The 51,136-nt window shown below is 60.7% G+C and carries 50 protein-coding genes and 2 tRNA genes; 33 read left to right on the plus strand and 19 right to left on the minus strand.

From position 1 onward, the window contains the following. Positions 1-87: 87 nt before the first annotated feature. A complete protein-coding gene (locus tag QMX86_RS10720; protein ID WP_016773231.1) occupies positions 88-645 on the minus strand; it encodes a hypoxanthine-guanine phosphoribosyltransferase in 558 nt (185 codons plus the stop codon). A gap of 164 nt (positions 646-809) precedes the next feature. Between QMX86_RS10720 and upp the strand changes: the two genes are divergently transcribed. Continuing rightward, positions 810-1,448: a uracil phosphoribosyltransferase gene (upp, locus tag QMX86_RS10725; protein WP_024014279.1), complete on the plus strand. Its 639-nt coding sequence runs from the start codon at positions 810-812 to the stop codon at positions 1,446-1,448. Between the two features lie 2 nt (positions 1,449-1,450). Further along, positions 1,451-2,725 (plus strand): uracil-xanthine permease family protein, encoded by a 1,275-nt coding sequence (locus QMX86_RS10730; RefSeq protein ID WP_071173568.1) that lies wholly within the window; start codon positions 1,451-1,453, stop codon positions 2,723-2,725. A 132-nt stretch (positions 2,726-2,857) separates the two neighbouring features. Here QMX86_RS10730 and hemH read toward each other — a convergent pair whose 3' ends face one another. Both hemH and QMX86_RS10740 read right to left on the minus strand, forming a co-directional pair. Beyond that, a complete protein-coding gene (hemH, locus tag QMX86_RS10735) occupies positions 2,858-3,883 on the minus strand; it encodes a ferrochelatase (protein ID WP_073473492.1) in 1,026 nt (341 codons plus the stop codon). Positions 3,884-3,896: 13 nt separating this feature from the next. Next, positions 3,897-4,799 carry a TIGR01777 family oxidoreductase gene (locus QMX86_RS10740; protein ID WP_282386082.1) on the minus strand — a complete coding sequence of 301 codons (903 nt, stop codon included), beginning with the start codon at positions 4,797-4,799 and terminating at the stop codon, positions 3,897-3,899. A 197-nt stretch (positions 4,800-4,996) separates the two neighbouring features. Between QMX86_RS10740 and QMX86_RS10745 the strand changes: the two genes are divergently transcribed. The 12 genes from QMX86_RS10745 to QMX86_RS10800 all read left to right on the plus strand — a co-directional run bounded on the left by QMX86_RS10745 (position 4,997) and on the right by QMX86_RS10800 (position 15,119). Continuing rightward, positions 4,997-5,983: an NAD(P)/FAD-dependent oxidoreductase gene (locus QMX86_RS10745; RefSeq protein WP_024014282.1), complete on the plus strand. Its 987-nt coding sequence runs from the start codon at positions 4,997-4,999 to the stop codon at positions 5,981-5,983. Beyond that, positions 5,980-6,195 carry a TIGR02450 family Trp-rich protein gene (locus tag QMX86_RS10750; RefSeq protein WP_076564097.1) on the plus strand — a complete coding sequence of 72 codons (216 nt, stop codon included), beginning with the start codon at positions 5,980-5,982 and terminating at the stop codon, positions 6,193-6,195. The genes QMX86_RS10745 and QMX86_RS10750 overlap by 4 nt, the downstream gene beginning before the upstream one ends. 214 nt (positions 6,196-6,409) lie before the next feature. After that, positions 6,410-7,372 (plus strand): DUF523 and DUF1722 domain-containing protein, encoded by a 963-nt coding sequence (locus QMX86_RS10755; RefSeq protein WP_041479992.1) that lies wholly within the window; start codon positions 6,410-6,412, stop codon positions 7,370-7,372. Further along, positions 7,372-8,313 (plus strand): MerR family transcriptional regulator, encoded by a 942-nt coding sequence (locus tag QMX86_RS10760; RefSeq protein WP_016773222.1) that lies wholly within the window; start codon positions 7,372-7,374, stop codon positions 8,311-8,313. The genes QMX86_RS10755 and QMX86_RS10760 overlap by 1 nt, the downstream gene beginning before the upstream one ends. A gap of 16 nt (positions 8,314-8,329) precedes the next feature. Further along, the gene (gene phrB / locus QMX86_RS10765) at positions 8,330-9,775 is read left to right on the plus strand and encodes a deoxyribodipyrimidine photo-lyase (RefSeq protein ID WP_243243460.1); all 1,446 of its coding nucleotides are present in this window, start codon (positions 8,330-8,332) and stop codon (positions 9,773-9,775) included. Then, on the plus strand, positions 9,768-10,190 hold the full coding sequence (locus QMX86_RS10770; protein WP_122747838.1) for a nuclear transport factor 2 family protein: 423 nt from the start codon (positions 9,768-9,770) through the stop codon (positions 10,188-10,190). The genes phrB and QMX86_RS10770 overlap by 8 nt, the downstream gene beginning before the upstream one ends. Next, positions 10,187-10,969, plus strand: coding sequence for an SDR family NAD(P)-dependent oxidoreductase (locus tag QMX86_RS10775; protein ID WP_016773219.1), 783 nt, complete (start codon positions 10,187-10,189; stop codon positions 10,967-10,969). Before QMX86_RS10770 ends, QMX86_RS10775 begins: the two co-directional genes overlap by 4 nt. After that, a complete protein-coding gene (locus QMX86_RS10780) occupies positions 10,966-12,213 on the plus strand; it encodes an FAD-dependent oxidoreductase (RefSeq protein WP_016773218.1) in 1,248 nt (415 codons plus the stop codon). The genes QMX86_RS10775 and QMX86_RS10780 overlap by 4 nt, the downstream gene beginning before the upstream one ends. Continuing rightward, positions 12,210-13,025 (plus strand): DUF1365 domain-containing protein, encoded by an 816-nt coding sequence (locus tag QMX86_RS10785; RefSeq protein WP_122507860.1) that lies wholly within the window; start codon positions 12,210-12,212, stop codon positions 13,023-13,025. Before QMX86_RS10780 ends, QMX86_RS10785 begins: the two co-directional genes overlap by 4 nt. After that, complete coding sequence (locus QMX86_RS10790) at positions 13,012-14,277, plus strand: cyclopropane-fatty-acyl-phospholipid synthase family protein (protein ID WP_282386092.1); 1,266 nt, start codon at positions 13,012-13,014, stop codon at positions 14,275-14,277. The genes QMX86_RS10785 and QMX86_RS10790 overlap by 14 nt, the downstream gene beginning before the upstream one ends. Continuing rightward, entirely contained in the window at positions 14,270-14,761 is a 492-nt protein-coding gene (locus tag QMX86_RS10795) for a DUF2878 domain-containing protein (RefSeq protein ID WP_282386094.1), read from the plus strand. The genes QMX86_RS10790 and QMX86_RS10795 overlap by 8 nt, the downstream gene beginning before the upstream one ends. A gap of 52 nt (positions 14,762-14,813) precedes the next feature. Next, on the plus strand, positions 14,814-15,119 hold the full coding sequence (locus QMX86_RS10800) for a YkgJ family cysteine cluster protein (RefSeq protein WP_024014290.1): 306 nt from the start codon (positions 14,814-14,816) through the stop codon (positions 15,117-15,119). 134 nt (positions 15,120-15,253) lie between these two features. Here QMX86_RS10800 and QMX86_RS10805 read toward each other — a convergent pair whose 3' ends face one another. The 6 genes from QMX86_RS10805 to hemA form a co-directional block, all read right to left on the minus strand. Then, a complete protein-coding gene (locus tag QMX86_RS10805) occupies positions 15,254-15,772 on the minus strand; it encodes an acyloxyacyl hydrolase (RefSeq protein ID WP_122507863.1) in 519 nt (172 codons plus the stop codon). 111 nt (positions 15,773-15,883) lie between these two features. Then, positions 15,884-16,675, minus strand: coding sequence for a glutamate racemase (murI, locus tag QMX86_RS10810; protein ID WP_071173577.1), 792 nt, complete (start codon positions 16,673-16,675; stop codon positions 15,884-15,886). After that, positions 16,668-17,423 carry a molybdopterin-synthase adenylyltransferase MoeB gene (locus QMX86_RS10815; protein WP_282384384.1) on the minus strand — a complete coding sequence of 252 codons (756 nt, stop codon included), beginning with the start codon at positions 17,421-17,423 and terminating at the stop codon, positions 16,668-16,670. Before QMX86_RS10815 ends, murI begins: the two co-directional genes overlap by 8 nt. Next, positions 17,417-18,247: a peptide chain release factor N(5)-glutamine methyltransferase gene (prmC, locus tag QMX86_RS10820; RefSeq protein WP_282384382.1), complete on the minus strand. Its 831-nt coding sequence runs from the start codon at positions 18,245-18,247 to the stop codon at positions 17,417-17,419. The genes QMX86_RS10815 and prmC overlap by 7 nt, the downstream gene beginning before the upstream one ends. After that, a complete protein-coding gene (prfA, locus tag QMX86_RS10825; RefSeq protein ID WP_130928619.1) occupies positions 18,248-19,330 on the minus strand; it encodes a peptide chain release factor 1 in 1,083 nt (360 codons plus the stop codon). Next, positions 19,327-20,613, minus strand: a complete 1,287-nt coding sequence (gene hemA / locus QMX86_RS10830; RefSeq protein WP_282384380.1) for a glutamyl-tRNA reductase — start codon at positions 20,611-20,613, stop codon at positions 19,327-19,329. The genes prfA and hemA overlap by 4 nt, the downstream gene beginning before the upstream one ends. Positions 20,614-20,795: 182 nt before the next feature. Here hemA and QMX86_RS10835 point away from each other — a divergent pair, with 182 nt between their 5' ends. The 8 genes from QMX86_RS10835 to ychF all read left to right on the plus strand — a co-directional run bounded on the left by QMX86_RS10835 (position 20,796) and on the right by ychF (position 27,718). Beyond that, entirely contained in the window at positions 20,796-22,520 is a 1,725-nt protein-coding gene (locus QMX86_RS10835) for a tetratricopeptide repeat protein (protein ID WP_273526151.1), read from the plus strand. A gap of 3 nt (positions 22,521-22,523) precedes the next feature. Continuing rightward, positions 22,524-23,141, plus strand: coding sequence for a lipoprotein insertase outer membrane protein LolB (gene lolB, locus QMX86_RS10840; protein WP_016773207.1), 618 nt, complete (start codon positions 22,524-22,526; stop codon positions 23,139-23,141). A gap of 3 nt (positions 23,142-23,144) precedes the next feature. Then, positions 23,145-23,996: a 4-(cytidine 5'-diphospho)-2-C-methyl-D-erythritol kinase gene (gene ispE / locus QMX86_RS10845; RefSeq protein ID WP_122706695.1), complete on the plus strand. Its 852-nt coding sequence runs from the start codon at positions 23,145-23,147 to the stop codon at positions 23,994-23,996. A gap of 37 nt (positions 23,997-24,033) precedes the next feature. Next, positions 24,034-24,108 (plus strand) — tRNA-Gln (locus QMX86_RS10850). Positions 24,109-24,153: 45 nt separating this feature from the next. Further along, positions 24,154-25,095 carry a ribose-phosphate pyrophosphokinase gene (locus QMX86_RS10855; protein WP_003171603.1) on the plus strand — a complete coding sequence of 314 codons (942 nt, stop codon included), beginning with the start codon at positions 24,154-24,156 and terminating at the stop codon, positions 25,093-25,095. Positions 25,096-25,236: 141 nt separating this feature from the next. Further along, positions 25,237-25,839, plus strand: coding sequence for a 50S ribosomal protein L25/general stress protein Ctc (locus QMX86_RS10860; protein WP_024014298.1), 603 nt, complete (start codon positions 25,237-25,239; stop codon positions 25,837-25,839). 171 nt (positions 25,840-26,010) lie between these two features. Continuing rightward, positions 26,011-26,595 carry an aminoacyl-tRNA hydrolase gene (gene pth / locus QMX86_RS10865; RefSeq protein WP_016773203.1) on the plus strand — a complete coding sequence of 195 codons (585 nt, stop codon included), beginning with the start codon at positions 26,011-26,013 and terminating at the stop codon, positions 26,593-26,595. A 22-nt stretch (positions 26,596-26,617) separates the two neighbouring features. Further along, positions 26,618-27,718 carry a redox-regulated ATPase YchF gene (gene ychF / locus QMX86_RS10870; protein ID WP_016773202.1) on the plus strand — a complete coding sequence of 367 codons (1,101 nt, stop codon included), beginning with the start codon at positions 26,618-26,620 and terminating at the stop codon, positions 27,716-27,718. A 168-nt stretch (positions 27,719-27,886) separates the two neighbouring features. Here the strand turns inward: ychF and QMX86_RS10875 are convergent, their stop codons facing one another. Further along, entirely contained in the window at positions 27,887-29,104 is a 1,218-nt protein-coding gene (locus QMX86_RS10875) for an MFS transporter (RefSeq protein WP_282384375.1), read from the minus strand. Between the two features lie 332 nt (positions 29,105-29,436). Here QMX86_RS10875 and QMX86_RS10880 point away from each other — a divergent pair, with 332 nt between their 5' ends. After that, positions 29,437-31,494, plus strand: a complete 2,058-nt coding sequence (locus QMX86_RS10880; RefSeq protein ID WP_282384374.1) for a methyl-accepting chemotaxis protein — start codon at positions 29,437-29,439, stop codon at positions 31,492-31,494. A 115-nt stretch (positions 31,495-31,609) separates the two neighbouring features. After that, positions 31,610-31,686: transfer RNA gene (locus tag QMX86_RS10885), tRNA-Met, on the plus strand. A gap of 362 nt (positions 31,687-32,048) precedes the next feature. Here QMX86_RS10885 and QMX86_RS10890 read toward each other — a convergent pair. Then, on the minus strand, positions 32,049-32,273 hold the full coding sequence (locus QMX86_RS10890; RefSeq protein WP_123444155.1) for a SymE family type I addiction module toxin: 225 nt from the start codon (positions 32,271-32,273) through the stop codon (positions 32,049-32,051). Positions 32,274-32,352: 79 nt separating this feature from the next. Then, on the minus strand, positions 32,353-32,745 hold the full coding sequence (locus tag QMX86_RS10895; RefSeq protein ID WP_282384373.1) for a helix-turn-helix transcriptional regulator: 393 nt from the start codon (positions 32,743-32,745) through the stop codon (positions 32,353-32,355). Between the two features lie 364 nt (positions 32,746-33,109). Between QMX86_RS10895 and QMX86_RS10900 the strand changes: the two genes are divergently transcribed. After that, entirely contained in the window at positions 33,110-33,574 is a 465-nt protein-coding gene (locus tag QMX86_RS10900; protein ID WP_282384372.1) for a hypothetical protein, read from the plus strand. Positions 33,575-33,749: 175 nt separating this feature from the next. Further along, on the plus strand, positions 33,750-35,582 hold the full coding sequence (gene ggt, locus QMX86_RS10905) for a gamma-glutamyltransferase (protein ID WP_282384371.1): 1,833 nt from the start codon (positions 33,750-33,752) through the stop codon (positions 35,580-35,582). A 53-nt stretch (positions 35,583-35,635) separates the two neighbouring features. On the opposite strand, the gene QMX86_RS10910 is transcribed toward ggt, so the two are convergent. The 3 genes from QMX86_RS10910 to QMX86_RS10920 all read right to left on the minus strand — a co-directional run bounded on the left by QMX86_RS10910 (position 35,636) and on the right by QMX86_RS10920 (position 39,197). Next, entirely contained in the window at positions 35,636-36,235 is a 600-nt protein-coding gene (locus QMX86_RS10910) for a flavin reductase family protein (RefSeq protein ID WP_282384370.1), read from the minus strand. Between the two features lie 217 nt (positions 36,236-36,452). After that, entirely contained in the window at positions 36,453-37,769 is a 1,317-nt protein-coding gene (locus QMX86_RS10915) for a PAS domain-containing methyl-accepting chemotaxis protein (protein ID WP_282384369.1), read from the minus strand. 114 nt (positions 37,770-37,883) lie between these two features. Continuing rightward, positions 37,884-39,197: an MFS transporter gene (locus QMX86_RS10920; RefSeq protein ID WP_282384368.1), complete on the minus strand. Its 1,314-nt coding sequence runs from the start codon at positions 39,195-39,197 to the stop codon at positions 37,884-37,886. 338 nt (positions 39,198-39,535) lie between these two features. Between QMX86_RS10920 and QMX86_RS10925 the strand changes: the two genes are divergently transcribed. After that, positions 39,536-40,954 carry a TIGR00366 family protein gene (locus QMX86_RS10925; protein ID WP_282384367.1) on the plus strand — a complete coding sequence of 473 codons (1,419 nt, stop codon included), beginning with the start codon at positions 39,536-39,538 and terminating at the stop codon, positions 40,952-40,954. A gap of 60 nt (positions 40,955-41,014) precedes the next feature. On the opposite strand, the gene QMX86_RS10930 is transcribed toward QMX86_RS10925, so the two are convergent. Then, positions 41,015-41,305 carry a nucleotidyltransferase domain-containing protein gene (locus tag QMX86_RS10930; protein WP_042609686.1) on the minus strand — a complete coding sequence of 97 codons (291 nt, stop codon included), beginning with the start codon at positions 41,303-41,305 and terminating at the stop codon, positions 41,015-41,017. Positions 41,306-41,522: 217 nt separating this feature from the next. On the opposite strand from QMX86_RS10930, the gene QMX86_RS10935 reads away from it, so the two are divergent. Together QMX86_RS10935 and QMX86_RS10940 are read left to right on the plus strand one after the other, a co-directional pair. Then, positions 41,523-42,695 carry a hypothetical protein gene (locus tag QMX86_RS10935; RefSeq protein ID WP_282384365.1) on the plus strand — a complete coding sequence of 391 codons (1,173 nt, stop codon included), beginning with the start codon at positions 41,523-41,525 and terminating at the stop codon, positions 42,693-42,695. A gap of 174 nt (positions 42,696-42,869) precedes the next feature. Next, positions 42,870-43,394: an SET domain-containing protein-lysine N-methyltransferase gene (locus tag QMX86_RS10940; RefSeq protein ID WP_110646141.1), complete on the plus strand. Its 525-nt coding sequence runs from the start codon at positions 42,870-42,872 to the stop codon at positions 43,392-43,394. A 9-nt stretch (positions 43,395-43,403) separates the two neighbouring features. On the opposite strand, the gene can is transcribed toward QMX86_RS10940, so the two are convergent. Then, positions 43,404-44,048 (minus strand): carbonate dehydratase, encoded by a 645-nt coding sequence (gene can, locus QMX86_RS10945; RefSeq protein WP_039761245.1) that lies wholly within the window; start codon positions 44,046-44,048, stop codon positions 43,404-43,406. A 140-nt stretch (positions 44,049-44,188) separates the two neighbouring features. Between can and QMX86_RS10950 the strand changes: the two genes are divergently transcribed. Next, positions 44,189-44,593, plus strand: coding sequence for a serine kinase/phosphatase (locus QMX86_RS10950; protein WP_122611786.1), 405 nt, complete (start codon positions 44,189-44,191; stop codon positions 44,591-44,593). A gap of 121 nt (positions 44,594-44,714) precedes the next feature. On the opposite strand, the gene rimI is transcribed toward QMX86_RS10950, so the two are convergent. Beyond that, positions 44,715-45,167 (minus strand): ribosomal protein S18-alanine N-acetyltransferase, encoded by a 453-nt coding sequence (gene rimI / locus QMX86_RS10955; RefSeq protein WP_076564123.1) that lies wholly within the window; start codon positions 45,165-45,167, stop codon positions 44,715-44,717. Beyond that, the gene (locus QMX86_RS10960) at positions 45,160-45,906 is read right to left on the minus strand and encodes an energy transducer TonB (RefSeq protein WP_282384387.1); all 747 of its coding nucleotides are present in this window, start codon (positions 45,904-45,906) and stop codon (positions 45,160-45,162) included. Before QMX86_RS10960 ends, rimI begins: the two co-directional genes overlap by 8 nt. 242 nt (positions 45,907-46,148) lie before the next feature. Here QMX86_RS10960 and mksB point away from each other — a divergent pair, with 242 nt between their 5' ends. Genes mksB through mksF form a run of 3 tightly spaced genes read left to right on the plus strand, consistent with a single transcriptional unit; the run spans position 46,149 to position 50,957 of the window. Continuing rightward, complete coding sequence (gene mksB, locus QMX86_RS10965) at positions 46,149-47,429, plus strand: Mks condensin complex protein MksB (RefSeq protein WP_282384359.1); 1,281 nt, start codon at positions 46,149-46,151, stop codon at positions 47,427-47,429. After that, positions 47,419-48,120: an Mks condensin complex protein MksE gene (gene mksE / locus QMX86_RS10970; protein ID WP_016773189.1), complete on the plus strand. Its 702-nt coding sequence runs from the start codon at positions 47,419-47,421 to the stop codon at positions 48,118-48,120. The genes mksB and mksE overlap by 11 nt, the downstream gene beginning before the upstream one ends. Continuing rightward, positions 48,117-50,957 (plus strand): Mks condensin complex protein MksF, encoded by a 2,841-nt coding sequence (mksF, locus tag QMX86_RS10975; protein ID WP_122747854.1) that lies wholly within the window; start codon positions 48,117-48,119, stop codon positions 50,955-50,957. Before mksE ends, mksF begins: the two co-directional genes overlap by 4 nt. The last annotated feature ends 179 nt before the right edge of the window (positions 50,958-51,136 follow it).

A 51,136-nucleotide genomic window follows, 5' to 3' on the forward strand; every position in this document is an offset into this window, starting at 1 on the left:
CGAAAGCGGTGTGTCAGTTTTCAATGATGCTGACTGACACGACGCCTTCGCGAGCAGGCTCGCTCCCACAGGGGGCAATGCAGGTTCTTACATGCCTTTAACGGCGTAAATCCCGTTGGCATTGCGCCAGTAGCCTTTGTAGTCCATGCCATAACCGAAGATGTAGCGGTCGATGCACGGCAGGCCGACGAAATCGGCTTTCAGGTCAGGGCGTGCCTTGCGGTCGTGGTCCTTGTCGATCAGCACTGCGGTGTGCACTTTGCGTGCGCCGGCGTGTTTGCAGAAGTCGATGATCGCGCCCAGGGTATGACCTTCATCGAGGATGTCGTCGATGATCAGCACGTCGCGGTCGATGAACGAGACTTCCGGCTTGGCTTTCCAGAACAGGTCGCCGCCGCTGGTTTCGTTGCGATAACGGGTCGCGTGCAGGTAGGACGCTTCCAGCGGGAATTGCAGATGCGTCAGCAGTTTGCCGGAGAAGATCAGGCCGCCGTTCATTACGCAGAACACCACCGGATTGCTGTCAGCCAGTTGTTCGTTGATTTGTGCACCGACGCGGGCGATGGCCGCCTCGACTTCAGATTCGGTGTACAGGCAGTCAGCCTCTCGCATGATTTGACGGATATGCTCGAGATCAGCGGACATGGCGCTCTCCAGGGGTTGGCGGAATTGGAAAAGCGGGCAAAGGTACGCATCCCGCGAGGTCGAATCAAGCTCTTATGGACTAACGTACAGAATGTCCTATAGGACATCACCCTCGGATAGATTAATCTAGGCCGGTTTTTTTGCCCGCCGCCGGAGCCTTTCCCATGCCCATCCTCGAGATCCGCCATCCGCTGATCCGTCATAAACTCGGCCTGATGCGCCGCGCTGACATCAGCACCAAGAATTTCCGCGAGCTCGCTCAGGAAGTCGGCGCCCTGTTGACGTATGAAGCTACAAAAGATCTGCCGCTCGAATCCTACGACATTGCCGGCTGGTGCGGCACCGTGTCGGTGGAGAAGATCGCCGGCAAGAAGATCACCGTCGTGCCGATCCTGCGTGCCGGCATCGGCATGCTCGAAGGCGTGCTGAGCCTGATCCCGGGTGCCAAGGTCTCCGCTGTGGGCGTTGCCCGCAACGAAGAAACCCTGCAAGCGCACACCTATCTGGAAAAACTGGTACCGGAAATCGACGAGCGTCTGGCGATGATCATCGACCCGATGCTCGCCACCGGCAGCTCCATGGTTGCCACCATCGACCTGCTGAAAAAGGCCGGTTGCCGCGACATCCGCGCCATGGTCCTGGTGGCCGCGCCGGAAGGCATTGCTGCCGTCGAACAGGCGCACCCGGACGTGACCATCTACACCGCGTCCATCGATGAACGTTTGAACGAGCACGGCTACATCATTCCTGGGCTTGGCGATGCTGGTGACAAGATCTTCGGCACCAAGCAGAAGGACGCGTAACCATGCAGCAAGAGTTCAACGATCCGCTCTGGCGCACGGTGCTGTCCGGCGCGCAGATGCTGTTCGTGGCCTTCGGCGCCTTGGTGCTGATGCCGCTGATCACCGGCCTGGACCCGAACGTGGCACTGTTCACCGCGGGTCTGGGGACGATCCTGTTCCAGATCGTCACCGGCCGTCAGGTGCCGGTGTTCCTCGCGTCGAGCTTCGCTTTCATCACGCCGATCATCCTCGCCAAGGGCCAGTTCGGCCTCGCCGCGACCATGGGCGGGGTGATGGCGGCCGGTTTCGTCTACACCTTCCTCGGCCTGGCTGTGAAGATCAAAGGCACCGGCTTCATTGACCGTTTGCTCCCGCCGGTAGTGATCGGTCCGGTGATCATCTCCATCGGCCTGGCCATGGCGCCGATTGCCGCGAACATGGCGATGGGCAAGGCCGGCGACGGCAGCGAGCTGATCCACTATCAGACGGCGATGATGATTTCCATGCCGGCGCTGCTGACCACGCTGATCGTGGCGGTGTTCGGCAAAGGCATCTTCCGTCTGGTGCCGATCATTTCCGGCGTGCTGGTGGGCTTTGCCATGTCGTTCTATTTCGGCGTGGTCGACACAGCGAAAATTGCTGCAGCGCCATGGTTCGCCCTGCCGCACTTCACTGCGCCCGAGTTCAACTGGCAGGCGATTCTGTTCATCGTCCCGGTGGCGCTGGCCCCGGCGATCGAGCACATTGGCGGCGTGATTGCCGTCGGTAGCGTGACCGGTCGCGATTACCTGAAGAAGCCAGGCCTGCATCGCACCCTGCTCGGTGACGGCATCGCCACCACGGCCGCCGGCCTGTTCGGTGGCCCGCCCAACACCACGTACGCCGAAGTGACCGGCGCGGTGATGCTGACCAAGAACTACAACCCGAAAATCATGACCTGGGCGGCGATCTTCGCCATCACCCTGGCGTTCATCGGCAAGTTCGGCGCGCTGCTGCAGAGCATTCCGGTGCCGGTGATGGGCGGGATTCTGTGCTTGCTGTTCGGTTCGATCGCAGCGGTGGGCATGAACACCCTGATCCGCCACAAGATCGACCTGGGAGAAGCGCGCAACCTGGTGATTGTTTCGGTGACGCTGGTGTTCGGTATCGGCGGCGTGCTGGTCGGCACCGGCACCGGTCCTGATGACTTCGGCCTCAAAGGCATCGCGCTGTGCGCGGTGGTTGCGATTGCGCTGAACCTGATCCTGCCGGGCAATGATGGCTGGAAGCAGAAGAAGGCGGATGAGCCGCTGATTTAACCCCCCGCCATGATCGTTCCCACGCTCCGCGTGGGGATGCCTCAAGGGACGCTCCGCGTCCAGTGACGCGGAGCGTCACGGGCTGCATTCCCACGCAGAGCGTGGGAACGATCACTGTGTGAGCGGGCTTGCTCAGAGGGCCAGCGGCGCTCGTTCGCAGAGCGTGGCCAACGCCTTGGCCCATTGCGGGTCGTCGTTCAGGCACGGCACCAGCACCAACTCCTCGCCCCCCGCTTCGCGGAACTGTTCCCTACCGCGATCGCCAATCTCTTCCAGCGTCTCGATGCAATCGGCAACGAACGCCGGACACATCACCAGAATCTTTTTCACTCCGCTTTTGGCCAGTTCATCCAGCCGCGCTTCGGTGTACGGCTCGATCCATTTCGCCCGGCCCAGGCGCGACTGAAACGACACCGACCATTTGCCGTCCGCCAGGCCCATGCTTTTGGCGAAGGCGGCGGCGGTACGGAAACACTGCGCGCGATAACAGGTTGCCAATACCGCCGGCGAGGCGGTCTGACAGCAATCGGCGCCCTTGAGGCAGTGATTGCCCGTCGGGTCGAGTTTGCTCAAATGCCGCTCAGGCAAGCCGTGAAAGCTCAGCAGCAGATGATCGTAGTCCTGCTGCAGATGTGGTCGAGCGCTGGCGGCCAGTGCCTCGATGTATTCCGGCTGATCGTAGAACGGTTGCAGGATCGACAACTGCACGTCGAGTTTCTTCTCGCGCAGCACGCGCCGGGCTTCTTCGATCACCGTGGTCGTGGTGCTGTCGGCGAACTGCGGGTACAGCGGCGCCAGCGTGATCTTCTTGTGTCCCGCTTTGACCAGACGCAGCAGACAGGTTTCGATCGACGGCTCGCCATAACGCATCGCCAGATCCACCGGGCCGTGTTTCCAAGTCCGGGTCATCTGCTCCTGCAAGCGGCGGCTGAGCACCACCAGCGGCGAGCCCTCTTCCCACCAGATCGAGGCATAGGCATGGGCCGATTGCTCGGGACGCTTGATCAGGATCAGCGACACCAGCAACCGCCGCAGCGGCCATGGCAGGTCGATCACGTAGGGGTCCATCAGAAACTGATTGAGGTAGCTGCGCACATCGGCCACCGAGGTGGAGGCCGGAGAGCCCAGGTTGACCAGAAGCAAAGCGTGATCGGTCATGCAACGTCCTATTTCAGAGGCGGCTGGAGAGATCATCCAGAGCCGCGCGTAAATCCGTAAAGCGGAAGCTGAACCCCGCTTCCATCAGGCGTGCCGGCGTCGCACGCTGGCCGCCGAGCAATAACAGTGACAGCTCGCCGAGCATGACTTTCAGCGCCAGGGTCGGCATCGGCATGAACGCCGGGCGGTGCAACACACTGCCCAAGGTCTTGGCAAATTCGCGGTTGCGCACAGGTTTCGGCGCGCAGGCATTATAAGGACCGCTGGCCTGATTCCGGTGCAGAAGAAAATCAATCAGGGCGATTTGATCGTCGATGTGAATCCACGGCATCCACTGTCGACCATTGCCCAAAGGCCCGCCCAGCCCGAGCTTGAACGGCAGCAACAGCCGCGACAAAAAGCCGCCCTCGGCCGACAGCACCAGACCGGTTCGCACCAGCACTACGCGGATGCCGAGATTCTCGGCACGCAGCGCGGTCTCTTCCCAGGCGATACACAACTGACTGGCGAAGTCGTCGATGCCGGGCGGTGATTCTTCAGTCAACTCGCGTTCGCCACCGTCGCCGTACCAGCCGATCGCCGAGCCGGAAATCAGCAGCGCCGGTTTCTGCGCGCGGGTTTCCAGCCACGCCAGCAGCGTTTCCGTCAGGGTGATGCGACTGCTCCACAGCAACGCCTTGCGTCGATGGGTCCAGGGGCGATCGGCAATCGGTGCACCAGCAAGATTGACGATCGCATCCAGCGGCTCTTCGCCGAGGTCCTCCAGACGCGAAATTCCGCGCACTTGCGCGCCGCAGATCTGCGCGACTTTTTCCGCGCGGCGACTCCACACCGTCAGGCGATGGCCCTGCTCCAGCCAGTGCCGGCAGAGCTGACGTCCGATCAAACCAGTACCGCCGGTCAGCAATATGTGCATGACATCTTCCTCGCGTGGCGTTTAACCCGGATCACTAGTCTATTTTTATAGGCAGGGATCTTTTCGATCGGGCAGGCTCTATGGTTTAACAATAGGCCAAGCTGTCAGAACGAGAACGCTAGAAGTTATACCAAAAAACAGAATTGTACAGGTTTCATCGACGGCGTAGTCTGTACAGAAAGGTAAACGAGGCCCCTATGACTGTACCTATCGCAATCATCGGCACCGGCATCGCCGGGCTCTCCGCCGCTCAGGCTCTGACAGAGACCGGGCATACCGTTCAACTGTTCGATAAAAGCCGCGGCAGCGGCGGGCGCATGTCGAGCAAGCGCAGCGACGCCGGCTCGCTGGACTTGGGCGCTCAATACTTCACCGCGCGTGACCGGCGCTTCGTCACCGAAGTGCAGCGCTGGCAGAGCCAGGGCTGGGCCGCCGAGTGGGCGCCGCAGCTTTACACCTTCCAGGGCGGCCAACTGAACATGTCGCCGGACGAGCAGACCCGCTGGGTCGGCACGCCGCGCATGAGCGCCATCACCCGTGGCCTGCTCGATGGCCTGGACGTGCAGTTTGCCTGCCGCATCACCGAGGTCTATCGTGGCGAAGAACACTGGCATCTGCAGGACGCCGACGGCTGCACCCACGGCCCCTTCAGCCATGTGGTGATCGCCACACCGGCACCGCAAGCCACCGCGCTGCTGGCCGCCGCACCGAAACTTGCCGGCGTCGCTGCCGGGGTGAAAATGGAGCCGACCTGGGCCGTCGCCCTCGCCTTCGAAACCCCACTCGATACGCCAATCGAAGGCTGCTTCGTACAGGACAGCCCGCTCGACTGGCTGGCGCGCAACCGCAGCAAACCCGGGCGCGACAGCACTCTCGACACGTGGGTGCTGCATGCAACCAGCGCCTGGAGCCGGCAACACATCGACCTCTCCAAGGAGGCGGTGATCGAGCATCTGCACGGTGCTTTCGCCGAACTGCTGCACAGCGCCATGCCTGCGCCGACCTTCAGCCTCGCCCACCGCTGGCTCTACGCCCGCCCCGCTACCGGCCATGAATGGACCACACTGGCCGATGTCGATCTGGGCCTGTACGCCTGTGGCGACTGGTGCCTGTCGGGCCGCGTTGAAGGCGCCTGGCTCAGTGGTCAGGAGGCTGCACGTCGCTTGCACGAACACCTGCAATGAATCGCATCAATCCGCGTAAATTGCTGCTGTCGAAGTGGACAGCAGCCCACCCGCAAAATCGCGAAAAACATTTTCTGGTCACCGAACTGATCCGCGACGAGGAAGGTACGGTGCTGGAAGTTGAATTGCAGGCGGTGCTGACCCAGCGTAGCGAGCGACTGGATTGGCAGGTGCTGAAAGACAGCGAGCACTGGTTACTCGGCTGGAAATAGATTTCCCTTGTGGGAGCGAGCCTGCTCGCGATAGCGCTGTATCAGATGCGAATTCCTTTACTGACCCACCGCTTTCGCGAGCCGGCTCGCTCCCACAGATTCAGCTCCGTACAAAAATCTTATACAAATCATTTGACTTGTACATCCATCGATCTATGCTGAGGAAAAGTTGTACAGAGATAACTCTCTGTACAGGTATAGATTCGAGGTGCTCATGTCTACTGCTTCCCTGTCCAAGCCGAAGATCGCCATCAGCGCCTGCCTGTTGGGCGAAGAAGTGCGCTACAACGGTGGGCACAAGGAATCGCGGCTGTGCAGCCGTACCCTCACCGAATATTTCGATTTCGTCCCGCTGTGCCCGGAAGTCGCCATCGGCATGGGCATTCCCCGTGAGCCGATTCGGCTGGTCGGCGACCCTGAACAACCCGAGGCCGTCGGCACCGTCGACCGGACCATCAACGTCACCAGGCCGCTGGCCGAGTACGGCGAGAAAATGGCCGCCGAGTTGCAGGACCTGTCCGGCTACATCTTCATGCAGCAGTCGCCCTCCTGCGGGCTGGAACGGGTCAAGGTCTATCACGACAACGGCGCGCCAGTGAACGGTGGCGGACGTGGCATCTATGCGCAGGCATTCTGTGCCCAACATCCGGATCTGCCGGTGGAAGAAGCCGGGCGCCTCAACGATCCGGTGCTGCGGGAAAACTTCATCACCCGCGTGCTGGCCTACAGCGCCTGGCAGCAAGTGCTCGCCGAGGGCCTGAGCCGTCGCGCCCTCACCGAATTCCATTCGCGCTACAAGTATCTGCTGATGGCGCACAACCCGCTGCAATACAAAAACCTCGGCAAGATGCTCGGCAACATGGCCGACAGCGATCCCGCCGAACTCGGCCCGCGCTATTTCAGCGAGCTGATGGCCGCGCTGAAGAAATGCGCCACTCGCGGCACCCATTGCAACGTGCTGCTGCACCTCAGCGGTTATTTGAAACAATCGCTGAGCGCCGAAGACAAACAGGAAATGCAGCAGATCATCGGCCAGTACCGCCAGGGCATCGTGCCGCTGGTGGTGCCGTTGACGCTGCTCAAACACCATTTTCGACTCCATCCGGACCCGTACATCGCGCAGCAGGTTTACCTGCAGCCGCACCCGGAAAACCTCAGTCTGCGAAACGCGATCTAATGAACGATAAAACCGACAGCAGCGCCCGGGAAGACCTCGGCGCCGACTTCAAGAAAGCCCTCGACGAGGGCTGGTTGCCGATTCGCGAAGTCGCGCGGCAGACCGGCGTCAACGCCATCACCCTGCGCGCGTGGGAACGTCGCTATGGGTTGGTGGTGCCCCAGCGCACGCCCAAGGGCCATCGACTGTATAGCGCTGAACATGTGCAGCGGATCATGGCCATCCTCACCTGGCTCAACCGTGGCGTTGCGGTCAGCCAAGTCAAGCCACTGCTCGATGCGCCGCAGGCCTTCACGGAAACCGTGGAAAACGATTGGCAGCGTCTGCATCAGACGTTGTTGTCGGCGGTCACCTCGCTCAATGAGCGGGCGCTGGATGACAGCGTCAATCAGGCCATCGCCTTGTATCCGCCACGGACGTTGTGCGAGCAATTGCTGATGCCGCTGCTGGCCGAGCTCGAACAGCGCTGGCAGGGCCAGTTCGGCGCACAGATGGAACGGACGTTTTTCTTTTCCTGGTTGCGCAGCAAATTCGGCGCACGCATCTACCATAACAACCGCCAGCTGCATTCGGCGCCGCTGCTGTTGATCAATCATTCCGACCTGCCGCTGGAGCCACATCTGTGGCTGTGCGCATGGCTGATCAGCAGTGCCGATTGCCCGGTGCAAGTGTTCGACTGGCCACTGCCGGCCGGTGAACTGGCGCTGACCGTCGAGCATCTGCAAGCCCGTGGCGTGCTGCTGTATTCGAGCAAAGCCATGCAACTGGCGCAGTTGCCCAAGCTGTTGGCGAACGTCAATTGCCCGACCTTGATTGCTGGCCCCACGGTGCACATTCACCACACCGAGTTGTCCGCACGCACCGCCCAGACTGCCGATCTGTTCCTGGCTGAAGATCCGCTTGCCGCACACCAGGCGCTGCTCGAGCGCGGATTGATTTGATGATGGGTTTAATCACATGCAACTGATCTGGCTGCGCAGCGACTTGCGCCAACATGACAACACTGCCCTCGCGGCCGCCGCAGCGCGCGGCCCGACCGTGGCGGCGTATCTGTTGAGTCCGCAGCAATGGCTGGAGCACGACGATGCGCCGTGCAAAGTGGATTTCTGGCTGCGCAACCTGGGCGAACTGAGCCAGAGCCTCGGCGCGCTGAACATCCCGTTGTTGATTCGCAGCGCACCGCACTGGGATCAGGCACCGGCAGAACTGCTCAAGCTGTGCCGGCAATTGAAGATCGAAGTGGTGCACGTCAACGAGGAATACGGCGTCCACGAAAGCCGCCGCGATGAAGCCGTGGCCGAAACGTTGCGAGCCGAGGGCATTGAGTTCCACAGCTATCTGGATCAGTTGCTGTTCAAACCCGGCACGATCCTGACCAAGACCGGCACCTATTTCCAGGTGTTCAGTCAGTTCCGCAAGGTCTGCTACGAACGCCTGCACCGCTCGATGCCGGCATTGATCAAAGCACCGGGCAAACAGGCCGCGCTGGATATCGAAAGTGACGCAATTCCCGAGGCGGTCAAAGGCTTCGCCACGCCGAGCGAATCCCTGCGCGCCCTGTGGCCGGCCGGCGAGCAAGAGGCGCGGCGCCGCCTCGACACCTTCACCGACGCGCAGATCGATTATTACCGCAGCGAACGCGACTTCCCGGCCAAACCCGGCACCAGCCAATTGTCGGCGTACCTCGCCGCCGGGGTGATCTCGCCACGCCAGTGCCTGCACGCTGCACTGCAAAGCAATCAGGGCGAGTTCGAAAGCGGCAAGGTCGGCGCAGTGACCTGGATCAACGAGCTGCTGTGGCGCGAGTTCTATAAACACATTCTGGTCGGCTATCCACGCGTCTCGCGGCATCGCGCCTTCCGCCCGGAAACCGAGGCGCTGGCCTGGCGCGATGCGCCGGAAGAACTCAAGGCCTGGCAGGAGGCACGCACCGGACTGCCGATCATCGACGCGGCGATGCGTCAACTGCTGGAAACCGGCTGGATGCACAATCGCCTGCGCATGGTCGTAGCGATGTTCCTGACCAAAAACCTGCTGATCGACTGGCGCGAGGGCGAACGCTTTTTCATGCGCCACCTGATCGACGGCGATCTGGCGGCCAACAACGGTGGCTGGCAATGGAGCTCGTCGACCGGCACCGACTCGGCACCGTACTTCCGTATCTTCAACCCGTTGAGCCAGTCGGAAAAATTCGATGCCGAAGGCGTGTTCATCAAGCACTGGTTGCCGGAACTGGCCGGGCTCAACAAGAAGGAAGTGCACAATCCGGCGGCAGCCGGAGGACTGTTCGGCGTGGCCGATTATCCGGCGCCGATCGTTAACCTCAGCACTTCACGCGAGCGTGCGCTGACAGCGTTCAAGAACCTGCCGTCGCGCCAGCCTGTGGGCGGCAGCGATGAGTGAATTCCTGCGCAGCTTCGCCCGCGAGTTTTCCGGGTTGAACAAAGACAACCTGCATCGCCTCGGCGAGCTGTATAGCGACGACATTCATTTCACCGATCCGCTGCACGAAGTTCAGGGCCTGGCACAACTGCGGGATTACTTCAGTGAGCTGTACGCCAACGTCAGCGATCTGCGTTTCGATTTTCACGGCTTTGACCAGATCCGCGAAGGTGAGGGTTACCTGCGCTGGGTCATGAGTTATCGCCATCCGCGCCTGGCCAAGGGCCGGGAAATCAGGGTCGGTGGCTGTTCGCACCTGCTCTGGCGCGACAAGGTTTATCGCCATCGGGATTATTTCGATGCCGGGGCGCTGCTGTATGAACACTTGCCAATATTGGGCCGGGCGATTGCCTGGCTGAAAAGGAGAATGGGATGAGTCGTACACCTCCACGGCGGTATTGGTTGACCGGCGCCAGCAGTGGCATCGGCGCAGCATTGTGTGAGGACATTCTGAAAAGCGGCGCGCACCTGGCGGTCAGCTCGCGCTCGGCCGCGCCGCTCAAGGTTTTGTCCCAGCGTTACCCGGGCCAGGTGCTGGTGGTGCCCGGCGATCTGACCAACAGTCAGACCGTGCGCGAAATCGGTGAGCAGATCGCCGAGGCCTGGGGTTCGCTGGACAGCGTGATTCTCAACGCCGGCACCTGTGAATATGTCGACGCGCGCCAGTTCGATTCGTCGATCATCGAGCACGTGGTGCGCACCAATCTGCTCGCCAGTAGCTATTGCATCGAAGCCGCCCTGCCGCTGTTGCGCAAAGGCACCGCGCCGCATCTGGTCGGCATGGCCAGCTCGGTGACTTACCTGCCGCTGCCACGGGCCGAAGCCTACGGCGCATCGAAGGCCGGGCTGCGTTACCTGTTCGAATCGCTGCGCATCGATCTGGCGGATGAAGGCATTGAAGTCACCATCATCAGCCCGGGTTTTGTCGAAACGCCGCTGACCGAAAGGAACGATTTCCCGATGCCGCTGAGCTGGCCTGCGGATAAAGCGGCGCGGCACATCTTCGCCAAACTCAAGGACCGTCCGCTGGAAATTGCCTTCCCGGGACTGTTCATGGCCGCGCTGTGGCCGCTATCGAAACTGCCCGCCCGCGCGCAATTGGCGATCGGCAAACGCATGGTGCGCAAGAACCCACCGCAGCGGGACCCGATATGAAAATCGCCGTAATTGGCAGCGGTATCGCCGGGCTCACCTGCGCCTACCTGCTGAACCGCCGCCACGACATCACCGTGTTCGAAGCGAGTGACTGGGTCGGCGGCCATACCCACACCGTACCGGTCAGCGTGGCCGGGCAGTCGTTCGCCATCGATACCGGTTTCATCGTGTTCAACGACTGGACCTACCCGAACTTCATTCGCTTGCTCAACCAGCTCGGCGTGGCGTTCAAGCCGACCGAAATGAGCTTTTCGGTAACCGACCCGGACACTGGCGTGGAGTACAATGGCAACAATCTCAACAGCCTGTTCGCCCAGCGCAGCAATCTGTTGTCGCCGGGGTTCTGGGGCATGCTGCGCGACATTCTGCGCTTCAACAAAGAAGCGCAGCGCGACCTGATAGAACTGCGCATCGCCGCCGATACCACCCTCGATGATTACCTCAAGGCTGGCGGCTACGGCGAGCGTTTCATCCTGCATTACATCGTGCCGATGGGCGCGGCGATCTGGTCGATGCCGATGGCGGAAATGCTCAATTTCCCGCTGCAATTCTTCCTGCGTTTCTTCAAGAATCATGGCCTGCTCTCAGTCAGCGATCGTCCGCAGTGGCAGGTCATTGAAGGCGGTTCCAGTGCTTATGTGGCGCCACTGACCGCTTCATTCAGTGACAGGATTCGCCTGAACTGCCCAGTCAAGCGCGTCGAGCGCAACCAGCACGGCGTGGTTATCCACAGCCCGGCCGGCCTCGAACATTTCGACAAAGTGGTGTTCGCCTGTCATAGCGATCAGGCGCTGAACCTGCTGGCCAACCCGAGCGACGCCGAGCGCTCGATTCTCGGCGCCCTGCTCTACGCCGATAACGATGTCGTGCTGCACACCGACACGCGCCTGCTGCCAACGCGCAAACTGGCCTGGGCCAGCTGGAACTATCGCCTTGGCGGCGCCGGCCATACCCGCGCGGCGGTCACCTACAACATGAACATCCTGCAGGGCATCGAGAGCGACACTACGTTCTGCGTCAGCCTCAACCAGACTGCCGGCATCAGCCCGGATAAAGTGCTGGCCCGCTATACCTACGCCCACCCGCAATACACCCTCGCCGCAGCGGCCGCGCAAAACCGTTGGGGCGAACTCGATGGCGAGCAGCACACACATTATTGCGGCGCCTACTGGGCCAACGGCTTTCATGAAGATGGCGTGGTCAGCGGGCTGCGCGTAGCCGCCGCGTTCGGTGAAACCCTGTGAACAGCGCTCTGTACAGCGGCGTCATCGGCCACCGACGTTTTTCGCCGCGCCGCCACGAATTCCGCTATCGCATCGGTTTGCTCTATCTCGACCTGAGCGAACAGGACGCCGTACTGGCCCTGTCGCCACTGGCCGGGCGCAGCCGCTTTGCGCCGTTCTCGTTTCGCGAAACCGATTACCTGAAAGCCTTCACCGGCAAGGGCATGCGCCTGATCGACGCGGTGCGCCAGCAGGTCGGCGCAGCCATCGGTCATGAGCCACAAGGCGCGGTATGCCTGCTGACCCAGCCGCGCAGTTGGGGCCTGTCGTTCAATCCGGTGAGTTTCTTCTATTGCCATGAAGCCGACGGGCAACTGGCGGCGATCGTTTGTGAAGTAACCAATACGCCATGGCGCGAGCGTTATCACTATGTGCTGCCGGCGCAGGTGCCGACCAGCCTGGTGGATTTCCACCAGCATTTCGCTGTGGCCAAGGCGTTTCACGTCTCGCCGTTTCTGCCCCGCGACCTCGAATACCGCATGAGCTTCAGCCCCGCTGCGCAAAGCCTGGGTGTGCACATGGCCGATTGGCAGGGCAACGAGAAACTGTTCGACGCCACGCTCAATCTGCGCCGTGAACCGCTCGATCGTCGCAGCCTGCATCGCTACCTGCGGCGCTTTCCGTGGATGACCGCAAAAACCGCTCTGGCGATTTATTGGCAAGCACTGCGACTGCTGCTCAAGCGCGCGCCGATCTTCCCTCACCAGGCTGCCGACGGCAGCTTTAAAACCGCCACTGTGCCTCCGAAGGAGCCGCACCATGAAATCCTCTAGCCTGCCGCTCGGTCGCTTCAGCACCAACGGTTTGACCGGCTCGCTGCTGCGCCGTGGCGTGTTGCGCCAATTGGCCCAGCTCAAACACGGACAATTGATGGTCGTCGAGGATGGCGAACAAATGCTTTTCGGCACCCCGGGCAGTGCTCTGCTCGGCGAAGTCCATGTACTCGACCCGGCCCTGTGGGGCATGGTCGCCAGTAGCGGCTCGATCGGCGCCGGCGAAGCATTCATCCACGGCTATTGGAGTTCGCCGGACCTGACTGCTGTGGTGCGCGTATTCGTCAGCAATCTCGATGTACTCGATGCCATGGAAGGTGGCTTGGCGCATCTGGGCCGGCCCTTCGTACAAGGGCTGCACTGGCTCAATCGCAACACGCGCAAGGGTTCGCAGAAAAACATCGCCGCGCACTACGACCTCGGCAATGAACTGTTCGAACAGTTTCTCGACCCGACCATGATGTATTCCGCCGCCCAGTTCCTTTCGCCGAGCGACACCCTGGAACAGGCGCAACTGAACAAACTCGAGCGCATCTGCCAGAAACTCGCGCTCAAACCCAGCGACCACCTGCTGGAAATCGGCACCGGTTGGGGCAGCATGGCCCTGTACGCAGCGCAGCATTACGGTTGCCGCGTGACCACTACGACGCTGTCGAAAGAGCAGTTCGCGTTCACTGCCAAGCGTATCGAACAACTCGGCTTGCAGGATCGCGTCACCCTGCTGCTCAAGGACTACCGCGACCTCAGCGGCGAGTACGACAAACTGGTGTCGATCGAGATGATCGAAGCGGTCGGCCATCGGTTCCTGCCCACCTACTTCAAGCAATGCGCGCACTTGCTCAAGAGCAACGGCCTGATGCTGCTCCAGGCGATCACCATTCGCGAACAACGCTACGAACAGGCCAAGCGCAGCGTCGACTTTATCCAGCGCTACATCTTCCCCGGCGGGGCCCTGCCCTCGGTGCACAAGATGCTCGATGTGGTCAGCCGCGAAACCGACATGAACCTGCTGCACATGGAAGATTTCGGCCTGCATTACGCCAAGACACTGCGCCTGTGGCACGAGAACTTTCGCCTCGCCCATGGTCGCCTGAGCGAACTGGGCTACGACGATTATTTCCTGCGCCTGTGGGAGTTTTACCTGTGCTATTGCGAGGGCGGATTCCTCGAACGCACCATCGGCACCGCGCAATTGCTGCTGGCCAAACCGGCGGCGATGACCGCGCCGCTGCTCGGGCGCTTCGATGCGTGAGCGAATCGCCAATGCCGTGCTGTTTCAGCTCGGCTGGCTGGCCTGCGTGCTCGGCGGCAACAGTTTATGGCTGTTGCTGGCGCTGGCGGCACTGGTGATTCATCTGCGCTGGATCAGCAGTTGGGCGGCGGAAGGTCGTTTGATACTGTGCGTGGTGATTGTCGGCACGGCGGTGGACAGCGTCTTGCGTTACCTCGATGTGTTCCGCTTTGCAGACGCCTCACCGCTGATTCCACTGTGGCTGATGCTGCTCTGGGCGCTGCTCGCCACCACGTTGCGCCACTGCCTGGCCTGGAGCGCGCGACCCTGGTGGCTGGCCAGCGGACTTGGCGCGGTGGGCGGCGCATTGTCGTACTACGGCGGCGGACGGCTGGCCGGCGTGCAATTTCCCTATGGCCATATCCCCACGCTGATCTTGATCGGGCTGCTCTGGGCCGTGCTTTTTCCGTTGTTGCACTTGATGGCGCGACGTCTGGCGCCGTGAGCGTCCGTCAGCGCTTTCACACCCACAGCGATCACTGCCTTACACTGCCACGATGAAAACCATCCCCCACACCCAAATTGCCGAACCGGCGGTCACCTGCTCGACCTGTGCGGCGTGCTGCTGCCAGCTCGAAGTAATGCTGATCACCGACACCGGCGTGCCTGATCGCTTTATCGATACCGATGAATGGGGCGGTGAAGTGATGCTGCGTCTGGACGACGGCTGGTGCGCGGCGCTGGATCGCGACAGCATGATGTGCACGATCTATGAACGACGCCCGCTGATTTGCCGCGAGTTTGAAATGGGCGCGCCGGAGTGCATCGAAGAGCGCCGGGGTATTGCGACAGCCTACCGCTGATTCTTTGACAACGCAGAAACAACTGTGGGAGCGAGCCTGCTTGCGAAGGCGGTGTGTCAGCCACCATTTGAATTGACTGACACTCAGCTTTCGCAAGCAGGCTCGCTCCCACGTCGGTTCCGCGTAGCGGCGTGTTACAGCGGCATTGTGTAATGCAGCGCGTAGCTTTCTACACCATCGTTGTCGCTGGACAGGCCGGCGTTGGAGTAGTGCGTGGCGCGGATGCCGACTTCGTGGCCGCCGTTGAAGCGCAGGCCGACACCGATGCGGTCTTCGAACTGGAAGGACCCGCCCAGCTTGTTGCTCTCATATTCGGTGTTGGAGAAGAACGCCGCGCCGATACCCGCTTCAACGTACGGTTTGACCGACTGACCGGCAAACTCGTAAACGAATACAGGCGAGAACGACAGGCTGTTGTTGCTGGAAGTCTTGTCACCTTCCCAGTACGTGTAGGCACCACTCCAGTAGCCAGTCAGGCGACCGACGTCGCTCTGCAGCCAGCTCTTGTCCCAGTCGAAATTCATGCCTAAGCGATACGTCATCGTCGAATCGCTGGTACCGCCGACGGCGAATTCAACGCCAGCGGCTTGTGCAGAAATGCTTTGCCCCATCAGTGCGGCCGCAATCGCGGCCAAGCAGAATAGTCGCTTCACTTTGAAACTTCCTTTTCCGGAACGATCGTTTGGTTTTTAGTTGCTGCTGTCGCTATAGAAATCCGCGCTTGGTCAGAAGTTCAGCGTTTTTTTAGTTATTTCACATTTTTTTTACAAGTCGAAGTTTTGCACATTCGACGCAGTTTGGCCCAGCAACGGTAGGATTTTTCTGAGGGATTGCGGATCGCCGCTGGTCCAGAACTTCACAGGCTGGCTCGGACGTTGCGCCAGCAGATCACGCTCGGCGAGCAAGCGCTGCAACTGTCGGGCTACGGCAGTTCCGGTATCGATCAGGCTGACATCGTCGGCGATCATCGACCTGAGTAACGGCTTGAGGAAGGGATAATGGGTGCAGCCAAGAATGATTGTGTCGCAGTTTTGCGCCAGCAATGGAGAGACGTAACCTTGCAATAAAGTGCGTAGTTCGGCGCTGTGCAGATCACCCGTTTCGATCAGTTCGACCAGTCCCGGACAGGGCTGGGTGATGACTTTTATGTCAGCCGCGAAACGATCGAGCAACGCGGCAAACTTTGCGCTCTGCAACGTGCCGGTCGTGGCCAGAACGCCAACCACGCCGCTTCGCGTGGCCGCAGCGGCCGGTTTGACCGCCGGTTCCATGCCGACAATCGGCCAGTCCGGGAAATCACGACGCAGGTCGGCAACACCGGCCACGGTCGCGGTATTGCATGCCAGCACCAAAGCCTTGGCACCCTGCTCGCGAAAAAATCCTGCCATCGCACTGCAACGCTGGCGGATGAATTCCGGGGTTTTCTCGCCGTAAGGAATGTGCCCGCAATCGGCGACGTACAGCAGCGATTCGTTGGGCAGCAAGCGCTGAATTTCGCCGAGGACCGACAAGCCGCCGACCCCGGAATCGAACACGCCGATCGGCGCTTCACGCATGGCGCGCGCCACAGACGCTGCAGCCCGGATCACGCTTGACCCGCAGCTCACGGAAGCGCGAACCCAGAGCGTCGATCAGCAACAAACGCCCCACCAATGGCTCGCCAAAGCCGACCAGCAGTTTCAACGCTTCCAGCGCCTGCAAGCTGCCGACCAGACCGACCAGCGGCCCGACCACGCCGGCCTCGCTGCAGGTCAGTTCGGCTTCGCTGCCGTGTCCGTACAGGCAGTGGTAGCAAGGGCTCTCGCCACGCCGTGGATCGAACACCGACAGCTGCCCTTCCAGACGAATCGCCGCGCCACTGACCAGTGGCTTGCACGCGGCAACACAAGCGGCGTTAACCGACTCGCGCGTGGAAAAGTTGTCCGAACAATCGAGCACCAGATCCACCGCCGCCACCGCTGCACCTAGAGAATCCTCGTCCAGCGCCTGGCGATGAGCGACCAGTTGAATTTCCGGATTGATCGCGCCCAGGCGCTTGAGCGCCGAGTCGACCTTGGACATGCCGACACTGTCGGTGTCGTGAATGATCTGCCGTTGCAGATTGGTCAGATCGACCGTGTCGAAATCCGCCAGATGCAATTCGCCGACGCCCGCTGCCGCCAGATACAACGCCACTGGCGCGCCGAGACCGCCGAGGCCGACGATCAGCACGCGGCTGCCTTTGAGCTTCAGCTGCCCGTCGATGTCGATGTGTTGCAGCAGAATCTGCCGGCTGTAGCGCAGCAATTCCTGATCATTCAGCACGGCAGGCGCCCCAGACTGATGCGTTGATGGCCGCCCAGATCGGTGCGGCTATGGACTTCTTCAAAGCCACGGGTAAGCAGCAGATCACGCACGGCTTCGGCCTGATCATAGCCGTGTTCGAGCATCAGCCAGCCGCCGGTTTCAAGATGATCCGGCGCCTGCGCAACAATCAGGCGCAGATCATCGAGGCCATCTTCACCGGCGACCAGCGCACTGGCCGGTTCGAAACGCACATCACCCTCGACCAGATGCGGATCGGCGGCGGCAATGTACGGCGGGTTGCTGATGATCAGTTGAAAGCGCTGGCCTGCAAGTGCGCTGAACCAATGGCTGTTCAGCACCGTAGCGTTGTTCAGGTGCAGACGCTGGCGGTTGCGTTCGGCCAGGGCCACGGCTTCGAGCACGCGATCCACAGCGGTGACTTTCCACGCCGGCCGTTCGCTGGCCAAGGCCAAAGCAATCGCGCCACTGCCGGTGCCCAGATCAAGAACCTCGGCCGGAGTTGCCGGCAGCAGCTCAAGGGCTGCCTCCACCAGCAATTCGGTGTCGGGACGCGGAATCAGCGTGTGCGGCGCGACTTCCAGATCCAGCTTCCAGAAGCCCTGCTGGCCGAGAATATAAGCCACCGGTTCACCGCTACGCCGCCGTTGCAAATACTCGGCAAAGGTCAGCGCAGCCTCGCTCGGCACGATGCGCTCGGGCCAGGTGTGCAGGAAGCTGCGCGACTTGCCCAATGCGGCGGCCAGGAGCAATTCAGCGTCCAGACGCGCAGTCGGCGAGTCCGGCAACTCGGCAGCGCGCAACAGGCTGGCGATGATGGTCATTTATTCACCTATCGCTGCGAGCTGGTCAGCCTGATATTCGGCCAGCAGCGGCTCGATCACAGCTTCGACGCCACCGGCGAGAATTTCATCCAGGGAATACAGGGTCAGGTTGACGCGATGGTCGGTGACCCGGCCCTGGGCGTAGTTGTAGGTGCGGATACGCTCGGATCGATCACCGGAGCCGACCAGCAACTTGCGCTCACTGGCAATCGCGTTGGCCGCCGCAGCGTTTTGCTGATCGTTGAGCTTGGCCGACAGCCACGCCATCGCCCGGGCACGGTTCTTGTGCTGGGAACGCTCTTCCTGACACTCGACGACGGTGCCGGTCGGGATGTGGGTAATGCGGATCGCCGAATCGGTGGTGTTGACGTGCTGACCACCGGCGCCAGAGGAACGGTAAGTGTCGACACGCAGATCCGCCGGGTTGATCTCGATGGCTTCGCGCTCGTCCGGCTCGGGCAATACAGCCACGGTGCAGGCCGACGTGTGAATCCGACCCTGGGATTCGGTGGCGGGTACGCGCTGGACGCGGTGTGCGCCGGACTCGAATTTCAGCTTGCCGTAAACGTTGTCGCCTTCAATGCGCGCGATGACTTCTTTATAGCCACCGTGTTCGCCTTCGTTTTCCGAGAGGATCTCGACGCGCCAGCCACGCCGCTCGGCATAACGCGAGTACATGCGGAACAGGTCGCCGGAGAAGATCGCCGCCTCGTCGCCACCGGTGCCGGCGCGAATTTCGAGGAAGACGTTGCGCCCGTCATTCGGATCTTTAGGCAGCAGCATGCGCTGCAGATCGGATTCCAGCGTGACCAGCAACTCCTTGGCTTCGCGAACTTCTTCCACGGCCATTTCGCGCATGTCCGGGTCGTTGTCCTTGAGCAGCGCCTGCGCGCCTTCAAGATCGCTTTGGACGCCGAGCAGCTTTTTATAGGCGGCCACTACCGGCTCGAGTTCGGCGTACTCCTTGGAATAGGCGCGGAACCTGGCCTGATCGGCAATGACTTCACCGTCGCCGAGCAGCGCGGTCAGTTCCTCGAAACGGTCCTGGAGAATGTCCAGCTTGTTGAGCAGTGACGCTTTCATTGCGTTTTTTTATCCGAAAAACTATCCGGTGAGCCCTCAAGGGCAAAGAGTTCCTGGGCCATGGCCAGCGCATCGAGGCGGCCTTCGGCAGACAGCTTTTTCAACTGCACGCTGGGCGCATGCAAGAGTTTGTTGGTCAGGCCACGGGCCAGTTGCCCGAGCACGTCTTCGGCGTTGCCGCCGTTGGCCAGCAGACGCAGGGCCTTCTGCAATTCCTCGTCACGCAAGCGTTCGCTCTGTTGACGATAGGCCTTGAGCACATCGACTGCCGCCAGTTCGCGCAGGCGCACCATGAAATCGTCGGCGCCGACCGAAACCATTTCCTCCGCCGCTTGCGCAGCGCCCTGACGGCTCTTGAGGTTCTCGGCGACCACTTCGTGGAGATCGTCGACGCTGTACAGGTAAACGTCGTCCAACTCGCCGACTTCTGGCTCGATATCGCGCGGTACCGCGATGTCGACCATGAAGATCGGCTTGTGCTTGCGCAGCTTCAGCGCACTTTCCACCGCACCCTTGCCGAGGATTGGCAACTGGCTGGCGGTCGAACTGATGACGATATCGCTGCGCACCAGTTCCGCCGGAATGTCCGAGAGCAGCACGGCGTGAGCGCCGAATTGCTCGGCCAACTGGCTGGCGCGCTCCAGCGTGCGGTTGGCGACGACGATGCGCTTGACCCCCAGCTCATGCAAATGGCGCGCGACCAGCGTAATCGTCTCGCCGGCACCGATCAGCAGCGCCTGGCTGCGTTGCAGATCGCTGAAAATCTGTTTCGCCAGGCTCACCGCAGCAAACGCCACCGACACCGGGTTCTCGCCGATCGCGGTATCGGTACGCACTTGCTTGGCGGCATTGAACGTCGCCTGAAACAGCCGCCCCAGCAGCGGACCGATGGTGCCGGCCTCGCGGGCCACGGCGTAGGCCGATTTCATCTGGCCGAGAATCTGCGGTTCGCCCAGCACCAGCGAGTCAAGCCCGGAGGCGACGCGCATCATGTGACGAACAGCCGCATCGTCTTCATGCACATAGGCACTGGCGCGCAGCTCGTCGAGGCTCAGATGGTGATAATCGGCCAGCCAGCGCAGCACGACATCGGCCGAGAGCTGATCCTGTTCTATATAAAGCTCACTGCGATTGCAGGTGGAGAGGATCGCGGCTTCGCGGCTGTCGGTCAGTCGGCAGAGCTGCTGCAAGGCCTCCACCAGCTGCTCAGGGGTAAAGGCCACGCGCTCGCGGACGTCTACTGAAGCAGTCTTGTGGTTAATACCGAGTGCAAGGAAGGCCATTCAAGGTCGCTGGTGGTGACGTGAAGCCGGCAATTGTCCTACTTCGAAAGATTCAGAACAACTACCGCTGACTATTGTCCCAATCGTCAGCCCCTATAATGGCCACAATTGAGTCTCGGTTATGTTTGGCCGAAGGCTTGTGTCATGATGATCCGACCGCAGGTTAGTCGTCCTCTTCCTATATGAATAGATCTTCCGCGTTGCTCCTCGCTTTTGTCTTCCTCAGCGGCTGCCAGGCCATGGCGCCCGTTGCGCCGGACGGCACCCCGCCGGTCGAAGACACCACGCCCGCACCTGAAAAGCCCAAGGTTTACGGCTCATTCAGCGAGGAAACCGTGTTCAGTCTGCTGAGCGCCGAACTCGCCGGCCAGCGCAATCGTTTCGACATTGCCCTGGACAATTACGTGACCCAGGCCATCAACACCCAGGATCCGGGCGTCTCCGAGCGGGCTTTCCGCATCGCCGAATATCTGGGCGCCGATCAACCGGCCCTCGACACCGCGCTGATCTGGGCCCGCAATGCCCCGGACGATCTCGAAGCGCAACGCGCCGCCGCCGTGCAGCTGGCCCGCGCCGGGCGCTACGACGACTCCATGGTCTACATGGAGAAAGTCCTGCAGGGCAAGGGCGACACCCATTTCGATTTCCTCGCGCTGTCGGCCGCCGACACCGATCAGGAAACCCGCAACGGTCTGATGAAAAGCTTCGACCGTTTGCTTGAGCGCCACCCGAACAACAATCAGCTGATTTTCGGCAAGGCCCTGCTGTTGCAGCAGGACGGCGACAATCAAGGTGCGCTTACTCTGCTTGAAGACAATCCGCCGGAAGACGGCGAAATCGCACCGATCCTGCTGCGTGCGCGCCTGCTTCAGTTGCTCAACCGTGGCGACGAAGCGCTGCCGCTGTTACAGAAAAGCATTAGGAAATACCCGGAAGACAAACGCCTGCGCCTGACTTACGCGCGCATGCTGGTCGAACAGGACCGCATGGACGACGCCAAGGCCGAATTCTCCACCCTCGTTCAGCAATACCCGGAAGACGATGAACTGCGTTATTCGCTGGCACTGGTGTGCCTGGAAGCCAAGGCGTGGGATGAAGCCAAGGGCTATCTGGAAGACCTGATCGCTCGCGAAAGCCATGTCGATTCAGCGCATCTGAACCTCGGCCGGATTGCCGAAGAGCGCAATGACCCACAAGGCGCGCTCATCGAATACGCCCAGGTCGGCCCGGGCAATGACTACCTGCCGGCACAGCTGCGTCAGGCCGATATTCTGATGAGCAACGGCAAGACCGCCGAAGCGCAAAGCAAACTGGCGGCCGAGCGTGACGAGCAACCGGATTACGCGATCCAGCTGTATCTGATCGAGTCGGAAAGCCTGTCGGCCAATAAACAGGACGACAAGGCCTGGAAGGTTCTGCAACAAGCGCTGCAGAAATACCCGGACGATCTCAATCTGCTTTACACCCGCGCCATGCTCGCGGAGAAACGCAATGATCTGGCGCAAATGGAGAAAGACCTGCGCCTGATCATCAAGCGCGACCCGGACAACGCCATGGCGCTCAATGCACTGGGCTACACCTTGTCCGATCGCACCACCCGCTACGCTGAAGCGAAAACGCTGATCGAGCAGGCGCACCAGATCAATCCGGAAGACCCGGCGGTACTCGACAGCCTCGGCTGGGTGAACTATCGCCTGGGCAATCTGGACGACGCGGAGAAATACCTGCGCCAGGCGCTCGAGCGTTTCCCCGACCATGAAGTCGCCGCGCACCTTGGCGAAGTCCTCTGGGCCAAGGGCAATCAACGCGAAGCCAAAAAAGTGTGGGGCAAGTTCCTCAAGGATCAGCCCGACAGCACCATTCTGCGCAGCACCATCAAGCGCCTGACCGGATCCGAGAATCTTTAAACCATGCTTTTGCGCCACGTTATTGTTTTCAGCTTCATCGCCCTGCTCGCCGGTTGCTCGGGTTTCGGCACTCGCGAATCAGTCGAGGGTCACGGCAGCCCGGCTCAATGGGCAGCGAACAAACAGCAACTGACCGGCCTTGATGGCTGGCAGATCGACGGCAAGATCGGCATCCGCGCGCCGAAGGATTCCGGCAGCGGCACGCTGTTCTGGCTGCAGCGTCAGGATTACTACGACATTCGCCTGTCCGGCCCGCTGGGTCGTGGCGCGGCACGCCTGACCGGGCGCCCGGGCAAGGTGTCGCTGGAAGTCGCCAACCAGGGCCGCTACGAATCGCAATCTCCTGAAGCCCTGCTCGAAGAACAGCTGGGCTGGAAATTGCCGGTATCCAATCTGGCCTGGTGGGTTCGTGGCCTGCCCGCGCCGGAAAGCAAGAGTCGCTTGAACCTGGACGCCGACAGTCGTCTGGCCAGCCTTGAGCAGGACGGCTGGAAAGTCGAATACACCGCCTACACCGAACAGAATGGTTACTGGCTGCCCGAGCGCATCAAGCTGCACGGCACCGACCTTGACGTAACGCTGGTGATCAAGACCTGGCAACCGCGCAAGTTGGGGCAATAAAGCATGACCGCTGCACGCCTGACCCTGCCCTCGCCGGCCAAACTCAACTTGATGCTGCACATTCTCGGTCGCCGTGAAGACGGTTATCACGAATTGCAGACGCTGTTTCAGTTCCTCGATTACGGCGATGAAATCACTTTCGCCGTGCGCGATGACGGCGTGATTCAACTGCACACCGAGTTCGCCGGCGTGCCCCACGACAGCAACCTGATCGTGCGCGCGGCGAAAATGTTGCAGCAACAATCCGGCTGCGCGCTCGGCATCGACATCTGGATCGACAAAGTCCTGCCCATGGGCGGCGGCATCGGTGGCGGCAGTTCGAATGCGGCGACGACCCTGCTCGGGCTCAACCATTTGTGGCAACTGGGCTGGGATGAAGATCGTCTTGCGCAACTGGGCCTGTCACTCGGTGCCGACGTACCGGTGTTCGTCCGTGGCCATGCAGCATTTGCCGAGGGTGTTGGCGAGAAACTGACCCCGGTCGACCCCGAAGAACCGTGGTATCTGGTGCTCGTGCCGCAAGTCGCTGTTAGTACGGCAGAAATTTTTTCCGATCCTTTGTTGACACGTAACACACCGCCCATTAAAGTGCGCCCCGTTCCCGAGGGAAACAGTCGAAATGACTGCTTGCCGGTGGTCGCAAGGCGTTATCCAGAGGTACGTAACGCATTGGATTTGTTAGGTAAATTTACCGAAGCAAAGCTCACCGGAACTGGAAGTTGTGTGTTTGGGGGCTTCCCAAGCAAAGCTGAAGCTGATAAAGTCTCGGCCCTTCTGACAGAGACCCTTACAGGGTTTGTAGCGAAAGGAAGCAACGTTTCGATGTTGCATCGCAAGCTGCAAAGTCTGCTCTAAAGGAATCAAGTGCCCGGCACTTGAAAGCAACAGATACAGGGGCGTCGCCAAGCGGTAAGGCAGCAGGTTTTGATCCTGCCATGCGTTGGTTCGAATCCAGCCGCCCCTGCCATTTTCTCTACTCATCCAGGTTACCCTCAGCCTCTAGGTACTGCGCGTGTCCAAGATGATGGTCTTTACGGGGAATGCCAACCCCGATCTGGCTCGGCGTGTCGTACGTCAGCTGCATATCCCTCTCGGTGACATCTCTGTCGGCAAGTTTTCCGACGGCGAAATCACAGCCGAGATCAATGAAAACGTTCGCGGTAAAGACGTCTTCATTATTCAGCCGACCTGCGCTCCGACCAACGATAACCTGATGGAACTGGTAGTGATGGCTGATGCCTTCCGCCGCTCCTCGGCTACTCGTATCACTGCTGTTATTCCTTATTTTGGTTATGCCCGTCAGGATCGCCGTCCGCGTTCCGCACGTGTGGCTATCAGCGCGAAAGTCGTTGCTGACATGCTTACCGTAGTCGGCATCGACCGTGTTCTCACGGTTGATCTGCATGCTGACCAGATTCAGGGCTTCTTCGATATTCCGGTAGATAACATCTACGGCTCCCCGGTTCTGGTGGATGACATTGAAGATCAGCGCTTCGAAAACCTGATGATCGTGTCCCCGGACATTGGTGGCGTCGTGCGTGCACGGGCTGTTGCCAAGTCGCTGGGCGTCGATCTCGGGATCATCGACAAACGCCGTGAGAAAGCCAATCACTCTGAAGTGATGCATATCATCGGTGATGTCGAAGGGCGTACCTGTATTCTCGTCGATGACATGGTCGATACCGCCGGCACCCTGTGCCACGCGGCCAAGGCCCTGAAAGAGCATGGCGCAGCCAAGGTCTTTGCCTACTGCACACACCCTGTGCTGTCGGGCCGGGCCATCGAGAATATCGAAAATTCCGTGCTGGACGAGCTGGTGGTGACCAACACCATTCCGCTGTCCGCTGCAGCACAAGCCTGTGCACGTATCCGTCAACTGGATATCGCACCGGTTGTTGCCGAAGCGGTTCGCCGCATCAGCAATGAAGAATCGATCAGCGCGATGTTCCGTTAAGGGCCCTGCCCTTCGCGAAATGTTTCGTTGACGAAAAGCGCCCCGCCCCGGCATTCCTGTCGGGGCGGGGCTTTTTTGCCCATACCGTGTTCGGCGCTGGTCGCAAACGCCACTCGGTCATGGCTATTTTGGAGATACAAAATGAACGATTTTACTCTGAATGCTGAAGTGCGTTCCGACCTGGGGAAAGGTGCGAGCCGCCGCCTGCGTCGTCTCGCCGCTCTGGTTCCAGCTGTTGTTTACGGTGGCGACAAAGCCCCTGAATCCATCAGCATGCTGGCCAAAGAAGTTGCCAAACTGCTCGAAAACGAAGCGGCTTACAGCCACATCATCGAGCTGAACGTTGGTGGCACCAAGCAGAACGTCATCATCAAGGCTCTGCAGCGTCACCCGGCCAAAGGCCACGTGATGCACGCTGACTTCGTACGCGTTGTTGCCGGCCAGAAACTGACCGCCATCGTGCCTGTACACTTTGTTGGCGAAGAAGCTCCAGTGAAGAAAGGCGGCGAAGTTTCGCACGTTGTTGCTGAAATCGAAGTGACCTGCCTGCCAAAAGATCTGCCTGAGTTCATCGAAGTCGATCTGTCGAAAGCAGAAATCGGCACCATCATTCACCTGTCGGACCTCAAAGCTCCTAAAGGTGTTGAGTTCGTTGCTCTGGCACACGGCGATGACAAGGCTGTTGCCAACGTCCACGCTCCACGTGTTGCTGCAGAACCTACCGAAGAAGGCGAAGCAGAGTAATTCACTCTGTCATGCCGGAGTGAGCAAGTAACATCGCGGACTGGAACGTAGCGAGAAAGCGGGCGAGAACGCGGAGTTTACATCCATGGTAAATGAGCATTTTTCGTCCACTTTCGCCGCTTTCCCCGATCGCGGCGATGTTATCCACCACTCCAAGGAAGGGCCCCTATCGTGACTGCCATCAAACTGATCGTTGGCCTGGGAAATCCAGGCGCTGAATACGAACAGACCCGGCATAACGCAGGGGCCCTTTTTGTTGAGCGCATCGCCCACGCACAGAATGTGAATCTTGTGGCCGATCGCAAATATTTCGGCCTGACCGGGCGTTATTCGCATCAGGGTCAGGATGTTCGTCTGCTGATTCCCACCACCTACATGAACCGCAGCGGCCAGGCCGTGGCGGCACTCGCCGGTTTCTTCCGCATCAAGCCTGAAGAAATCCTCGTGGCGCATGACGAACTCGACTTGCCTCCGGGCGTTGCCAAGCTCAAGCAGGGCGGCGGCCATGGCGGTCACAACGGGTTGCGCGACATCATTGCGCAACTGGGCAATCAGAATACGTTCTACCGCCTGCGGCTTGGCATCGGCCACCCGGGCGTTGCCAGTATGGTTTCAAATTTCGTCCTGGGTCGTGCGCCACGCGCCGAACAGGAAAAACTCGATGCCAGCATCGACTTTGCCCTCGGCGTGCTGCCGGATATCCTCGCCGGGGAATGGAACCGCGCGATGAAAAACCTGCACAGCCAGAAGGCCTGACTTTTACCCGAGGGGAAACACCATGGGATTCAATTGCGGCATCGTCGGCCTGCCTAACGTCGGCAAGTCCACCCTGTTCAACGCCCTGACCAAATCCGGTATCGCGGCCGAGAACTTCCCCTTCTGCACCATCGAGCCGAACAGCGGCATCGTGCCGATGCCGGATCCGCGTCTGGAAGCTCTGGCGGCCATCGTCAATCCCAAGCGCATCCTGCCGACCACCATGGAATTCGTCGACATCGCCGGCCTCGTTGCCGGTGCCTCGAAAGGTGAAGGCCTGGGCAACAAGTTCCTGGCCAACATCCGCGAAACCGACGCTATCGCCCACGTGGTGCGCTGCTTCGAAGACGACAACGTGATCCACGTTTCCAACAGCGTCGACCCGAAACGCGACATCGAAATCATCGACCTGGAACTGATCTTCGCCGACCTCGACAGCTGCGAGAAGCAACTGCAGAAAGTCGCGCGCAACGCCAAGGGCGGTGACAAGGACGCCGTGGTTCAGAAGGCTCTGCTCGAGCAACTGATCGCGCACTTCACCGAAGCCAAACCGGCGCGCAGCCTGATGAAGAACATGAGCGCTGACGAAAAGGCAGTGATCAAGGGCTTCCACCTGCTGACCACCAAGCCGGTCATGTACATCGCCAACGTTGCTGAAGACGGTTTCGAGAACAACCCGCACCTGGACGTGGTCAAGGCCATCGCCGAAGAAGAAGGCGCCATGGTCGTTCCGGTGTGCAACAAGATCGAAGCGGAAATCGCCGAGCTCGACGACGGCGAAGAGAAGGACATGTTCCTCGAGGCTCTGGGCCTGGAAGAACCTGGCCTGAACCGCGTGATCCGCGCCGGCTACGAAATGCTCCACCTGCAGACCTACTTCACCGCCGGTGTCGAAGAAGTCCGCGCCTGGACCGTCAAGGTCGGTGCCACCGCACCACAGGCCGCTGGCGTGATCCACACCGACTTCGAAAAAGGCTTCATCCGTGCCGAAGTCATCGCCTACAACGACTTCATCCAGTACAAAGGCGAAGCCGGCGCCAAAGAAGCCGGCAAATGGCGTCTGGAAGGCAAGGATTACATCGTCAAGGACGGCGACGTGATGCACTTCCGCTTCAACGTCTAAGCAACAGCCGGGCAAGAAAAAGCCGCGTTTCATACGCGGCTTTTTTGTGCCTGAAATTCAGTGACTGAGTACATTTCCCTGCTCGCGAATGCGGCGTGTCAGCTAAGCATTCGTCAACTGACACACCCATTCGCGAGCAGGCTCGCTCCCACAGTTCGATTCGTCTGTTCAGGCCTTTCTGGTACGCGGTAAAAAGATCGCCAACACACCAAACAACGGCAGAAACGAGCACAGGAAATACACGTACTCAATCCCGTGCACATCCGCCAGATGCCCGAGCAGCGCTGCGCCAATCCCGCCGAAACCAAACATCAGACCGAAGAAAATCCCGGCAATCATCCCGACATTGCCTGGCACCAGTTCCTGCGCGTACACCACGATCGCCGAGAATGCCGACGCCAGAATGAAGCCGATCACCACGCTGAGAATGCTGGTCCAGAACAGATCGACATGCGGCAGGATCAGGGTGAACGGCGCGACGCCGAGGATGGAAAACCAGATCACTGCCTTACGCCCGATCTTGTCCCCGATCGCCCCGCCGAAGAACGTCCCCGCCGCCACTGCGCCCAAGAACAGGAACAGATGCAATTGCGAGCTGGCCACCGACAGGTCGAACTTCTCGATCAGGTAGAAAGTGAAGTAGCTGGTGAAACTGGCCATGTAGAAATACTTGGAGAACACCAGTAGCCCGAGCACCACCAGCGCACTGGTCACCCTGCCCTTCGACAAGCCGTGCGTCGCCGCCTGGCTGGCCTTTAGCTTGAACAGGTTGAGGTGATTGGCGTACCAACGGCTGATGCGGTACAGCACGAACAGCGCAAACACTGCGAACAGACCGAACCACGCCACATTGCCCTGGCCGAAGGGAATGATGATCGCCGCCGCCAGCAATGGGCCGAACGCGGAGCCGGCATTGCCGCCGACCTGAAAGGTCGATTGCGCCAGACCAAACCGGCCGCCCGAAGCCAGCCGCGCAACACGCGAGGCTTCCGGGTGAAAGGTCGACGAGCCAATGCCGATCAGCGCCGCCGCCAGCAGAATCAATGGGAAGCTGCCGACCACCGACATCATCAGAATGCCGATCAACGTACACACCGTGCCCGCCGGCAACAGCCACGGTTTGGGGTGGCGATCAGTGTGATAACCGACCCACGGCTGCAACAGCGACGCGGTCAACTGGAAGGTCAAGGTGATCAGGCCGACCTGGGTGAAGGTCAGGCCATAGTTGGCTTTGAGCATCGGGTAGATCGACGGCAGAACCGACTGGATCAGGTCGTTGATCAAATGCGCCAGCGCCACCGCGCCGATGATGCGCATCACCAAGGGGCTGCTTTGCGGAGCAGCGGTCGCCGAGGCAGCGGCGGTCTGAACGTTGCTGATAGCCATGGAAAATTCCGGACAGCAGATGGGTGCCCGCAGGCAGGTGCGTCAATGTGCCATTTTTCGGTGCGCTCGCGCTATCCCCTTAGGCAGCTAACTAACTGACTGGTCGTCGAGCAAACGGTGATAGCGCAACGCCATGGTCTGAATCTTGCCTTCCTTCTGCCCTTGAACACGATCGCCTTACAAAGGCGCTCGACAATGGGAAGTTTCGCTACAGAGCCGGCCTACAGAGCGGGCATGGGTGAACTTTCGAGGCCTTTTAGAGGGCACAGGTCGCAGCCGAAAGGTTCGCGATGCACGCCAATGGTGCGTGGTGTCCAGAGGAGTCATGAGGCATGCAGGCTTTCCTTTCACCGGGGATCAAATTGCTGGGGCGGTTTGGCTTCGCAGGTAAATTCCAATTATTGTTTCTGCTGTTCATTCTGCCGCTGGCCGGCAGCCTGTTGATGATCGGCCATGACTATCGCGAGAAGCTCAATCTGATTTCCGGCGAACGTGCCGGCGTGCGTCAATTGCTCGCGCTGGATGCGCTGGACAACCTGCTCGCCGCGCAACGCGACCGCGCCGCCCGCTGGCGCGCCACCGAGACCAATCGTCAGCCGACAGCGGCCACCCTCGCCGCCATGGCTGCCTTCGACGGCGTGCAACCGGCGGTGCTGCAAGCCACCACCGAGCTGGGAAATGCCCTGAACCAGCAAGGCGCCGACGGCGCAATCCTCGAGCGCTTTCAGGCGCTGCAAACCGCACTCAATGGCCTTGATTCGAAAAGCCTTAGCAGTGTCGGCTGGTGGCCGGACGGTTATGACCGCTTCACCAATGCCCTGGGCGCGCTGCAAGCCTTGCGCGAGCAGATCGTCATGGACAATCGCCTGACCCTCGCGCCGTGGCTGGAAACCTACCTGCTGACGCAAATATCCACACAACATGCGCCGGACCTGATCGAGCGAGTCGGCCGCCTGGCGGCGGTCGGTCAGGCCTCAGTCGTTTCCGGCCAGTTCACCCTGCAGAGCCGCTTGCAGTTGCGCGACCTGCGCAGCCGCATCGGCGACGCCCGCGAGCAACTGGTGAAAACCGCCGGCCTGCTGGAGGCGCGTCTGCCAGCCGAGTTGCAAGCCTGGGCCGGTCAGTATCACGACAGCCTGAAACACCTCGATAGCGGCCTGAAAGTCCTCGACGACGGTGTGTTTGGCGGCAGCATCAACCTCAAGCCAGAGGACTTCGAACGCGGCCTCGACGCGCTGCTCACCGACCTTGCTTCCCTGCGCCAGCAATCCCTGATCGCGCTGGACCAGCGGCTCGATGCGTATTACAGCTCGGCGATCCGCCAGTTCATTGTTGTCGCCGCAATCTTCGGTTGCCTGCTGCTGGCCGCGTTGTACCTGTTCGTCTGCCTGCAAGCCTCGATCCGCCGTAGCGCCAGCGGCATCACCTTGCTCGCCGAAGCCTTGCGCGACGGCAACCTGAGCCTGCAAGTGCCGGTGGTGGGGCGCGATGAGCTGGCAGCGATCAGCACCGCGCTCAACGTCGCCGTGGTGCAATTGCGCAGCAGCATGCTTGGCGTCGACCACGAGACCTCGCAGTTGAGCAACGCGGTACGCAGCCTCAACCAACACTCCAGCGGCGCCCTGAGCGAAGTCGAGGCGCAGCAGTTGCAGATCAGCCAGATTGCCGCTGCCGCCACGCAATTGGCCGCCACCTCGCAAGGCGTCGCGCAGAGTTGCGAACAGGCCTCCGGCAGCGCCCAGCAGACCCGGCGCATCGCCGCCGACAGCAGCCGCGACAGCCAGCGCACCACGGCCAGCATTCAGCAGCTCAATCAGCGCCTGAACGACACCGCCGCCGCGCTTGGCCGGGTCAGCGAGCAAGGCCAGCAGATTCAACTGGTCGTGGACACCATTCGCGGCGTCGCCGAGCAGACCAACCTGCTCGCACTCAACGCCGCCATCGAAGCCGCCCGCGCCGGCGAACAGGGTCGCGGCTTTGCCGTGGTCGCCGACGAGGTGCGCAGCCTCTCGCAACGCACGCAATCGTCCACCGCGCAGATCGCCGGCACTGTCGACAGCCTGCGCGCCACGGTCAACGAAGCGGTGAGCCTGATGGAAGCCGCCTGTGGTCAGGCGCAATCGGATGCCGAGGCAGTCACCGGACTCGGCGAACGCCTGGGAGAAATCGCCAGCGCCGTACAGAGCGTCACCGACACCCTGGCGCAAATCGCCACAGCTGTGGAAGAACAGGCCAGCACCGCCGACGAAGTCAGCGGCAATATCCAGCAGGTCGATCAAGCGGCGGTGCGTTTGCTTGAAGGCGCACGCGCGGTGAACCTCGCGGCGGACACCTTGAGCCAGGGCAGCGAGGCCCTGAGCGCCAATACCGCCAGATTCCAACTGCGCTGACGCCCTCCCCGGCCCCGATTTTCGGGGCTGGAGGATAAGCGGTTGAAAACAGGAAGAAATATTTTCGATTTACGCTTGACGCTTTGCCATTTCAGGGGAATAATGCGCGCCACTTGGCTACATAGCTCAGTTGGTTAGAGCATAGCATTCATAATGCTGGGGTCCGGGGTTCAAGTCCCTGTGTAGCCACCAAGTACTAAAAACGGCTTACCGAAAGGTAGGCCGTTTTTTTATGCCTGCAATAATCTCCCCTCCGGTTCCCCACCCACAGAAGGTCTATCTTCAGCCCTTTCGATTGATCAGTGGGCTCGCAGCCGCTCATCCGTCAGACTTTCTTACAGTTTGCACTGCGCCTTTTTTCATATAAGCCACATATCAAATTCAAGATAATGCCTTCCTCCCAACCAGGCTTTTAGCCAGGTATTACGGGCCCCGCCCGCCATAAAACTCTAGATAATCAAGAGCGCTATATGAGAAAAAACGCCGCTATCCCTTGAGGGTTAGCGGCGTTTTTCCTACGCAACTGGCGTTGCGGCTGTACTTGGACGATTCATCTATTCCGCTGTAATCACCAGACACCCTTTCATCACACGCACTTTGACGTTCTCGTTCACCTCGAATCCTGCCTGCCGTAACCACAGGCCGCGCAGTCTGATCCAGGGTACGGGTTTGGCGGGGCTGTAGGGCTTTTCCTTGGTGTGGACCGGGTAAAAATCAGCGGCGATTTTCAACCGGCGTTCAGTGATGGGGGTTGATGACGTATGCTTGGTTTTAGCCATGATCAGCTCCTGTTTAGCTGCTTGTGGTTAGCGGAGCCAGGGTGTTGGCGCACCCTGGTTCCGCGTTCTTAGGGTTACTTCAAATTTCTCTTTCTTCGTTGCTTGTTTTGGTCGCTGCCTGTGCGATCAGCGCGTCAAGCATCTGCGCAATCACCTTCTGTTGGACCTTCGAAAGCTCATTGATGGACTGCAGCCTTCGATACCACGTCGAGGTCAAGCTGCGTCTGGGCGTCTCCGTGTACGAGGGAACCCCGAGCAGGTCTTCAACGGGAACGCGAAGCGCAAATGCCATCTTCACCAGTGTCGTGACCGGCATGCTGCGCGTGCCCTCCTCGTAACCCTGAAAGGTCTGCCGGGAAAGACCTAAAGCCCTTGCAAACCGCGTCTGTGATATCTCGTGCACCGTACGTAAATGTGCAATGCGACTGCCCAACGCAACCAGAAAATCACGATCCTCATTGGAAATGCTCATGACAGCGGCCGACTGAAAATAAAATCGAATGGCAACGGACTCATCCTCTTCATCTGATATCCATCCTGGAAAAACTACAGAAACCATCCTCAGGCAACGCCGCGTAGGCTGTCGACCTGAATAATCTGTAAGAGAAATCCGACATAATCGGCCATTCAAACGAAAAGACTACAGCCGCGACCGACAATGGTTTTGCCTGAATCAGGCGCAAAACCGCTGGACTGAGATAGCCCTGTAGGAAGCAGGCTTTGCTCACGTAAGAACTGTATTTTTCATCACTTCAAGCACTCGCCCCTCTCTCCCCGAATTGCCCTTCGACCGACAAGCTCCCCTGGCTCGATTCAGCGCCATGCAGGGAGTTGGCATGCGTCAATACAAATACCTTCTCGACGATGACTGGTTATTAAATCCGTATAGCGGTGGCAGGGCCTGGTTTACTTTGCTTCCACCGAAAGCACCGGAGCCGGTGTACATCGAGAAGGATGAGTGGCCTGCGCCCGAGCCACGCGAAGACAGGGTATTTGCCAAGTCCTGCACGCCGGACAACTGGTGTCGCACGGACGCTGGCACTGCCAAGGAGCCAGCCAGCAACTTCGGCAAGATCATGGTCGCCGGCGCTATGCTCATGCCATCCGCCAGCACCGCGATCGCGACGGCAATAGGCGCCGACCTGGCTTTGGGGCGTCTGGCCGGCGGCGGGATTTTGCAACAGCGCCTGAACTGGGCCATCCGTGGCGCCGGCGGGCCGGCCAGCGTGTTTGTGCTGGGAATGCTGCCGAGCAAAATGGCCGACGGCACGCTTCACACCGACGAAGAACTAAGAAAATAGCACCGCCTGAGCTACCGCTTTCGCGAGCAGGCTCGCTCCCACAAGGGCATCGTTTTCGGCCAATCGATTGGCGCGGCCGCTGAGCGGGAGGGCTGTAATCCTCACGCAGTTTGCACCCCACCCGCCCGCTCGATAAAGTCCCTCAAGACTTCTACCCTACGGACGGAGAGCCCGCGTGTTTCCAGCCCAGCCCTTGAAGCGCTTTCGCCTGCCAGCCCTGACACTGCTTGTCAGCGCTCTGACCCTCACCGCATGCAACGCCCCGCCCTCTTCTTCGTTGCCGCAGGCACCGGAGGCCGCTTCCGGTTACCGCACTGATCTGCAAACCCGACACGCCAATAAACACATGGCCGCTGCTGCCAATCCACTCGCGGCCGAAGCCGGGCGGGAGATGTTGCGTCAGGGTGGTTCGGCGATTGATGCGGCGATTGCGATGCAAGCGGTGTTGACGCTGGTTGAGCCGCAGTCTTCCGGGATCGGTGGTGGGGCGATGATTGTGTTGTGGGATGGCAAGCAGGTGCGCACCTATGACGGCCGCGAAACGGCGCCGGCCGGGGCCACCGAGAAGCTGTTCCTGAAGGCTGACGGTAAACCGATGGCTTTCACGCAAGCGCAGATCGGCGGGCGCTCGGTCGGTACGCCCGGCGTATTGCGGGCGCTGGAGCTGGCGCATCGACAACACGGTCGCTTGCCATGGGCGAAACTGTTTGAGCCGGCGATCAAACTGGCCGAGCAAGGCTTTGCGATTTCCCCGCGCCTGCATTCGCTGCTGACTGCCGATCCACTGATACGCCAGTCGCCAGACATGGCTGCGTATTTCCTGAATGAGGATGGCAGCGTCAAAGCTGTCGGCACACGCCTGCAAAACCCGAAGTTGGCCGCCGTGTTCAAACGCATCGCCAGCGAAGGTGCCGATGCGCTGTACAAAGGTCCGATCGCCGAAGAGATCGTCGCCAAGGTTCAACAGCACGCCAACCCCGGCAGCCTGTCGCTGACCGATTTGCAGCGTTATCAGGCCAAGGAGCGCGCGCCGCTGTGTACCGATTACAAGCGCTGGCAGGTCTGCGGCATGCCGCCACCGTCGTCGGGCGGGATCGCCGTAGCGCAGATTCTCGGCACGTTGCAGGCGCTGGAGACTCGCGACCCACGCCTGTCGCTGACGCCGCTCAAACCGGTGAACAGCAATAGGCCGGCCGGCATCGAACCGGCGCCGCAAGCGGTGCATCTGATCGCCGAGGCTGAACGTCTGGCCTATGCCGATCGCGCGCAATACGTGGCCGACACCGACTTCGTCCCGGTGCCGGTCAAAGGGTTGCTCGATCCTGCCTACCTGGCCAGCCGCGCCAGCCTGATCGGCGAGCGCAGCATGGGCAGCGCCAAACCGGGCACACCGCAGGGCGTACAGGTTGCCTACGCACCGGACCGCTCGCCGTTGCGCATCTCGACCTCGCAAGTGGTCGCGGTGGATGATCTCGGCGGCGCCGTGTCGATGACCACCACCATCGAAGCCGCGTTCGGCTCGCACCTGATGGTTCAAGGTTTTCTGCTGAACAACCAGATGACCGACTTCTCCTTCATCCCCGAAGAGAACGGGCAGAAAGTCGCGAACCGCGTCGAACCGGGCAAACGCCCACGTTCGTCGATGGCGCCGACGCTGATCTTTGATCGCAACACCGGTGAATTCGTCGCCACAGTCGGCTCGCCCGGCGGCTCGCAAATCATCGAATACGTGGCCAAAACCACCATCGGCCTGCTCGACTGGAACCTCGATGCACAAAGTGCGATCAACCTGCCCAACTTCGGCAGCCGCAATGGCCCCACCGAACTGGAACAGGGACAGTTCAGCCCGGCGCTGATTCAGGCGTTGAAAGACAAAGGGCACACGGTCAGTGAAATCGACATGACCAGCGGCACCCAGGCGATCGTGCGGGTGAAGGACGCGCAGGGCAAAGCGACATTGACGGGGGGTGCCGATCCTCGGCGTGAGGGAGAAGCGTTGGGGGACTGAAACACCGCATTGAAAAAGGCCTGCCGAGCAGCAGGCCTTCTCCCGGGAGTAAATCAGACCGCCAACGTCTTGCCATCCACCCCATCCCCAATCTTCAGGAAATGCCCGCCCGCAACGTGATGCAGCGTGCGCAATCCATCCTGCCCTTCGAAATGCCAGCGCCCATCGCTGAACACACGCTCATCGGCCTGGGCGGCGATGACTTCGGCGAGGAACAGGTCGTATTGCTCGTGATTGCGCGGCTCCGGCAGCAGGCGGCATTCGAGCCAGGCGACACAGCCCTCGAGCAGCGGCGCTTCAACCTGTTCGCCAGCGAAGGTGTGCAGGCCGTACGCCTGAAACTTGTCGTGACCTTGGTTGCGGGTGAGTTCCAGGCCGGAGGTGTTGCCGACGGTTTGCACGATATCGGCCTGATTGACGCAAGGCACGTTCAGCACAAAAGTGCCGGAGGCTTCGAGCAACTGGCGGGTCCAGGTGGATTTGTCGAGGACGACGGCGACTTTTGGTGGTTCGAAATCCAGCGGCATGGCCCAGGCGGCGGCCATGATGTTGCGCTGGCCGTCGTGAGCGGCGCTGACCAGCACGGTCGGCCCGTGATTGAGCAGGCGATAGGCTTTGTTCAGAGGCACCGGACGGCGGTGGGAGACGCTCATGAGGATCTGCTCCGGAGGAAAAGGAGCCGATTGTAGCGCTGTCACTGGAGAATCGCAGAACCTGTGGGAGCGAGCAGATGCGGCGCTGCCCCTCTGTGGTCGTTCCCACGCTCTGCGCGGGAATGCATCCTGTGACGCTCTGCGTCACGCCAGCGAAGGAACGCGGAGCGTCCCGGGCGGCATTCCCACGCAGAGCGTGGGAACGATCAGTGCGGTGTCAGTGAGAGAGCTGATTGGCAAACTGCCCCACCGCATCCACCACTTTCTGCGCACCGTCCTGAATCTCGACAATCACCGTGCCCGCCTCCGCCGCCAGCGCCAGGCCCTGTTCAGCCTGAAGCTTGCCGTCGGTCATCAGCGCCACGGCATTGCGGGCCATTTCCTGGTTCTGCCGTACCACGCCGACGATTTCGTCCGTCGCCTGGCTGGTGCGCGAGGCCAGTTGCCGAACCTCGTCCGCGACCACGGCAAAACCACGGCCCTGCTCGCCGGCCCGGGCGGCTTCGATCGCGGCGTTGAGCGCCAGCAGGTTGGTCTGTTCGGCAATGCCGCTGATGGTTTTGACGATCGTGCCGATCACCAGCGACTGCTCGTTGAGCGCTTCGATTCCCTCGCCGGCGGCTTGCATGTGCAGCGACAAATCACGCATCACGTTGACCGCTTCGGTGACGACCGTGGTGCCCCGTTGTGCGGTGCTGTCGGTTTGTTGCGAGGTGCTGTAAGCGATGCTGGCTGCGTCGGCAACCGCCTGCTCGCGGTTGACCTGATCGGTGATCACCGTGGCGAACTTCACCACTTTGTACAGTTTGTCGTTGGCATCAACCACCGGGTTGTAGGACGCTTCCAGCCACACCGTACGACCATGGCTGTCGATACGCTTGAAGCGGCCAGCGACAAACTCACCGCTGTTCAAGCGCCGCCAGAAGTTCTGGTACTCGGCGCTGTTGTACTCATCCGGGGCGCAGAATGTGCGGTGATGTTTGCCTTTGATCTGCGCCAGGCTGTAACCCATGCCGTTGAGGAAGCGATCATTGGCGCTGAGCACATTGCCGTTGAGATCGAACTCGATCACGGCGGTGGAGCGCACCAGCGCGCCGATCAGGTTCTCATGCTCGCGGGAGGCTTCGATGGTGCGGGTCAGGTCGCTGGCGTAGAAGGAGATGTGTCTGATCCGGCCATCGGACGAGCGCACCGGTTGCACGATGGAACGCAGCCACGCCTCGTCGCCATTGCCGCGCAACAGGCGCACGGCGCCGGCAAAATGCTCGCCACGGCTCATCGAGTTTTTGAAGCGCTGATGGAATTCGTCGGTTTTGACGTGGCCCGGCACGATGTCTTCAATTGCCCGGCCGACCAGGTCCTGGCTCTTGTAGAGCATTTCATCGAGAAAATTCTGGTTGACCGAACGAATCCGCCCGTCGGGCTCAAGGGTCAGCGCGAGCATTTCGCTTTCCAGGCTTTCCTTCACTTGTACAAGGCTGGAGAGTTCTTCGCGCAGAGCGGCCAGCTCTTGTTTCAAGCGTTTATTGAACATGGGAAAGCACCGATGGCAGGGTAGTTAGCGGATACAACCTAGCCATCGGCCTTGCGCAGCTTTTCTGAAGCCAGCGCCAGACCCGTCAGTCGAAAATAATCCGGCGCTTGCGGATCAGGCAGCGCCGGCCGCCTGACACGGTCCGGTACGTGGCATGCGCGCACCGAAATACGCCGCTGTCAGAACTCCCACCGCGCCCATCACTGCACAGAAGATCACGCAGACCCACGGGCTCCACGGCATCAGACCAATCAGCAGCAGCGGGGTGATACTTGCCCACGCCGCGTAGGCAATGTTGTAGGTGAAGGAAATGCCCGACACGCGAATCCGCGCCGGGAACAACCCGACCATCACCGAAGGCACCGCACCCACTACCCCACAAGCGAGACCGGCGACCGCATAGGCCATGCCGATCCAATGGCCGCCCATGATCAGACAGCCATACAACACGCCAATGCCCAGCGGCAGTAACAAGCTGTAGAGCATGACCGTGCGCCAGGCGCCGATGCGGTCGACCAGCAGCCCGGCGATCACGCAGCCGATATTGAGGAAGACGATGCCCAGGGCACTGAGGCCGAAGGTGTGACTGGCGGTCATGCCGAAGGTTTTCTGCATCATGGTCGGGGTGATGACCACGAACACCACCACTGCCGAGGTGAGTACGCAGGTGAGCAACATGGCCGGCAGCATGGCCAGACGATGTTCGCGCAATACCGTGCGCAACGGCAGTTCGACTCGCGCCTCGCGTTGCGCTTCCATGGCCATGAACACCGGGGTTTCGCTGAGCCAGCGGCGCAGATAAACGCCCACCACGCCGAACACGCCGCCGAGCAGAAACGGATAGCGCCAGGCGTAATCGAGAATTTCGGCAGGCGTGAAAACCTGCGCGAGGAAGGTCGCGGTGAGTGCGCCGATCAAGTAACCGAAGGTCAGGCCGGCCTGCAGGAATCCGAGGGCGTAGCCGCGATGGCCGACAGGCGCATGCTCGGCGACGAACACCCAGGCACTTGGCACTTCGCCGCCCACCGCCGCGCCTTGCAGGATGCGCAGCGCCAGCAACAGCAAGGGTGCGAAATAGCCGATCTGCGCGTAGGTCGGCATGATCCCGATCAGCAGACACGGCAGGGCCATCATCAGGATGCTCAGGCTGAAGACCTTTTTGCGGCCCAGACGGTCGGCGAAATGCGCCATCAGAATCCCGCCCAGCGGCCGCGCCAGATAACCGGTGACGAAGATGCCGAAACTCTGCAGCAAACGCAGCCACTCGGGCATTTCCGGGGGGAAGAACAGCTGACTCAGGGTCAGCGCGAAGAATACGAAGATAATGAAATCGTAGATTTCCAGCGCCCCGCCAAGCGCCGCAAGGCCGAGGGTCTTGTAGTCGGAGCGGCTGAACGGCGCCGGTCGGGCTGGAGAATTGGCAGTCATGACAAAGAACTCAGGCATCGGCAAAAACCAAGGCGCTCATGGTCTACGCAAAAGCGCGGATCGACAACCCGTCAGACCATAGTCTCGGTTTGCGAAAACCTGCTCAACAAAAGGGTGGCGCTTGATTTACTGTTAGCGCCTGTCTGCTGGGGCCACAGCTTACAAAGCACGATGAATCCCTGTGGGAGCGAGCTTGCTCGCGAAGAGGCCGGTACATTCAACATCACTGTTGACTGACCTGACGCCTTCGCGAGCGAGCTCGCTCCCACAAGGTACGGTGACAATGCTGAAATTGTGGCCAGAGACCAAAATAACCATAAAAATCCGAGGTACTTCCCGTGGCCGTTGATATCGAAGATAGCCGCTCCGCGCGCTTTGCCCTGCGCTGTTCCAGTTTTGCCGAACGCTGGTTTCCCGATTCCTGGGTATTCGCCGCGTTGGCCGTGATCATCGTTGCGCTGGCCACTTTGGCCATGGGCGCCAAACCTACCGCTGCGGCGATGGCCTTCGGCGACGGCTTCTGGAGCCTGATCCCGTTCACCATGCAGATGGCCTTCGTGGTGATCGGCGGCTACGTCGTCGCCAGCTCTCCGCCCGCAGTCAAACTGATCGACAAACTGGCACGCATCCCGAAAAACGGCCGCTCCGCCGTGGCTTGGGTAGCGTTGATCTCGATGATCGCCTCCCTGCTCAATTGGGGTCTGTCGCTGGTATTCGGCGGGCTGCTGGTACGCGCCCTCGCCCGCCGCACCGATCTGAAAATGGATTATCGCGCCGCAGGCGCTGCGGCGTATCTGGGCCTCGGCGCGGTGTGGGCGCTGGGCTTGTCATCGTCCGCAGCGCAGTTGCAGGCCAACCCAGGCAGCCTGCCGCCGTCGATCCTGTCGATCACTGGCGTAATCCCGTTCACCGAAACCATTTTTCTCTGGCAATCCGGGGTCATGCTGCTGGCGCTGATCGTGATCTCGATCATCATCGCCTACGCCACCGCGCCCGGACCGAACTCGGCACGCGACGCCAAGGCCTGCGGCATCGACCCGGCGTTCAACCTGCCGCCGCTGCAACCGCGCACGCGCCCCGGCGAATGGCTGGAACACAGCCCGTTGCTGATCATCGTGCTGGTGCTGCTGGCGGCGGGATGGCTGTTTCACGAGTTTTCGACCAAACCGGCGATTACCGCGATTTCTGGCCTGAACACCTATAACTTTCTGTTCATCATGCTCGGCGCGCTGCTGCACTGGCGCCCGCGCAGCTTCCTCGATGCGGTGGCCCGTGCGGTGCCGACCACCACTGGCGTGTTGATCCAGTTTCCGTTGTACGGCTCGATCGCCGCACTGATGACTACGGTCAAAGGCGCCGATGCGCAAACCCTCGCGCATCACATCTCGACCTTCTTCGTCAGCATCGCCTCCCACGACACCTATGCGCTGCTGATGGGCGTGTATTCGGCGATTCTCGGTTTCTTCATCCCGTCCGGCGGCGGCAAATGGATCATCGAAGCGCCCTACGTGATGCAAGTCGCCAATGACCTGCAATACCACCTCGGCTGGGCAGTGCAGATCTACAACGCCGCCGAAGCCTTGCCGAACCTGATCAACCCGTTCTATATGCTGCCGCTGCTGGGCGTGCTCGGGTTGAAGGCGCGGGATCTGATCGGCTTTTCGTTCGTGCAACTGCTGGTGCACACGCCACTGGTGCTGCTGCTGTTGTGGGCGCTGGGGACGACATTGGCGTATACGCCGCCGGTGATGCCGTAAGTAGATAAAAACGCACCTGCTCAAGGGCAGGTGCTCTTAAAACTTGGTTTGATCGCTGCTTTAGACGGGTCGCGCCTGATCAAGCACCTGCTGACGAAATTTCACTGGCAGGTCACCGGGCGTCAACACTTCGACTGCAACGCCCAGCAGGTCTTCAAGCTCAACCTGAAGTCCGCCCAGATCAAAAAGCGTCGTGCCGGGCAGCGGGTCAACCAACAGATCGAGATCGCTACCGTCCAGATCCGTCCCCAGCAATGCTGAACCAAATACACGCGGGTTGGCCACACGAAAGCGCCCGATCACTTCGCGGACGGCGGACCTTTGCATGTCGAGAGCAGTAGAAGGCTTCATGACTCACCCTTGGAAAATTCGATGTCGCTGCAGTCTAGCAGTGCGGACGCGCACCAGGCAGCGTGCTTGTTGGCACAGCCGTAACAATATGTGCGCTGCTTGGGTAATACCGCATTCAGGCAAGAATCCACACTCAACCGCTTTTCTGTCAAACACCTCTGATCCACTATGAAGCGCCCCCAAATCGAGGGGAACCCACGCTGAAAAGGATCTGAGCATGTTCAAACTCGCAGGCCTTACCCTCGTTGCACTGACACTAAGCGCCGCCGTCCACGCCGATGTCGACGTGAAACTGGGCAGCACCGAGCGCGTCACCCGCCTCTTCGCCTACCCCAACAATTGCAGCGTGATCTGCTTCCGCAACTGGACGCTGGAGCAGACCGTTGCTCACTATCTGAGTCAGAGCGTCCAGCGCGATGGTTACGCCGATGCCAAGGTGCTGGTGAAGACCGACAACGATCAGCTCTACGCCGAGATCACCGGTGTGCCGGACGGCTATGACAAGCCGCTGTCAGCGTTGCTCGACGCCGGCGATCTGGCTTATGCCGGCGCCAGCAAGCTCAATGCCGATGGCAAATGGGCCTACAGCTGGTATCTGTTCCTGCCGTTGGGCATGGCCCTGGAGAATCGCAAGAGCGTCGAGTTGCTGCACTTCCCGCCTGACTACTCGCTGACCCAGGCGCAGGACTATCTGCGCTCGAACACCACCGATCGCTGGGCGACGTTGCTGACCGATAACGGCATCCCCGCCGGGCAGACGCCGGCCTATCAGACCATCATCGACATCGCGCCGATCGCCGCGCCGTCCAATGCCGGCGGGGATCTGGAGGACGTCTACGACTACTTCAAGGATTACCAGACCACGCTGGTCAAGCAGTTTAGCCAGACCGCCAGCGGCACGACGCTGCCGATGGTTGCGTTCGGGGCGCCGGTGCGCAACTGGATCAAGGAACAATATGGGCCGACGGTGGGCGTATTGGGGCTGGCAAGCATCAGTCCGGCCGAAGGGGTGAATGTGCCAGTGCTCGGTTCCAACCATCCGAGCTATATCTGGTACGCCGCCGATCCGAAGAGCTATACCGGCGACGATGCCCAGGCCAAGGCTGACGCGGCGGGCCTGAAAGTCATGGGCCAGGATTTGAGCGCGGCTTGCTGGCAGGCCGGGATGGGCAGCAAGCCGGGCAGCGATGCGCAGGCCACGCTGAACAGTTGCACGCAAACATGGCAAGTGACGCAAAAGGTCAAAACCTGCGAGTTGTTCTACACCTCGATCCGCGACCTCAGCGCCGAACAAGCCGCCGCCAAGTGCGCCACGCCACCAGTCAAGACGCAACTGCAACAGCTGAAAGCGCCCTTGCCTGCGGCCGCCGTGCCCGCACCCGCTCTGTAGTCGCTGCCGGAGCCCCCCGTGTCAGTCAATGCTGACGCGGGCCAACGGTGATCGCGCCTGTCAGGTTTGACAGTAGACCGGTACCTTCAATTGCGCGACGCTTGGATCCAATCATGCCTCGCCTGGCGAGGCATGGGCACAACCCGGAGGCAACACTCAACAACAAGGATCGTTATGAACAATCAAGCCATGGGCCGGCACCTGCCGCGCGACACAGAAGGCATCTATCCGTTCGCCGGACTTCCGGTGCGGCTGGGCTTCCCATCCTGCCAGGACTTTCAGATTATCCACGACGAACGTGGCATGGCCACGGCGGTGGTCGCGCGCCGCGAGTTTCTGCGCATTAGCCGAATGTGCCGGGTTTCCGGGCAATTGCTGCCCTATCGCTGTCGACAGACCCGTCAGTTGCAAACCGGCATCCACGTTTACGATCCGCGCTTTTGCGGTGTGCTCGAGCACGCCTGCGATCCGAATGTATTTCTCGACATGAGCGAGTTGTGGCTGTGGGCCTTGAAAGATATCCATAGCGGCGAACATCTGAGCATCGATTACGCATCGACCGAAGACAAACTGCTACGCCAGTTCGCCTGCGATTGCGGCTCGTCGCGCTGCCGTGGCTGGATCACCGGTTACGACGAACCACCCACGCCTGAAGGCCAGCGCTTTTTACAGCGCTGGCGGCATCCAGGCCGTAACTGAACGCCGCGGTTACGGCGCGCCGACCGGACGTAAGCGGTATTGCGGCGGCAACTGTTCGAAACCGCTTATGGTGGTATTGAGACTTTTCCAGCGGCCGTCCTTGATCCCGTAGATGCAGCCGTGGATCGACAGCGGCTGTCCGCGATGCCAAGCGTTCTGGATGATGCTGGTGTGCGCGACGTTGGCCACTTGCTGGATCACGTTGAGTTCGCACATGCGATCGACCTGCTCTTCTTCGGTCGCCAGCTTGGCCAGTTCTTCGCGTTTCTCGTAGTACAGGTCGCGGATCGACCGCAGCCAGCCGTCGATCAGGCCGAACTGGCGATCCTGCATCGACGCGCGCACGCCGCCGCAGCCGTAGTGGCCGGTGACGAGGATGTGTTTGACCTTGAGCACATCCACCGCGTACTGGATCACCGAGAGGCAGTTGAGGTCGGTGTGCAGCACGACGTTGGCGACGTTGCGGTGTACGAACAGATCGCCCGGCAGCATGCCGACGATTTCGTTAGCCGGTACGCGTGCGTCGGAGCAGCCGATCCATAGATATTCCGGGGTCTGCTGGCGCGCCAGTTTGGCGAAGAAATCCGGGTCTTCCTTGGTGATCGCGTCAGCCCAACGCTCGTTGTTATCAATCAGGTCTTGTAGATCGTGCATGGATAAGGCCTCAAGAAAGATGCGCAGGTTTGATAGACGACCGCCCGTCGAAGTCACGCCGCCAGCGCAAAGTGTTTTCGTTGGAATTCTCGCGCGCCCGGTGAGTCCACTCAGTAAGGCCCACACTATGAGGAATTGCCATGACTGATTCACGACGCCCTTATGATGCGGTGCAACCGGAACCCATCGATGATAACGAAGACCGCATGGGCTCGGTGCACGAGCTGGATTTCGACGACGAAGAGCCCAGCGCGAAAATCGGAGATGAACTGCCCGAGCGTGAACGCGAACAACTGATGCCGGCTGAGCGAGTGCGTGAGGCGGGTATGACCGGGGCCTCGGTGGATGATCATCAGCCGACTGACGATGACCTGAGCCCGGAAACCCTGATTCGCGAGGATGGTGCGCGCGATGCCGAGGAAGTCGGTGAGGGTAATCAGGCGGATTGGGATCTGAGCGTGGTCGATGAAAATGACATCGGCGGCGGTGACGGGCTGGATGAAGCGGAACTGGCGGATCTGGATCCGCTGGATGGCAAGCGCTGATCCGCTGACTTGAAATTTGCCCCCTGTAGGAGCTGCCGAGGGCTGCGATCTTTTGATTTTGCTTTGGATCTTACAAAAACAGGATCAAAAGATCGCAGCCTTCGGCAGCTCCTACATGGCTTCAGTCAACCAGGGTACAGGCCATCACCACCGCATCCTCACGCCCACCCACCGCCGGATAATAATCACGACGCCGGCCAATCTCGTTGAAGCCATAACGCTCATACAACCTGAACGCAGCCGTGTTGCTGTCGCGCACTTCGAGAAAGCATTCCCGAGCCTCGGCCGCATACGCCCGCGACATCAAATGCTCAAGCAACGTCAGGCCCAACCCGCGCCCCTGATTTTCCGGCTTGACGGTGATATTAAGCAGGTGCGCCTCATCAAGAATGATCTGCACCACACCGTGGCCCACCTGCTGCTGCCCTTCGAACATCAGCCAGATCTGGTATTTGCCCAGGCCATCGAGAAAAATCCCTCGGGTCCACGGATGGCTGTACGCGGCGTATTCGATCTTCAGCACAGCGTCCAGGTCCGCCTCGGTCATCGGGCGAAAGGTTACAGCCTCACTCATCGGATTGTTTCCAGCGCGCCATCAGCCGACGCATGGCTTGCCACACAGCGGCCTTGCGCTGTGGCTCTTCCATTAACAGTTCCAGCCCGGGAATTGCCCAGGCCAGGCCCAGACCTTCGATCTGCAATTCACTATTGAACGCTTCGGCGTCCGCTTCCCCGGCAAACTTCAGCGCCGGCAGGCCGATCAGCCATAAACAGGCGCAGGGTGCTGCTTCCATCTGCACCGAGAGGAAGCCTTGCACGAAGTCGCGCGCCGCTTCCGGGCCTTGATCCAGCGTGCCGCGATTGAGCCACGGCCAGCGCACCGGTTCGCCGACGATCTGCGGCGCATCCGGCAAACCGGCGGCGCGCAGCATGTCCTTGAGCAGCAGGTAGGCCGGATCGCGACTTTGAAACGCTTCGCCTGTGGGTAACTCGACCAGCAGCAGGCAGCGCCCGGCGCGCAGCAGTTGCAGGGCGAACCGCGGCGGCGGGACTGGTGCAGGCTTGACCACCACCGGCGTGTCGTCGACTTCCTCCACCGGTTTGGCGCCGTTGCGGGTACTGGCCAGCGACGGACGCGGCACCTCGATTTTCGGTCGCTCGGCCTGACGCACGGCAGGCTGCGCCGGTGCTTCGGCCAGAGGCGCCGGAGCAACTGGCACCTCAAGCTCAGGCTCGGGCATCTCCAGCAGCTCGGGCCGCGACGGTGCGGCGAAAGGCAGTTCGGTGCGCGGCAGCCAGTTGACCACCTGCATGGCGTTCAAATAGGCGCGGCGGCGGGACTCGATAAGCAAAGGTCGGCCACTTGTGGATAACGGAAAGTGCGCTGATTCTACCGCCCTTCGCGCAAGATCGCTTGCTGTTGATCGATACCCCACGCTGCGCTGCGCCGCTGCCCTTTGGGCAAAGAATGCGACAGCCCGTCCCGAGAGTGAATCGCCGCGCCTGTGATGCAGTACAATCGCCGCTTTTAATCGCCAACCAGCCGGCCATTCCGATGATCGAACCCAAGCGCGTCTTGCGCGCCCTCGCTGAACACTGGGCACTTCTGGAGCCACTGTGCGAGCACTTCGACCAAGGCACCCTGAGCCTCAACGAACTGCGCACGCAACTGGCCGCCCAACAATTCGACAGCACGCCGCAGGACATCACCAGCCTGCTCGACGTGTGGATTCGCCTCGATATTCTGGTTCCGGTGGCGAAAAGCCCGAACCGTTTCGAGCTCAACGCGCAGATCCACGACTTCCTCGCCTACCTGCGCCGCGAACACCGCCTCGGTCTGTGCCTGGAAATCGAAGCCTATTTGCGTCACCTGGAGCGTCTGGCCGGTTATATCCAGGACGCTTTCGACGTTCGTGACGGCAACGATCTGGCGCGCCAGCTGCGCTTGCTCGACATGCGCGTGCGCGACGTACTGAAGAAACTCGACAACGATGAACAGGCCCTGGTGGCAGTCGCCGAACGGGCGAAGACCAGCGACCGGCAGATTCCGCTGCGTCAGCGTTACGCCGAAGTACTGGCGACGTGGGACGAATACGTCGAGCCGATGATCGATCTGGTCAACGCCGACGGCGCCTTCGAACAAGGCGTGCGCAAGGTCGAAACGGTGCTACTGAAGATGCTCAGCGAACAGCAGCGCCTCGGCCATCTGGTCGATGACGACATGCTCTTGCGCACCCACGCGCGCATCCTCGAAATGCAGACCAGCGCGCAATTGACCCTGCGCCATGCCCGCGAACTGCTGCTGCCATTGCGTGAAGAAGCGCGTCGGCATAACGCCGTGACCCGTGGCGCCGCACTGGCGCTGGCGGCGATCCGGCGTAAAGGCATCGACGCCGTGCCGCAAGCGGCGATGCCGCTGTTCACCCGCCCACAGAGCACTTTCCTGGGCAGCGCCAGTCAGGTCGAAGCCTACGTTTATGCGCTGGCGCGTTTCGAGCCGAAACCGGCGCGCTTCCCCAAGGCGCACAAAACCCAGAAGGCGGGCGACGCTCCACGTGCACCGCGCACCGTGCGCGAGATGGTCGATCGTTGCGAAGAATCGCTGCCGATGCCGGATCTGATGACCTGGCTGCTGGAGCAGGAACCGGACGGCGCCACCGACGAGTTGCTTTACTGGTTCTCGCGCCTGTCGCGGGAAAAACGCTTCAAGCGCGAGCGTCTGGAACGCCGCGAATACCACACTCACGAGCACCAGGTCAGCCTGCGCTCCTTCGCCCTGCTCTCGGCCAGCGACACCGCCGCCGAGGATTCTGCGAGCATCCCAAATGCATCTTGATCTTTCCGAACTGTCGCAACTGGCGCCGATCTTCCGCGAGTTGTTCAAGGGTTACCACGTCAGCCGTCGTGATCCCGAGCTGTACGCACAACTGTCGAATTTCCAGGACCAGTACCGCACGCTGTTCAAGGCGTTGGGCTTTGAACTGGTCTGCGACACCCGTGGTTTCTACTACTTCGTGCCGGACATGGCCGCCGCAGCGGTGAACAAGACCGCCCAGCGTCTGGCGCTGTTCACCTTCATCCTCGTCGAGCACCTGGCCGATCAGGGCCGCGACCCGATCGCCGTGCTCGACGGCGGCAGCCTCGGCCGGGAAGAATTGCCGTCGCTGCTGGACAAGTATCGCGACCTGTTCATTCAGGCCGAAGTGCAGACCGTCGAAGAACTCGAAGAAAAAATCATGCGCCGCATGACCCAGCTTGGTTTTGCCGGCGAAGAAAACGGTGTCTACCGCTTCCTGCCGCCGATGCACCGTTTCCTCGACGTGTGCCTGTCGGTACAGCAGGACCGCGACCTCGCTGCCAGCGTCCACAGCGTTCTGCCGCTGCCGGCGCCGGTGCTGATCGACGAAGAAGCCGAAGCGAAATTCCTCGAAACCGACGATCCGCTCGATCTTTCCGAATTTGAAGAAGAAAGCGAAGAAGACGCACTGGCCCGCGCCATTGCCGAAGAACAGGAGTCCGATGCATGAGCCAGGAACGCTACGGCATCCGCCGCTTTGCCCTTTTGAACACCGCCGGTTACAGCCTCGGTCTGTTCCCGCTGGAAGAACCGTTGTCGGTTTACGGCGCGAACAACCTCGGTAAATCAGCGTCGATCAACGCCTTGCAGTTTCCGATTCTGGCGCGCATGTCGGACATGAGTTTCGGCAAGTACAGCCTGGAACAATCGCGGCGCTTCTACTTCGCCTCCGACACCAGTTACATCCTCGTCGAAGTCAACCTGCCCCACGGCCCCCACGTGATCGGCGTGGTCGGTCGCGGCCCGGGCGGTGGTTTCGGTCACCAGTTCTTCGCCTACGCCGGCAAGCTGGATCTGGCCCACTACCAGAAAAACGACACCTGCCTGCGCCAGAAAGAACTGTTCAGCAATCTCGAAAAAGAAGGCCTGAAGGCTTACGAACTCAAGCCGGATGAGCTGCGCCGCTTGCTGGTTGGCGGCCACACGTCAATCCCGCTCGACCTGACCCTTATCCCGCTGCGCTCCACCAGCGAGCAGAGCCTGAAGACATTCCGCGCGTTGTTCATCAACCTGCTGCACATGCGCGAAATCACCGCGGCCAAGCTCAAGCAACTGTTCCTCGATGCTTTCGAGCACAGCCTGCGTTCAGGCAGCGTCGATTACATCGCCGCGTGCGAAGAAGCTTTCCGCGATGTGCGGCGCATGGAGCAGGACTACAACTCGCTGGTCGCCGCCGGCCCGTTGGTTGAAGCGCTGGCCAACGGCGTGAAACAGCGCGACGTGCTGCGCGGCAAACTGCATCGCCTGTCGCCGCTGCTCGATTCCTTGCTCGGCACCTGGTCGGACTACGCCACGGCGCGCAAGGAAGAGCTGACCATCCAGGCCGAGCACTACCGTCGCGAGCAGGACGATTTGCAAAATGATCAGCGCGGCGGCACTCAGGAACTGATGCGTCTGGAGCGGGAAATTTCCGGTATACAGCGCTGGCTCGGTGAGCTGTCGGTGCTGAAGAACCGCTTCGCCCTGGTCGATGACGTCAAAGTGCTCGAGCAACAATTGCTCGCCGCCAAGGATGCTCACGATGAACTGGCCGGTGCCCTGGCGCAGTCGCGTCAGTTCAGTGCCGAAGATCTCGAAGAGCGTCTGCGCGATCTGGAAAAACGCCTGAAGTCGGTGAAGCAGCAACTCGATCACGCTGATAACAACAGCTACGCCCGCCTGCGCGAAGAGTTCTCGCAACAGGACGTCGAACGCCTGATGCGCCTGTTCAACAGCGCGCTGTTCAGCCTGCCGCTGGGCGAACACGGCATCACCCTCGACGAGAACGGTAAGTGGGTCAAATCCGTGGAGCTGATTCTTGACGGCTTCAAGGGCGAGCGCTTCGAAGTGCCGGGCCTGTCGATCGACATCTCGCACATTGAGCCGCCTGCCTTGCAGGCTCTGGCTGACCGCGCCGCGTTGCGCGATCAGAAGGAGCGTCTGGAAAAAGAGCTCAAGCAACTGAAAACCCAGCAAGCCGTGGCCGCCGACCGCGCCGCGAGCAAGACCCAGACCGAGGCGCTCTATCAGCAGGTGCTGGACGCGCAGAAGGCGCTGGAAGATTTCCGTCGCACCCAGACCCTGAGCGCCGAAGAAAGCGACAAGCTCGAGCAACTGGCGCAGATGGAAGCCGCGCAGGACGAACTCAAGCGCTCCAGCGATGCCTTCACCGAGCGCGTCCAGCAACTGTCGGCCAAGCTGCAACTGGTCGGCCGGCAGATCGCCGATATGGAAGCCAAGCAGCGCACCCTCGACGACGCGCTGCGCCGTCGTCAGTTGCTGCCAGCGGACCTGCCGTTCGGAACGCCGTTCATGGATCCGGTCGATGATTCGATGGACAACCTGCTGCCGCTGCTCAACGACTATCAGGACAGCTGGCAGGGTCTGCTGCGCGCCGATGGGCAGATCGAGGCGCTGTACGCGCAGGTGCGTTTGAAAGGTGTGGCCAAGTTCGACAGCGAAGACGACATGGAGCGGCGTCTGTCGCTGCTGATCAACGCTTACGCACACCGCACCGATGAAGCGCTGACCTTGGGCAAGGCGCGGCGCGCGGCGGTCACCGACATCGCCCGCACTCTGCGCAACATCCGCAGCGACTACGACAGCCTCGAGCACCAACTGGCGCTGTTCAACCGCGAGATCAACAAGCGTCAGGTTTCCAACCTGCAGAGCTTCCGCATCGTCCTCGCGCCGAACAAGGAAGCGCTCAAGCACATCGACCAGATCATCCACAGCGCCGGCCAGTATGAGGAAGGCGAAACCCTGTCGGTGTTTGACCTCAGCCAGAGCGCCGAGCAGGACAACAAGAACGAAGAGGCCAAGGAATACCTCGCGCGGCTGGTGGCAGCGAACCACAACCAGCTCGGCCTCAAGGACTTGTTCGAACTGGCTTTCGAGATCACCAAGGTCAACGGCCAACCGGTGATCCACACCGACATCGACGGCGCGGCCTCCAACGGTACGACCATGACCATCAAGGCGCTGACCAACATGTACTTGTTGCTGCACTTGATGGATCGCGATCTGGCCGGCCGCGTGCGTCTGCCGTACTACCTCGACGAGGCGGCGGACATCGACGAGAAGAACCAGGCGGCGCTGCTGGAAACCAGTCTGCAACTGGGCTTCGTGCCGATTCTCGCAAGTGTGAAGCCGCAGGTCTGCGCCAGTGTCGCGATTGACCTGGAAGGCGGCAGCGGCCCGGCCGGGATCTACATCGATGAAGCGGACTGGAAGTACATCCGCCGCCATGATGTGGTCAAGGCCACGCTGAATGTGCAGGCGGATGAGCCGGAGCTGGATGCGGTTTGATCGGCTTTAGCTGAAGGCAAAAAGGGCCGCGATCTGCTGGGATCGCGGCCCTTTTTTATCGCCTGGGATTTGGGTTGAATCAGAGGGCCTCTTCGCGAGCAAGCTCGCTCCCACATAGAAACGCATACAAAATGTGGGAGCGAGCTTGCTCGCGCAGGCGTCTTGATAGACGCCCCATA

The sequence above is a fragment of the Pseudomonas sp. PS01270 genome, from assembly GCF_029959775.1.
In the GTDB taxonomy this organism is placed as follows: domain Bacteria; phylum Pseudomonadota; class Gammaproteobacteria; order Pseudomonadales; family Pseudomonadaceae; genus Aquipseudomonas; species Aquipseudomonas atacamensis.

Bases quoted from the DNA above. Each gene is read 5' to 3' on its own strand.
- QMX86_RS10720 (WP_016773231.1), bottom strand. From the start codon at position 645: ATGTCCGCTGATCTCGAGCATATCCGTCAAATCATGCGAGAGGCTGAC.
- upp (WP_024014279.1), top strand. From the start codon at position 810: ATGCCCATCCTCGAGATCCGCCATCCGCTGATCCGTCATAAACTCGGC.
- QMX86_RS10730 (WP_071173568.1), top strand. From the start codon at position 1,451: ATGCAGCAAGAGTTCAACGATCCGCTCTGGCGCACGGTGCTGTCCGGC.
- hemH (WP_073473492.1), bottom strand. From the start codon at position 3,883: ATGACCGATCACGCTTTGCTTCTGGTCAACCTGGGCTCTCCGGCCTCC.
- QMX86_RS10740 (WP_282386082.1), bottom strand. From the start codon at position 4,799: ATGCACATATTGCTGACCGGCGGTACTGGTTTGATCGGACGTCAGCTC.
- QMX86_RS10745 (WP_024014282.1), top strand. From the start codon at position 4,997: ATGACTGTACCTATCGCAATCATCGGCACCGGCATCGCCGGGCTCTCC.
- QMX86_RS10750 (WP_076564097.1), top strand. From the start codon at position 5,980: ATGAATCGCATCAATCCGCGTAAATTGCTGCTGTCGAAGTGGACAGCA.
- QMX86_RS10755 (WP_041479992.1), top strand. From the start codon at position 6,410: ATGTCTACTGCTTCCCTGTCCAAGCCGAAGATCGCCATCAGCGCCTGC.
- QMX86_RS10760 (WP_016773222.1), top strand. From the start codon at position 7,372: ATGAACGATAAAACCGACAGCAGCGCCCGGGAAGACCTCGGCGCCGAC.
- phrB (WP_243243460.1), top strand. From the start codon at position 8,330: ATGCAACTGATCTGGCTGCGCAGCGACTTGCGCCAACATGACAACACT.
- QMX86_RS10770 (WP_122747838.1), top strand. From the start codon at position 9,768: ATGAGTGAATTCCTGCGCAGCTTCGCCCGCGAGTTTTCCGGGTTGAAC.
- QMX86_RS10775 (WP_016773219.1), top strand. From the start codon at position 10,187: ATGAGTCGTACACCTCCACGGCGGTATTGGTTGACCGGCGCCAGCAGT.
- QMX86_RS10780 (WP_016773218.1), top strand. From the start codon at position 10,966: ATGAAAATCGCCGTAATTGGCAGCGGTATCGCCGGGCTCACCTGCGCC.
- QMX86_RS10790 (WP_282386092.1), top strand. From the start codon at position 13,012: ATGAAATCCTCTAGCCTGCCGCTCGGTCGCTTCAGCACCAACGGTTTG.
- QMX86_RS10795 (WP_282386094.1), top strand. From the start codon at position 14,270: ATGCGTGAGCGAATCGCCAATGCCGTGCTGTTTCAGCTCGGCTGGCTG.
- QMX86_RS10800 (WP_024014290.1), top strand. From the start codon at position 14,814: ATGAAAACCATCCCCCACACCCAAATTGCCGAACCGGCGGTCACCTGC.
- murI (WP_071173577.1), bottom strand. From the start codon at position 16,675: ATGCGTGAAGCGCCGATCGGCGTGTTCGATTCCGGGGTCGGCGGCTTG.
- prmC (WP_282384382.1), bottom strand. From the start codon at position 18,247: ATGACCATCATCGCCAGCCTGTTGCGCGCTGCCGAGTTGCCGGACTCG.
- prfA (WP_130928619.1), bottom strand. From the start codon at position 19,330: ATGAAAGCGTCACTGCTCAACAAGCTGGACATTCTCCAGGACCGTTTC.
- hemA (WP_282384380.1), bottom strand. From the start codon at position 20,613: ATGGCCTTCCTTGCACTCGGTATTAACCACAAGACTGCTTCAGTAGAC.
- QMX86_RS10835 (WP_273526151.1), top strand. From the start codon at position 20,796: ATGAATAGATCTTCCGCGTTGCTCCTCGCTTTTGTCTTCCTCAGCGGC.
- lolB (WP_016773207.1), top strand. From the start codon at position 22,524: ATGCTTTTGCGCCACGTTATTGTTTTCAGCTTCATCGCCCTGCTCGCC.
- ispE (WP_122706695.1), top strand. From the start codon at position 23,145: ATGACCGCTGCACGCCTGACCCTGCCCTCGCCGGCCAAACTCAACTTG.
- QMX86_RS10860 (WP_024014298.1), top strand. From the start codon at position 25,237: ATGAACGATTTTACTCTGAATGCTGAAGTGCGTTCCGACCTGGGGAAA.
- ychF (WP_016773202.1), top strand. From the start codon at position 26,618: ATGGGATTCAATTGCGGCATCGTCGGCCTGCCTAACGTCGGCAAGTCC.
- QMX86_RS10875 (WP_282384375.1), bottom strand. From the start codon at position 29,104: ATGGCTATCAGCAACGTTCAGACCGCCGCTGCCTCGGCGACCGCTGCT.
- QMX86_RS10880 (WP_282384374.1), top strand. From the start codon at position 29,437: ATGCAGGCTTTCCTTTCACCGGGGATCAAATTGCTGGGGCGGTTTGGC.
- QMX86_RS10890 (WP_123444155.1), bottom strand. From the start codon at position 32,273: ATGGCTAAAACCAAGCATACGTCATCAACCCCCATCACTGAACGCCGG.
- QMX86_RS10895 (WP_282384373.1), bottom strand. From the start codon at position 32,745: ATGAGCATTTCCAATGAGGATCGTGATTTTCTGGTTGCGTTGGGCAGT.
- QMX86_RS10900 (WP_282384372.1), top strand. From the start codon at position 33,110: ATGCGTCAATACAAATACCTTCTCGACGATGACTGGTTATTAAATCCG.
- QMX86_RS10910 (WP_282384370.1), bottom strand. From the start codon at position 36,235: ATGAGCGTCTCCCACCGCCGTCCGGTGCCTCTGAACAAAGCCTATCGC.
- QMX86_RS10915 (WP_282384369.1), bottom strand. From the start codon at position 37,769: ATGTTCAATAAACGCTTGAAACAAGAGCTGGCCGCTCTGCGCGAAGAA.
- QMX86_RS10920 (WP_282384368.1), bottom strand. From the start codon at position 39,197: ATGACTGCCAATTCTCCAGCCCGACCGGCGCCGTTCAGCCGCTCCGAC.
- QMX86_RS10930 (WP_042609686.1), bottom strand. From the start codon at position 41,305: ATGAAGCCTTCTACTGCTCTCGACATGCAAAGGTCCGCCGTCCGCGAA.
- QMX86_RS10935 (WP_282384365.1), top strand. From the start codon at position 41,523: ATGTTCAAACTCGCAGGCCTTACCCTCGTTGCACTGACACTAAGCGCC.
- QMX86_RS10940 (WP_110646141.1), top strand. From the start codon at position 42,870: ATGAACAATCAAGCCATGGGCCGGCACCTGCCGCGCGACACAGAAGGC.
- can (WP_039761245.1), bottom strand. From the start codon at position 44,048: ATGCACGATCTACAAGACCTGATTGATAACAACGAGCGTTGGGCTGAC.
- QMX86_RS10950 (WP_122611786.1), top strand. From the start codon at position 44,189: ATGACTGATTCACGACGCCCTTATGATGCGGTGCAACCGGAACCCATC.
- rimI (WP_076564123.1), bottom strand. From the start codon at position 45,167: ATGAGTGAGGCTGTAACCTTTCGCCCGATGACCGAGGCGGACCTGGAC.
- QMX86_RS10960 (WP_282384387.1), bottom strand. From the start codon at position 45,906: ATGCAGGTGGTCAACTGGCTGCCGCGCACCGAACTGCCTTTCGCCGCA.
- mksB (WP_282384359.1), top strand. From the start codon at position 46,149: ATGATCGAACCCAAGCGCGTCTTGCGCGCCCTCGCTGAACACTGGGCA.
- mksE (WP_016773189.1), top strand. From the start codon at position 47,419: ATGCATCTTGATCTTTCCGAACTGTCGCAACTGGCGCCGATCTTCCGC.
- mksF (WP_122747854.1), top strand. From the start codon at position 48,117: ATGAGCCAGGAACGCTACGGCATCCGCCGCTTTGCCCTTTTGAACACC.